Annotated in this window: 50 protein-coding genes and 1 pseudogene (1 of these 51 cut by a window edge); 29 read left to right on the top strand and 22 right to left on the bottom strand. The window is 65.0% G+C overall.

The annotated features are described in order from the left end of the window. From ACY3GB_RS22610 to ACY3GB_RS22550, 13 genes and pseudogenes are all read left to right on the top strand, one after another. Nucleotides 1-452 carry the 3' portion of an NUDIX hydrolase gene (locus ACY3GB_RS22610; RefSeq protein WP_463090720.1) on the top strand. 37 nt of this gene lie to the left of the window's left edge, so 452 of the gene's 489 nt are visible here — the last part of the coding sequence; its start codon lies off the left edge, out of view; the stop codon is at nt 450-452. A 120-nt stretch (nt 453-572) separates the two neighbouring features. Beyond that, nucleotides 573-1,742 carry an isovaleryl-CoA dehydrogenase gene (locus ACY3GB_RS22605; protein WP_463090719.1) on the top strand — a complete coding sequence of 390 codons (1,170 nt, stop codon included), beginning with the start codon at nt 573-575 and terminating at the stop codon, nt 1,740-1,742. A gap of 139 nt (nt 1,743-1,881) precedes the next feature. Beyond that, nucleotides 1,882-2,226 carry a nuclear transport factor 2 family protein gene (locus tag ACY3GB_RS22600; RefSeq protein ID WP_463090718.1) on the top strand — a complete coding sequence of 115 codons (345 nt, stop codon included), beginning with the start codon at nt 1,882-1,884 and terminating at the stop codon, nt 2,224-2,226. Between the two features lie 13 nt (nt 2,227-2,239). After that, the gene (locus ACY3GB_RS22595) at nt 2,240-3,838 is read left to right on the top strand and encodes a carboxyl transferase domain-containing protein (protein ID WP_463090717.1); all 1,599 of its coding nucleotides are present in this window, start codon (nt 2,240-2,242) and stop codon (nt 3,836-3,838) included. 10 nt (nt 3,839-3,848) lie between these two features. After that, nucleotides 3,849-4,637, top strand: coding sequence for an enoyl-CoA hydratase/isomerase family protein (locus ACY3GB_RS22590; RefSeq protein ID WP_463090716.1), 789 nt, complete (start codon nt 3,849-3,851; stop codon nt 4,635-4,637). Between the two features lie 13 nt (nt 4,638-4,650). Further along, nucleotides 4,651-4,782 carry a hypothetical protein gene (locus ACY3GB_RS22585; protein ID WP_463090715.1) on the top strand — a complete coding sequence of 44 codons (132 nt, stop codon included), beginning with the start codon at nt 4,651-4,653 and terminating at the stop codon, nt 4,780-4,782. After that, nucleotides 4,772-6,727 carry an acetyl/propionyl/methylcrotonyl-CoA carboxylase subunit alpha gene (locus ACY3GB_RS22580; RefSeq protein ID WP_463090714.1) on the top strand — a complete coding sequence of 652 codons (1,956 nt, stop codon included), beginning with the start codon at nt 4,772-4,774 and terminating at the stop codon, nt 6,725-6,727. Before ACY3GB_RS22585 ends, ACY3GB_RS22580 begins: the two co-directional genes overlap by 11 nt. A gap of 34 nt (nt 6,728-6,761) precedes the next feature. Beyond that, nucleotides 6,762-7,244: a tetratricopeptide repeat protein gene (locus ACY3GB_RS22575; protein WP_463090713.1), complete on the top strand. Its 483-nt coding sequence runs from the start codon at nt 6,762-6,764 to the stop codon at nt 7,242-7,244. A 10-nt stretch (nt 7,245-7,254) separates the two neighbouring features. Beyond that, nucleotides 7,255-7,764, top strand: coding sequence for a GyrI-like domain-containing protein (locus tag ACY3GB_RS22570; protein ID WP_463090712.1), 510 nt, complete (start codon nt 7,255-7,257; stop codon nt 7,762-7,764). A gap of 9 nt (nt 7,765-7,773) precedes the next feature. Continuing rightward, entirely contained in the window at nt 7,774-8,667 is an 894-nt protein-coding gene (locus ACY3GB_RS22565; protein WP_463090711.1) for a hydroxymethylglutaryl-CoA lyase, read from the top strand. Nucleotides 8,668-8,731: 64 nt separating this feature from the next. Next, entirely contained in the window at nt 8,732-10,693 is a 1,962-nt protein-coding gene (locus tag ACY3GB_RS22560; RefSeq protein WP_463090710.1) for an acetoacetate--CoA ligase, read from the top strand. A gap of 289 nt (nt 10,694-10,982) precedes the next feature. Further along, nucleotides 10,983-11,825 (top strand): HDOD domain-containing protein, encoded by an 843-nt coding sequence (locus ACY3GB_RS22555; protein WP_463090709.1) that lies wholly within the window; start codon nt 10,983-10,985, stop codon nt 11,823-11,825. Nucleotides 11,826-11,964: 139 nt separating this feature from the next. Then, nucleotides 11,965-12,394 (top strand): annotated as a pseudogene (locus ACY3GB_RS22550) (transposase); the annotation flags it as partial. A gap of 106 nt (nt 12,395-12,500) precedes the next feature. On the opposite strand, the gene ACY3GB_RS22545 reads toward ACY3GB_RS22550, so the two are convergent. The 4 genes from ACY3GB_RS22545 to ACY3GB_RS22530 form a co-directional block, all read right to left on the bottom strand. Next, complete coding sequence (locus tag ACY3GB_RS22545; protein WP_463090708.1) at nt 12,501-12,962, bottom strand: hypothetical protein; 462 nt, start codon at nt 12,960-12,962, stop codon at nt 12,501-12,503. 97 nt (nt 12,963-13,059) lie between these two features. Beyond that, entirely contained in the window at nt 13,060-13,950 is an 891-nt protein-coding gene (locus ACY3GB_RS22540) for a DMT family transporter (RefSeq protein ID WP_463090707.1), read from the bottom strand. 1 nt (nt 13,951) lies between these two features. Further along, nucleotides 13,952-14,692, bottom strand: a complete 741-nt coding sequence (locus ACY3GB_RS22535) for a PAS domain-containing protein (protein ID WP_463090706.1) — start codon at nt 14,690-14,692, stop codon at nt 13,952-13,954. Nucleotides 14,693-15,269: 577 nt separating this feature from the next. Next, nucleotides 15,270-16,238 carry an NAD-dependent epimerase/dehydratase family protein gene (locus tag ACY3GB_RS22530; protein ID WP_463090705.1) on the bottom strand — a complete coding sequence of 323 codons (969 nt, stop codon included), beginning with the start codon at nt 16,236-16,238 and terminating at the stop codon, nt 15,270-15,272. Nucleotides 16,239-16,334: 96 nt separating this feature from the next. Here ACY3GB_RS22530 and ACY3GB_RS22525 point away from each other — a divergent pair, with 96 nt between their 5' ends. Then, nucleotides 16,335-17,237, top strand: a complete 903-nt coding sequence (locus ACY3GB_RS22525; protein WP_463090704.1) for a LysR family transcriptional regulator — start codon at nt 16,335-16,337, stop codon at nt 17,235-17,237. 76 nt (nt 17,238-17,313) lie between these two features. Here ACY3GB_RS22525 and ACY3GB_RS22520 read toward each other — a convergent pair whose 3' ends face one another. From ACY3GB_RS22520 to ACY3GB_RS22505, 4 genes are all read right to left on the bottom strand, one after another. Then, complete coding sequence (locus ACY3GB_RS22520) at nt 17,314-18,963, bottom strand: ArnT family glycosyltransferase (RefSeq protein ID WP_463090703.1); 1,650 nt, start codon at nt 18,961-18,963, stop codon at nt 17,314-17,316. 115 nt (nt 18,964-19,078) lie between these two features. Beyond that, nucleotides 19,079-19,294 (bottom strand): 50S ribosomal protein L31, encoded by a 216-nt coding sequence (gene rpmE / locus ACY3GB_RS22515; RefSeq protein WP_021478681.1) that lies wholly within the window; start codon nt 19,292-19,294, stop codon nt 19,079-19,081. Nucleotides 19,295-19,402: 108 nt separating this feature from the next. After that, a complete protein-coding gene (gene cysS / locus ACY3GB_RS22510) occupies nt 19,403-20,776 on the bottom strand; it encodes a cysteine--tRNA ligase (protein WP_463090702.1) in 1,374 nt (457 codons plus the stop codon). Nucleotides 20,777-20,931: 155 nt separating this feature from the next. Beyond that, entirely contained in the window at nt 20,932-22,149 is a 1,218-nt protein-coding gene (locus tag ACY3GB_RS22505; RefSeq protein ID WP_463090701.1) for a 6-phosphofructokinase, read from the bottom strand. A 281-nt stretch (nt 22,150-22,430) separates the two neighbouring features. Between ACY3GB_RS22505 and ACY3GB_RS22500 the strand changes: the two genes are divergently transcribed. Beyond that, nucleotides 22,431-23,279, top strand: a complete 849-nt coding sequence (locus ACY3GB_RS22500; RefSeq protein WP_463090700.1) for a hypothetical protein — start codon at nt 22,431-22,433, stop codon at nt 23,277-23,279. Nucleotides 23,280-23,346: 67 nt separating this feature from the next. On the opposite strand, the gene ushA is transcribed toward ACY3GB_RS22500, so the two are convergent. The 5 genes from ushA to ACY3GB_RS22475 form a co-directional block, all read right to left on the bottom strand. After that, nucleotides 23,347-25,002, bottom strand: coding sequence for a bifunctional UDP-sugar hydrolase/5'-nucleotidase UshA (gene ushA, locus ACY3GB_RS22495; RefSeq protein ID WP_463090699.1), 1,656 nt, complete (start codon nt 25,000-25,002; stop codon nt 23,347-23,349). A 98-nt stretch (nt 25,003-25,100) separates the two neighbouring features. Beyond that, on the bottom strand, nt 25,101-26,783 hold the full coding sequence (locus ACY3GB_RS22490; RefSeq protein WP_463090698.1) for a glutamine--tRNA ligase/YqeY domain fusion protein: 1,683 nt from the start codon (nt 26,781-26,783) through the stop codon (nt 25,101-25,103). 112 nt (nt 26,784-26,895) lie between these two features. Next, nucleotides 26,896-27,495, bottom strand: a complete 600-nt coding sequence (locus ACY3GB_RS22485; protein WP_463090697.1) for a class I SAM-dependent methyltransferase — start codon at nt 27,493-27,495, stop codon at nt 26,896-26,898. Then, entirely contained in the window at nt 27,482-28,096 is a 615-nt protein-coding gene (locus ACY3GB_RS22480; protein ID WP_463090696.1) for a GNAT family N-acetyltransferase, read from the bottom strand. The genes ACY3GB_RS22485 and ACY3GB_RS22480 overlap by 14 nt, the downstream gene beginning before the upstream one ends. A gap of 233 nt (nt 28,097-28,329) precedes the next feature. Beyond that, nucleotides 28,330-29,181: a Kdo hydroxylase family protein gene (locus ACY3GB_RS22475; RefSeq protein WP_463090695.1), complete on the bottom strand. Its 852-nt coding sequence runs from the start codon at nt 29,179-29,181 to the stop codon at nt 28,330-28,332. Between the two features lie 269 nt (nt 29,182-29,450). On the opposite strand from ACY3GB_RS22475, the gene ACY3GB_RS22470 reads away from it, so the two are divergent. Together ACY3GB_RS22470 and ACY3GB_RS22465 are read left to right on the top strand one after the other, a co-directional pair. Further along, the gene (locus ACY3GB_RS22470; RefSeq protein ID WP_463090694.1) at nt 29,451-31,718 is read left to right on the top strand and encodes a YgiQ family radical SAM protein; all 2,268 of its coding nucleotides are present in this window, start codon (nt 29,451-29,453) and stop codon (nt 31,716-31,718) included. A 261-nt stretch (nt 31,719-31,979) separates the two neighbouring features. After that, a complete protein-coding gene (locus ACY3GB_RS22465) occupies nt 31,980-33,455 on the top strand; it encodes a protein adenylyltransferase SelO (RefSeq protein ID WP_463090693.1) in 1,476 nt (491 codons plus the stop codon). A gap of 38 nt (nt 33,456-33,493) precedes the next feature. On the opposite strand, the gene ACY3GB_RS22460 is transcribed toward ACY3GB_RS22465, so the two are convergent. Continuing rightward, a complete protein-coding gene (locus tag ACY3GB_RS22460; RefSeq protein ID WP_463090692.1) occupies nt 33,494-34,009 on the bottom strand; it encodes a GNAT family N-acetyltransferase in 516 nt (171 codons plus the stop codon). Between the two features lie 190 nt (nt 34,010-34,199). Here ACY3GB_RS22460 and ACY3GB_RS22455 point away from each other — a divergent pair, with 190 nt between their 5' ends. Genes ACY3GB_RS22455 through ACY3GB_RS22445 form a run of 3 tightly spaced genes read left to right on the top strand, consistent with a single transcriptional unit; the run spans nt 34,200 to nt 36,567 of the window. Further along, entirely contained in the window at nt 34,200-35,567 is a 1,368-nt protein-coding gene (locus ACY3GB_RS22455; RefSeq protein WP_463090691.1) for an HD-GYP domain-containing protein, read from the top strand. Between the two features lie 28 nt (nt 35,568-35,595). Continuing rightward, nucleotides 35,596-36,057, top strand: coding sequence for a hypothetical protein (locus ACY3GB_RS22450; protein WP_463090690.1), 462 nt, complete (start codon nt 35,596-35,598; stop codon nt 36,055-36,057). 33 nt (nt 36,058-36,090) lie between these two features. Beyond that, entirely contained in the window at nt 36,091-36,567 is a 477-nt protein-coding gene (locus ACY3GB_RS22445; protein ID WP_463090689.1) for an N-acetyltransferase family protein, read from the top strand. A 13-nt stretch (nt 36,568-36,580) separates the two neighbouring features. Here the strand turns inward: ACY3GB_RS22445 and ACY3GB_RS22440 are convergent, their stop codons facing one another. Further along, nucleotides 36,581-38,188, bottom strand: coding sequence for a hypothetical protein (locus tag ACY3GB_RS22440; protein ID WP_463090688.1), 1,608 nt, complete (start codon nt 38,186-38,188; stop codon nt 36,581-36,583). 137 nt (nt 38,189-38,325) lie between these two features. Here ACY3GB_RS22440 and ACY3GB_RS22435 point away from each other — a divergent pair, with 137 nt between their 5' ends. Beyond that, on the top strand, nt 38,326-39,096 hold the full coding sequence (locus ACY3GB_RS22435) for an HAD-IIB family hydrolase (protein WP_463090687.1): 771 nt from the start codon (nt 38,326-38,328) through the stop codon (nt 39,094-39,096). On the opposite strand, the gene ACY3GB_RS22430 is transcribed toward ACY3GB_RS22435, so the two are convergent. Next, entirely contained in the window at nt 39,093-39,890 is a 798-nt protein-coding gene (locus ACY3GB_RS22430; protein WP_463090686.1) for an EamA family transporter, read from the bottom strand. The genes ACY3GB_RS22435 and ACY3GB_RS22430 overlap by 4 nt on opposite strands. 46 nt (nt 39,891-39,936) lie before the next feature. Beyond that, nucleotides 39,937-41,163 carry a hypothetical protein gene (locus ACY3GB_RS22425; RefSeq protein ID WP_463090685.1) on the bottom strand — a complete coding sequence of 409 codons (1,227 nt, stop codon included), beginning with the start codon at nt 41,161-41,163 and terminating at the stop codon, nt 39,937-39,939. A gap of 168 nt (nt 41,164-41,331) precedes the next feature. Between ACY3GB_RS22425 and ACY3GB_RS22420 the strand changes: the two genes are divergently transcribed. Beyond that, entirely contained in the window at nt 41,332-42,258 is a 927-nt protein-coding gene (locus ACY3GB_RS22420) for a 2-hydroxyacid dehydrogenase (RefSeq protein ID WP_463090684.1), read from the top strand. Between the two features lie 302 nt (nt 42,259-42,560). After that, nucleotides 42,561-43,313, top strand: coding sequence for a hypothetical protein (locus tag ACY3GB_RS22415; RefSeq protein WP_463090683.1), 753 nt, complete (start codon nt 42,561-42,563; stop codon nt 43,311-43,313). A 47-nt stretch (nt 43,314-43,360) separates the two neighbouring features. On the opposite strand, the gene ACY3GB_RS22410 is transcribed toward ACY3GB_RS22415, so the two are convergent. Further along, nucleotides 43,361-45,028, bottom strand: coding sequence for a SulP family inorganic anion transporter (locus ACY3GB_RS22410; protein ID WP_463090682.1), 1,668 nt, complete (start codon nt 45,026-45,028; stop codon nt 43,361-43,363). A 693-nt stretch (nt 45,029-45,721) separates the two neighbouring features. On the opposite strand from ACY3GB_RS22410, the gene ppk2 reads away from it, so the two are divergent. From ppk2 to ACY3GB_RS22385, 5 genes are all read left to right on the top strand, one after another. Continuing rightward, a complete protein-coding gene (gene ppk2, locus ACY3GB_RS22405) occupies nt 45,722-46,579 on the top strand; it encodes a polyphosphate kinase 2 (protein ID WP_463090975.1) in 858 nt (285 codons plus the stop codon). A 111-nt stretch (nt 46,580-46,690) separates the two neighbouring features. Beyond that, nucleotides 46,691-47,308, top strand: coding sequence for a putative pterin-binding protein (locus tag ACY3GB_RS22400; protein ID WP_463090681.1), 618 nt, complete (start codon nt 46,691-46,693; stop codon nt 47,306-47,308). Beyond that, nucleotides 47,305-49,065: a hybrid sensor histidine kinase/response regulator gene (locus ACY3GB_RS22395; protein WP_463090680.1), complete on the top strand. Its 1,761-nt coding sequence runs from the start codon at nt 47,305-47,307 to the stop codon at nt 49,063-49,065. Before ACY3GB_RS22400 ends, ACY3GB_RS22395 begins: the two co-directional genes overlap by 4 nt. Before the next feature lie 205 nt (nt 49,066-49,270). Then, nucleotides 49,271-49,549, top strand: a complete 279-nt coding sequence (locus ACY3GB_RS22390; protein WP_463090679.1) for a hypothetical protein — start codon at nt 49,271-49,273, stop codon at nt 49,547-49,549. A 330-nt stretch (nt 49,550-49,879) separates the two neighbouring features. Then, nucleotides 49,880-51,961, top strand: a complete 2,082-nt coding sequence (locus ACY3GB_RS22385; RefSeq protein WP_463090678.1) for a methyl-accepting chemotaxis protein — start codon at nt 49,880-49,882, stop codon at nt 51,959-51,961. Between the two features lie 58 nt (nt 51,962-52,019). On the opposite strand, the gene ACY3GB_RS22380 is transcribed toward ACY3GB_RS22385, so the two are convergent. Next, on the bottom strand, nt 52,020-52,628 hold the full coding sequence (locus ACY3GB_RS22380) for a LysE family translocator (protein WP_463090677.1): 609 nt from the start codon (nt 52,626-52,628) through the stop codon (nt 52,020-52,022). A gap of 125 nt (nt 52,629-52,753) precedes the next feature. Here ACY3GB_RS22380 and ACY3GB_RS22375 point away from each other — a divergent pair, with 125 nt between their 5' ends. Continuing rightward, on the top strand, nt 52,754-53,197 hold the full coding sequence (locus ACY3GB_RS22375) for an Lrp/AsnC family transcriptional regulator (protein WP_463090676.1): 444 nt from the start codon (nt 52,754-52,756) through the stop codon (nt 53,195-53,197). Between the two features lie 6 nt (nt 53,198-53,203). On the opposite strand, the gene asnB is transcribed toward ACY3GB_RS22375, so the two are convergent. The 3 genes from asnB to ACY3GB_RS22360 all read right to left on the bottom strand — a co-directional run. Beyond that, nucleotides 53,204-55,054, bottom strand: a complete 1,851-nt coding sequence (gene asnB, locus ACY3GB_RS22370; RefSeq protein ID WP_463090674.1) for an asparagine synthase (glutamine-hydrolyzing) — start codon at nt 55,052-55,054, stop codon at nt 53,204-53,206. Between the two features lie 163 nt (nt 55,055-55,217). Continuing rightward, nucleotides 55,218-56,432, bottom strand: a complete 1,215-nt coding sequence (locus tag ACY3GB_RS22365) for a phospholipase D-like domain-containing protein (RefSeq protein ID WP_463090673.1) — start codon at nt 56,430-56,432, stop codon at nt 55,218-55,220. Nucleotides 56,433-56,549: 117 nt separating this feature from the next. Then, nucleotides 56,550-57,276: hypothetical protein (locus ACY3GB_RS22360; RefSeq protein ID WP_463090675.1), on the bottom strand; the 727-nt coding region annotated here is incomplete at its 5' end.

Here is a 57,276-nt window from a genome sequence, read left to right as displayed (position 1 = left end):
CCGGCACCCGCTTCAATCTGCGCGCCGGCGCCATCATCGAGCATGAGGGCAAGGTCTTGCTGCACCGCCTGATCCGCGACGATTTCTGGACCCTGCCCGGCGGCCGTGTAGACCCCAACGAGGAAGCGCCCAAGACGGTGGAACGGGAAATGCTGGAGGAACTAGGCGAAACCGTGTCTTGCGGCGAGATGGTCATGCTGATAGAAAACTTCTTCACCGCTCGCGGCCAACGCAACCATGAGCTGGACCTGTATTTCCAGACCCATCTGGCCGCCGGCTCCGCGCTGCCGCAGCGCCCCGCGCCGTTCATCATGGAGGACGGCGGCGAACGTTTTGAATTCGACTGGTTCAGCCGCGAGCAGCTCAGCGAGCTGCGCATCTTGCCGCTGCCCATGAAAGACATGCTGATCAGCGAAGACCGCAGCCTTCGCCACGTCATCAACCGCGAATAAACGCCCGGCCGCCCGCTATGGCGGCCATCATATCGACATGTTGACGCTTACGTAAACGTAAGCGATGATGTGTTCATCAGGCGCCGCCAGCCGCGCCGCACGTTCAACGAGGAGAACCCCATGTACAGCAGCCTGCGCTTCGCCTTCGGCGAGACTTACGACCTCCTGCGCGAATCGGTGCGCGACTTCGCCGAACGCGAGATCGCTCCGCGCGCCGCCGCCATCGACCAGGACAATCTGTTCCCAGCCGATCTGTGGCGCAAGTTCGGCGAGCTGGGCTTGCTCGGCATCACCGTCAGCGAGCAGTACGGCGGCGTGGACATGGGCTACCTCGCCCACATGATCGCCATGGAAGAGATCAGCCGCGCCAGCGCCTCGGTGGGCCTGTCCTACGGCGCGCACTCCAATCTGTGCGTCAACCAGATCTACAAGAACGGCAACGACGCGCAGCGCGCGAAATACCTGCCCAAGCTGATCTCCGGCGAGCACGTCGGCGCGCTGGCGATGTCCGAGCCCAACGCCGGTTCCGACGTGGTCAGCATGAAGCTGAAGGCCGACAAGACCGACGGCGGCTACCTGCTGAACGGCAGCAAGATGTGGATCACCAACGGCGGCGACGCCGACACCCTGGTGGTCTACGCCAAGACCGACGTCAACGCCGGCCCCAAGGGCATCACCGCCTTCATCATTGAAAAGAGCTTTAGCGGCTTCTCCCACGGCAGCAAGCTGGACAAGCTGGGCATGCGCGGCTCCAACACCTACCCCATCTTCTTCGACAACTGTTTCGTGCCGGAAGAGAACGTGCTGGGCGGCGAAGGCAACGGCGTCAAGGTGCTAATGAGCGGCCTGGATTACGAGCGCTCGGTGCTGGCGGCCGGCCCCTTGGGCATCATGCAGGCCAGCCTGGACATCGTGGTGCCCTACCTGAACGACCGCAGCCAGTTCGGCCAACCGATAGGCGACTTCCAACTGATGCAGGGCAAGCTGGCCGACATGTACGTCAAGCTGTCCGCCAGCCGCGCCTACGTCTACGCTGTCGGCCAGGCGCTGGACCGCGGCGAGACCGGCCGCCAGACCCGCAAGGACGCCGCCGGCGCCATCCTGTACGCCGCCGAAAACGCCACCCAGCTGGCGCTGGATGCCATCCAGTGCCTGGGCGGCAACGGCTACATCAACGAATACGCCACCGGCCGCCTGCTGCGCGACGCCAAGCTGTACGAGATCGGCGCCGGCACCAGCGAGATCCGCCGTTGGCTGATCGGCCGCGAACTGATGGCCGAAACCCGTTAATCGCGGTGGATAAAATGCCTGATGCCGCGTTGCGCCGCCTGGCCGTACGATTTGTACTGTCTGCGGCGGCGCGCCTTGCCTCGGTCCCTTTCTCCACCACGCTCCGGCTTATCTCAGCAAAGCTAGAAGAAACCCGAACATGACCGCCGCCGAACGCATCGTCCAGGCCCAGCTGGACGCCTACAACGCCCGCGACCTGGACGCCTTCGCCGCCTGCTACGCCGAGGACGTCAAGGTCTACCGCCTGCCGTCGATGGCGCTGAGCCTGAATGGCCGCGCCGCGCTGGCCGACCACTACGCCAGCAAGCGCTTCAACCTGCCCAGGCTGCACGCCGCGCTGCTGCACCGCATCGTGCAAGGCAACCGCGTCATCGACCACGAGGACGTGACGCTGAACGGCGAAAACCGCATGCGCGCCGTCGCCATCTACGACGTCAACGCCGATGGCTTGATCGCGGCGGTGTGGTTCGTCGACGCCGAATGACAAGGTAAACAATATGCCCATTCTCGAATCCAAGCTGTCGCCGCGCGCCGCGGACTTCGTCGCCAACGCCGACAAGATGCGCGCGCTGGTGGATGATCTGAAACAGAAAGTCGCCCAGGCGGCTTTGGGCGGCGGCGAGAAAGCCCGCGCCAAGCACACCGCGCGCGGCAAGCTCTTGCCGCGCGAGCGCATCGACCTGCTGCTCGACCCCGGCGCGCCGTTCCTGGAGCTGTCCCAGCTGGCCGCCTACGGCATGTACGGCGGCGACGCGCCGGGCGCGGGGATGATCGCCGGCATCGGCCGCATTTCGGGCATCGACTGCCTGATCATCGCCAACGACGCCACGGTCAAGGGCGGCACCTATTACCCGATGACGGTGAAGAAGCATTTGCGCGCGCAGGAGATCGCCCGCGACAACCGCCTGCCCTGCGTCTACCTGGTGGACTCCGGCGGCGCCTTCCTGCCGCTGCAGGACGAAGTGTTCCCGGACAAGGAGCACTTCGGCCGCATCTTCTACAACCAGGCCAATCTGTCCGCCGCCGGCATCCCGCAGATCGCGGTGGTGATGGGCAGCTGCACCGCCGGCGGCGCCTATGTGCCGGCGATGAGCGACGAGACCGTCATCGTCAAGGAACAGGGCACCATCTTCCTCGGCGGCCCGCCCTTGGTGCGCGCCGCCACCGGCGAAGTGGTCAGCGCCGAAGAACTGGGCGGCGGCGATGTGCACGCCAAAGTTTCCGGCGTGGCCGACCACCTGGCCCAGAACGACGCCCACGCGCTGGCCATCGCCCGCCGCATCGTGTCCGACCTGAACTGGAAAAAACAGGGCGAGCTGGACCGCGCCGAACCCAAGCCGCCGCGCTACGCCGCGGAAGAAATCTACGGCGTGATTCCGGCCGATCCGAAAAAACCGTTCGACGTGCGCGAAATCATCGCCCGGCTGGTGGACGATTCGGACTTTGACGAATTCAAGCAAAACTACGGGACGACTTTGGTGACCGGCTTCGCCCGCCTGAATGGCTACCGCGTCGGCATCCTGGCCAATAACGGCATCCTGTTCTCCGAATCGGCGCTGAAAGGCGCGCACTTCGTCGAACTGTGCTGCCAGCGCGGCATCCCGCTGATCTTCCTGCAGAACATCACCGGCTTCATGGTGGGCAAGAAATACGAAAACGGCGGCATCGCCAAGGACGGCGCCAAGCTGGTCACCGCCGTGGCCTGCGCCAAGGTGCCCAAGTTCACCGTGCTGATAGGCGGCAGCTTCGGCGCCGGCAATTACGGCATGTGCGGCCGCGCCTACTCGCCGCGTTTCCTGTGGATGTGGCCGAACAGCCGCATCTCGGTGATGGGCGGCGAACAGGCCGCCGGCGTGCTGGCCCAGGTGAAGAAGGAACAGCTGGGCGACGCCTTCACGCCTGAGCAGGAAGAGGCGCTGAAAGCGCCGGTGCGCCAGCAATACGAGGAACAGGGCCACCCCTACTACGCCAGCGCCCGCTTGTGGGACGACGGCGTGATCGACCCGGCCCAGACCCGCGATGTGCTGGCGCTGGCGCTGGACGCAGCCCTGTCCGCGCCGATCGAACCCACCCGCTTCGGCGTGTTCCGGATGTAAGGAGCGCAAAATGAGCCACATCACGCTGCAAATCGAGCAAATCGGCAAGGTGGCCACGATTTGGCTGAACCGGCCGGAACTGCACAACGCGCTGAACGAGGTGCTGATCGCCGAGCTGACCGAGGCGATGCGCCAAATGAACCGCAAGCAGGACGTGCGCGTGATCGTGCTGGCCGGCCGCGGCAAAAGCTTCTGCGCCGGCGCGGATCTGGACTGGATGCGCCGCGCCGCCGGCTACAGCGAAGCCGAAAACCTGGCCGACGCGCAAAAGCTGGCGGCAATGCTGAAGAGCGTCTACCGCAGCGCCAAGCCGGTGATCGCCCGCATCCACGGCGCCGCGATGGCCGGCGGCACCGGCCTGGCGGCGGTATGCGACATCGCCATCGCCACCGACGCCGCCAAGTTCGCGCTGACCGAGGTGCGGCTGGGCCTGGTCCCCGCCACCATCGGCCCCTATGTCGCCGACGCCATCGGCCCGCGCCAGGCCCGGCGCTATTTCCTGTCCGCCGAACGCATCACCGCCGGCACCGCGCTGAAGCTGGGCCTGATCCACGAGCTGGTCAGCGAGGAGCTGCTGGACGAGCGGGTAGCCGAAATCGCCGAGGAATTGGCCAAGGGCGCGCCCGGCGCACTGCGCGAAGCCAAACTGCTGCTGGCCGAACTGCGCGAAGGCTCGCCATGGGACGACCAGCTGCTGGAACGCACCGCGGGCCGCATCGCCTCCATCCGCGCCGGCGACGAAGCCCGCGAGGGGCTGGCGTCGTTCTTCGAAAAGCGCGCGCCGAAGTGGCAGGAATAACAAGGATAACGCCATGTTCAACAAGATACTGATCGCCAACCGCGGCGACCAGCAGCCGCAAGGCTGCGCAGCTGCGAAGCAAAATCGCCTGCCGGCGCGCCTGCGCCGGGGCGGTTTCGCCGCGGGAGACCACCATGTTCAATAAGATACTGATCGCAAACCGCGGCGAAATCGCCTGCCGCGTCATCAAGACCGCCCGCGCCCTCGGCATCGCCACCGTCGCGGTTTATTCGGATGCCGACGCCGACGCCCGCTTCGTCAAGCTGGCCGATGAGGCTTACCGCCTTGGCCCCGCGCCGGCCGCCGAATCCTATCTGCGCGCCGACCTGATCCTGGCCATCGCCAAGCAAAGCGGCACCCAGGCGGTGCATCCCGGCTACGGTTTCCTGTCCGAGAACGAAGACTTCGCCGCCGCCTGCGAGGCCGCCGGCATCGCCTTCATCGGCCCACCGGCCTCCGCCATCGCCGCCATGGGCAGCAAGTCCGCCGCCAAGGCGCTGATGGAGAAAGCCGGCGTGCCGCTGGTGCCCGGTTACCACGGCGACGACCAGGACCCGGCGCTGCTGCAAAGCCAGGCCGACGCCATCGGCTACCCGGTTTTGATCAAAGCCAGCGCCGGCGGCGGCGGCAAGGGCATGCGCATTGTCGAGAAGAGCGAAGACTTCGCCGCCGCCCTCGCCTCCTGCCAGCGCGAGGCGCGCGCCAGCTTCGGCGACGACAAGGTGTTGGTCGAGAAATACCTGACCCGCCCGCGCCACGTTGAGATTCAAGTCTTCGCCGACACGCTGGGCGGCTGCGTTTACCTGTTCGAGCGCGACTGCTCGGTGCAGCGCCGCCACCAGAAAGTGCTGGAAGAAGCCCCGGCGCCCCATCTGCCGCAGGCCACCCGCGAAGCGATGGGCCAGGCGGCGGTGGCCGCCGCGCGCGCGGTCGGCTATGTCGGCGCCGGCACAGTCGAGTTCATCATGGATGTGGACACCGGCCAGTTCTACTTCATGGAGATGAATACCCGGCTGCAGGTGGAACACCCGGTGACCGAGATGATCACCGGCCAGGACCTGGTGGCCTGGCAGCTGGCGGTGGCCGCCGGCGGCGCGCTGCCGCTGGCTCAGGAACAACTGGCGATCCGCGGCCACGCCATCGAGGCGCGCATCTACGCCGAAGACCCGGACAAGGGTTTCCTGCCGTCCACCGGCACGCTGGCCCACCTGGCGACGCCGGCCGAGTCCGCCAATGTGCGCATCGACACCGGCGTCGAGCAAGGCGACGCCATCTCGCCGTTCTACGACCCGATGATCGCCAAGCTGATCGTCTGGGGCGAGACCCGCGAGGCGGCGCTCAGGCAGATGGACGCCGCGCTGGCGCAGTACCAGATCGTCGGCCTGTCCAGCAATGTGTCCTTCCTGCGCCGCATCGTGAACCATCCCAGCTTCTCCAGCGGCCAGGTCGACACCGGCCTGATCGCCCGCCACCACGACGAACTGCTGCCGCCGCCCGCCGCGCCTACCGCCAGGCAACTGGCCTTGCTGGCGCTGGCCGAAGCTTTGGCGGATCAAGCACCCTATCCCGTACCCGCCGGCTGGCGGCTGAACGGGCAGCTGAGCCGCCGTTTCGCCTTCTTGCATGGCGAGAAAAGCTACAGCGCGGAACTGCGCCATCACGACGGCGGCTTCGCGGTGCGCATAGGCGCGGAAAGCTTCGCCGCCCGCGCCAGCTTCGTCGGCAATCAGCTGGAAGCGGTGCTCGACGGCGTCAAAATCAAGGCCGTCGTCGTCCGCCGCGGCGCGCAGCGCGCGCTGTTCGACAATGGCGAGCGGCTGGGCGTCGACTTCATCGACCCCTATGCCTACACCGAGCTGGGCGTGCATGGCGAAACCCATCTGAAAGCGCCGATGCCCGGCCGGGTGGTGGCGCTGCTGGCCGAAATCGGCGCGAAAGTCGCCAAGGGCTCTCCGCTGCTGATCCTGGAAGCGATGAAAATGGAGCACACCATCACCGCGCCGGGCGACGGCGTGGTGCAGGATTTCTATTTCTCCGCCGGCGAGCAAGTCAATGATGGTGACGAACTGGTCGACTTTGCCGCAGAATGACAAAATCATTTTTATGACTCTGTAAGGCAAGGACATGCACATCGCCCTGGAAAACATCCAGCAACTGCGCCAGCGCGGCGAACACGAAGCCGCGCGCAGCCAGGCGCAGGAGCTGTTGCGGCACCAGCCCCAGCATGCCGACCTGCACTACCTCGCCGCCTGCATTCACGACAGCCTGGGCCTGGAAGAGGAAGCCATCCCTCATTACCAGCAGGCGCTGGAGCTGGGACTGAGCGGCGAAACCGCGGCCGAGGCCTGGCTGGGCCTGGGCAGCAGCCATCGCGCGCTGGGCCGCTTCGACCAAGCCGAAGCCGCGCTGCGGGAAGGCTTGCGGCTGTTCCCGGAACACCACGCGCTGCGCGCCTTCCTGGCGATGGCGCTGTACAACCGCGGCCAGCACAAGGAAGCCACGCAAAGCCTGCTGGCGCTGCTGGCCGACGGCAGCGCCGACCACGGCATCCGCGCCTATCGCCGCGCCATCCGCTTCTACGCGGAAGACCTTGACCGCACTTGGTAACGAGACCGACATGGACCCCGTCATCATCAATCATCCCGGCCTGTCGCTGGCCGGCTACGGCATCCCCACCCGGCTGGAAAACGGCGACAACCTGCGCCAGATTCCCGCCTTCTGGAACGATTACGCCGAGCGGCTGCGCCAGCCGCTGCTGGACGCGCTGGGCAAACCGCACGCGCCGGAATACGGCGTCACCTGCGACTTCAATCCGCAAACCGGCGGCTTCCGCTACCTGATCGCGATGGAATGCCCGGCGGACGGCGCGCCGCCGCCGGACAGCGAGCGCCGAAACGTGGCGCCGGCCAAGTACGCGGTGTTCACCACGCCGCCGGCGGCCGACCACACCCGTTTCGGCGACGCCATCGTCGCCACCTGGCAGCACATCTACCAACATTGGCTGCCCGCGTCCTCCAAGTGGGAACATGCGCCGGGCGAATCTTTCGAGCGCTACGACGGCCGCAGCGCGCCCGGCCGGGACAGCCTGCAGATGGACATTTACATCCCCGTCCAGCCCAAGCGCTGAAGGAAAGCCATGCAAAGCGTCAAGATAGTGGAAGTGGGCCCGCGCGACGGACTGCAGAACGAAAAACAGCCGCTGAGCGCCGAAATCAAGCTGGAACTGATCCGCCGCCTGGCAGCAACCGGCCTGTCCGCGATCGAGGCCGGCGCCTTCGTATCGCCCAAATGGGTGCCGCAGATGGCCGGCAGCGCCGAGGTGCTGGCCGCGCTGGACGCGTCCGGCCCCATCGCCTACCCGGTGCTGGTGCCCAACGACAAGGGGCTGGACGCGGCGCTGGCGGCCGGCGCGCGCGAAATCGCCGTGTTCGGCGCAGCCAGCGAAAGCTTCAGCCAGAAAAACATCAACGCCAGCATCGCCGAAAGCCTGCAACGATTCGAAAGCGTCGCCCGCCGCGCGCTGGACGCCGGCGTCAAGGTGCGCGGCTACGTCTCCTGCGTGGTCGGCTGTCCGTACGAAGGCCGGATCGCGCCGCAAAAAGTGGCCGAGGTGTCCCGGGCGCTGGCAGATCTGGGCTGCTACGAAATCTCGCTGGGCGACACCATAGGCGTGGGCACCCCGGCCTCGGTGCGCGAGATGCTGGACGCGGTGCTGGACGCCGTGCCGGCCAAGCAGCTGGCCGGCCATTTCCACGATACCTACGGCATGGCCGTCGCCAACATCCGCGCCGCGCTGGACATCGGCCTGCGCGTGTTCGACGCCTCGGTGGCGGGATTGGGCGGCTGCCCCTACGCGCGCGGCGCGTCCGGCAACGTCGCCACCGAAGACGTGGCCTACCTGCTGGCGGGCGAGGGCTACCACACCGGCATCGATCTCACTAAACTGGTGGATGTCGCCTGGTTCATCGCCGACGCGCTGGGCAAGCCCCCCGCCTCCAAGCTGGCGCACGCGCTCGGCCGCCAGGGCTGAAACCATACCGGCGGGTCCGCTCCCCCAAAGCAAAACAAACAGGCGGGCCGCCACAGGAGAAACCATGCAAGCACGCGTTACCCCGATCTGGACGCCGTCCGCCGAGCGGCTGTCCGGCTGCCATCTCACCGCCTTCGCCCGCCTGGCCGAAACCGTCTGGGGCAAGGAACTGCCCGATTACCACCGCCTGTGGCGCGCCAGCGTGGAAGACCCCGGCCGCTTCTGGTCGCTGGTATGGGATTACTGCGGCGTGATCGGCGACAAGGGTTCGGTCGCGCTGGAGAACGGCGACGACATGCTGGCCGCCCGCTTCTTCCCCGAGGCGCGGCTCAATTTCGCCGAAAACCTGCTGCGCCGCGACGACGACTCGCTGGCCGTGGTGTTCCGCGGCGAAGACAAGATCGAGCAGAAACTGAGCTGGCATGAGCTGAACCAGCTGGTTTCCCGCCTGCAGCAGGCGATGCGCGCGGCCGGCATCCAGCAGGGCGACCGCGTCGCCGGCTTCATGCCCAATATGCCGGCCGCGCTGGCGGCGATGCTGGCCGCCAGCAGCCTGGGCGCGGTCTGGACCAGCGGCTCGCCCGACTTCGGCACCGACGGCGCGCTGGACCGCTTCGGCCAGACCGAGCCCAGAATCCTGTTCTGCCCGGACGGCTACTGGTACAACGGCAAGGCGGTGGACATCCGCGCCAAGATGATCCACCTGGCGGAGAAGCTGCCCAGCGTGGAGCGCTTCGTGGTGGTGCCCTACCTGGGCGACGGCGCGGACTTCGCCGCCGCCGTGCCGCGCGCGCAGACGCTGGACGCCTTCCTGGCCGGCTTCGACGCCCGCCCGGTGGAATACCTGCGCCTGCCGTTCAACCACCCGCTGTACATCTTGTATTCCAGCGGCACCACCGGCAAACCCAAGTGCATCGTCCACGGCGCCGGCGGCACGCTGCTGCAGCACCTGAAGGAACACCAGCTGCACGCCGACGTCCATCAGGGCGACCACCTGTTCTACTTCACCACCTGCGGCTGGATGATGTGGAACTGGCTGGTGAGCGGCCTCGCCTCAGGCGCGGCGCTGATGCTATTCGACGGCTCGCCGTTCGCCGATGACGGACGCGCGCTGTGGGACTACGCAGCCGAGCACGGCTTCACTCACTTCGGCACCTCGGCCAAGTACATCGACAGCCTGAAGAAGACGCCCCTCGTCCCCGCCCGCGACTGGCAGTTGCCCAAGCTGCGCAGCCTGTTCTCCACCGGCTCGCCGCTGGTGGCGGAAAGCTACGACTGGGTGTACGAGAACATCAAGTCCGACCTCAACCTGGCCTCCATCTCCGGCGGCACCGACATCGTCTCCTGCTTCGCGCTGGGCGCGCCGACGCTGCCGGTCTATCGCGGCGAGCTGCAATGCCGCGGCTTGGGCATGGCAGTGGACATCTACGACGAGCTGGGCCGCCCGCTGTACCGCGAAAAGGGCGAGCTGGTCTGCCTGAAGCCGTTCCCGTCGATGCCGATAGGCTTCTGGAACGACCCGGACGACGAAAAGTACCGCCAGGCTTACTTCGGCCGCTTCCCCAACATCTGGTGCCACGGCGACTACGCCGAAGTCACCCAGCACGATGGCGTGATCATCTACGGCCGCTCCGACGCGGTGCTCAATCCCGGCGGCGTGCGCATCGGCACCGCCGAAATCTACCGCCAGGTGGAAGCGTTCCCGGAAGTGCTGGAGAGCCTGGCCGTCGGCCAGGCCTGGCAAGACGACGAGCGCGTGGTGCTGTTCGTCAAGTTGCGCGAAGGCGTGCAGCTTGACGAAGACCTGGCCGGCCGCATCAAGACCCAGATCAAGAACGGCGCCAGCCCCCGCCACGTGCCCGCCCGCATCGTCGCGGTGGCCGACATCCCCCGCACAGTCAGCGGCAAGATCGTAGAACTGGCGGTGAAGAACGTGATCCACGGCCGTCCGGTCAGCAATGTCAGCGCGCTGGCCAATCCGGAAGCGCTGAAGCTGTTCGAGAACCTGAGCGAATTGGGCGAATAAACTCCCGCCGCGCATGCGCTTCAACAAACGAGGGCCGCCGCCCTCGTTTTTCTTTTCGCCGCGCGATCGGCAACAGCCCGGCCAAAACCCCTCCAAGGCGACAGCTTCATTCTGAAATCCGCCAGGCGGGGGCAATATCGGGATGTTTTCAAGCGCTGGAAGCCTGGAACTGAATTATTATGAATAGAAGGCTAAAGCGCTTGCCTGGCAGCGATGGATTCCGCGAATGCGGGCGGAATGCGCCGATCGCGCGAACAAAGCGAAGCGCAACGATTCACGGAGCGGAAAAATGTTGAGCCGGCACCAGCAAGGCTGGGGTGTTGAACAATGGGCGGCCTACCTGAAAGATAAGGACATTCCCGTTCTATCGGCGACGCGGGACATTTTCCAGTCGCTGAAATCCCAGGGAAAAGAGGCGCCTGAATTTTCGCCGCGGGAACTGGTGGAAATGGTTCACGACGATCCCTATCTGGCCGTCAAATTGCTGATAGAGGCCGAGCGGCACCGCTCCAGGCGGCTGGGCAAGGAAACCACCACCCAATTGGCCACCATACTTCAGTTGGGCAGCGATGAATTGTATTCGCTGATTTCCAGAAGCCCGGTGGTGAAGGTGGATCACCCCGGCTGGAAAGCGGCGGTTTCCACCGCCGTCATGGCGTCCAGCATCGCGCGGGCGTGGTCGAATCTCCGTTCCGACACCTCGCCCGAGGAAATCTCGCTGGCCACGCTGCTTTCCGAAACCGGAGATTTGCTGCTTTGGCATTTCGCGCCGGAATTGCCGACCGCGGCCATCGCGGAATTCGAATCCGGGCGCGCCAACCGAACCGGCCTGGCCCAGTTGAACACCGCCGGCTTCACCTTCCGGCAATTGACGCTGGCGCTGGCCGACATCTGGCAGTTGCCGCAGATGATCAGCCAGCTGATCCGGGGCGTCGACCGGCCACGCACCCATATCGCGCAAATCGCCATCGACTGCGCCCGCCACCTGATCCAGGATCCGGACAACCCGGCCCTGCCTTTCGACATCGACAATATCTCTCAGCACATACCAGGCGTCGCCAAGGAAAAACTGATCTCGGCCCTGCCGGTTTCCGATGAGCAAAAGGCGCATATTCTGGCAAGCCTGCAATGAGTATGGAAATTGGCCCTTCAGGCCTCCCGCGACTTTGTTGCAAAAATCCATGCTCGCCAAGGGTTGGTAAGCTAGTTGCATGACCAAGCTTGCTCCGAAACGGCACCGAACCACCAGCTGAAAAGCGTATAACCAAGCTCTGATCCAGCGTCCATATCGCTGGACACAAACATGACATGGCAAGCAAAACCGCGGGAAAAACGTGGTCGAGCGCCGCCCCACAGCAGTGCGGCCATTCAATTCAGTTTGACCATCAAGAACCTGCTCGGGCTAGCGTTGCGACAGGCCATCGGTTTTATTCACAGCTTGCTCAAGCTGACGGGCTTGAATTGGGACACCGCCCGATCAACAGCGCTCAGGCGAGTTGCATCTGCTAGTCGATAACATGGGCATCAACATGTTGGGCGAAGTCGAATGGGAAACCAAGAAACACGGCGCAGGATACGGACCATCGCCAGAGCGACGCTCAAGTATTGACTTCGCTATTTGCGCAGGTCCCATCCAATGAGCCGATAGCCTGCGCGAGGGGCTATGAGAGTTTCGATACCAAGGCATGCCATGAGGTGATTCAGCATGCTGAGCCGCCCATGTATCGTAGTTGTGGCATAAATCTGTTTGGGGAAAGGGTAAGCTTGTCCTGCCCAGGAGTTATGCAACGAAGTTACGACTAATCATTTACATCAACCACTTGGAGTCAAATTCAGAGCCTTGGAACTGAAAAGGCAAGTCCAACTCATCCTCAGTCGGCCAGCCAGGCGGATAGACAGGATAAGTAAGCCAAAAGCTAAGAGAGTCCCCATCAGGGGTCAAACTCCATTGATAAATACCACTTCCTGCGAAATAGCAGACCGGCTGGCCATGCAGCTTGCCAATAACTTGTAGACGCTGATAAAAATTAGGCGCAGATAACATCTCCAAGGGCGAGATGTTTTCTATAAAGGTCAAATGACGAACTCGCCTTTCAATGGAATCAAAGGCTGTAAAAGAAAGTTCTGGAGAATGCGGAATCCCGCTTTGCGCAAGTACCAGCAGCCGCTCCCACTCTGCTGGACTTAATTGATCTTGAATATGACCTGCTACAATCTGACAAAATTCTGGCTGGAAATTTTCCAATGATAATTTTTCCGCATCAGCCATATTCAACCTCCAACAAATCAAAGTTTTAATATGGCTATTGTAGCTCCCCCCTTTGTATTAAAAAGGGGGGAAAAACCACCTTATCAGCACAGCAAAGCTATGTTACCATTTCAGGTTTTTTCTTTTCACCCAACACGCTCAGACTCTGAGCGCTTGCATTAATAACGATACCCACAACAACGACGAGAGAAAACAAAACTCTCTCCGTTGTGATTGCCTCACCTAGTACAATATGAGAGAAGAATAATGCAAAACCAGGAACGAGTAAATAGCTAGGCGCACTCAAAACCAGCTGATTTTGACTTAACAACAAAGTCCAAAGACCATAACCAATCAATGTCGTCACATACCCTTGAAATGCGATAGCCATCCAAGCCTGCCGGTCAATCATGCCAATCGTGGATAAGATAGATTTTCCACTGGCAATATTAATCGCAAGCAACAAGACAGCAGAAACCAAACTTCCCCAGGACACAAATGCTAGTGGACGTTCAGTTCTAGAGAGTCTGACGGACAGGTTAGCAAAAGTCCAGCTAAATGCCGAACCCAGTACAAAAGCAATACCGGCAACATTGATTCCCCCTTCTTTTATCTTGGAAATGGAATAGATGCCAAACATCGCAATCAAACAGCCAATAATGTTGAACTTATTCCACCTCTCCTTTAATATCAAAATTCCGCCGGCTGCTGTAAACAATGAACCCGCCTGCATGATCACGGAGGAAATTCCCGCATCAATACCTGTCTTAAGACCTTTAAAAAATAGGAACAAACCTAAAGCGAACGCAAGCCCATACAGCAAGACATAAAGGAATTCATCTTTCTTGAGCCGTAAAAAAAGACACGCAGGCAGCGCCGCAAAAGTTACTCGAAGCATCGCCGTCTCGACGGGATCAATACGGATGGAGCTGATCTTGGCGGCAACATAGTTAAAGCCAAAGATGCCGGTAGAAAGAAGAACAACAAGTATGATTTTACTGAGCTTCATGTTATTCAACCAGCAAATTATAAGTCATGTGCTCTTTGAAGATCGCACGCGAAAGAAGAGACTGATAACCCATCTTCCTCGCCACATCAATCAAGTTTTGCTGATTCAAAGCACCAAACTTGTCCTTGAGTGACTCGACCCTATTTTCAATAGTACGGGTCGCAAGATCAAAAAGCCCTGCAATTCTCTTAACAGGGACGCCACGTAGTAATAGACATAGAACAGACAATTCACTTTCGCTAAGCGGAATCTTTATTTCTTTTTGCTCTTGCAGTTGAGCAAACGAAGCTGCAACCAGCTTTTCAAACTTAACCATAGGTTCTATACCACACAATATTTCACTCCAAAAAGTGGTATCGCAGGTCAAATCCTCACCAGCAAATAGAATTATCTGATCTTTATCGTTTATCAGGGCTGGAAACTTGCGAAACTTATAAGCTCTTGGATCACCACTACGATGAGGGTGGATACTACCCATTATGATTTTCTTTCTTTTATGCAAGACTATTTGATCTTGTTCAAACATTAACTTAGAGAGCACAGAAATACCATTTGGCATGTCTCCTGATTTTTTGCCAATTATCTCATCGCGCACTATTCCATGAAAATCGGCGTAACTCTCATTAACGTACAAGAAATTGTGATGCAGATCTTTGGCTCCCGCCATTTGACCAATACTCTCCAACTGATCAATAAAGGTTTCCAGCTCTAAAAAATTCCTGAACGAGTAGGGAGGGTGCATGGCTAACTCCACTTATTTGAAGTGTCAAAGTTAAAACAAACCGATTGCATACATTATGCATAATCAATTTGCCACAATCACACGACGAAGGCAATTTGACCATCAGCACAGTCTGCTACCTCACTCCAAAAATCTGTCGATGCTTCACAAAAACTGGCATAAAGATCAGGTTGTTTTGTACAAAACCCTTGAAACCCTCAGCAATCTTTGGAACAAATGCAAAGACACTCATTACAAAAGCAATATAAACATCCCGCACAAACCCATTTTAATCAATGTCAGAAAATGTTATCCACGCAATTAAATACACCTACATATCAATTTCAATACGCACAAAGCATTGCACAGATTACCAAATAAATGATGCAAAAAATCCAGATTAAATTCAGTCGACGCAAGCAAAATAGTGAGTACGAGAGAGTGCGGTTTCATCAGTAATAATTAAAAATCATCACGGCACTCGATCGCTATCCGGTCATTGACTGCTGGACAAGCCGATTCTCCTGCGCAGGAGATGTCTCTTGCTTCTCCAAACGGAAGCGGCGCCCGCCTTGGCAGGCGCCGCCTCGTCGCGCAATCACCCCGGCAGGCAGCCCAAGCCCTTCAGCGTGGCCTCCACCGCCTCGTCCAGCGGCGTCACCCGCTCCCGCCCCAGCACCCCCAGCAGCTTGCCGTTGTCCATACGCACCGGCTGGCGCCATAGGTAACGCATTTCCATCACTTCCCGCAGCGTGGCGTTGAACGGCGCGATCAGCCGGATCAGCCACCAGGGAAAGGCGTCCACCTTGGCATCGACCCCATGCTTCTGCAGCGCGCGGCGGATGGCCTGCGCTATCTGGGTGCCGTCCGCGTCCCAATAGCCGCCCAAATGGAAAGTGGCAAACGGCTCCAGCGATTCGCGCCGTGCCAAGAGCGCTACGATATTGCTCGCCACGTCCGGCAGGTATGACCACTGGTGGCCGATGCCGGGCATGGCCGGATTCTGGATGCGGCGGGTGATCTTACCGGGCTGGATCAGGCCCTGAGAGAACCAGTTGTTGCCGGCCTTGGGGCCGAAAAAATCGCCGGCGCGCACGATCAGCGCCCTGCCGCCGCCTGCCGCGTAAGCGCGCAGCCGGGCCTCCATCTCCACCCGGATCTTGCCCTTGCGTGTCAGCGGGCGCTGCGGAGAGTCCTCCCGGAGGATGGGCAAGGCGTCGGGCCCGTAGTTGTACACCGTACCGGGCAGCACGATGGCGGCGCCCTCCCGCTTCGCCGCGGCGATGGTGCTGTCCAGCATCGGCAGCACCAGCTCGGCCCAGCGCTTGTAGCCGGGAGGATTCACCGCATGGACGATCACCGCGCAGCCCTCGGCCGCCTTCGCCACATCGTCCGGCCGCATCGCGTCGCCCTTGACCCAGACGATGCCGTCGCGCGTCTGGACCGGTTGCTCCAGGCTGCGGACCAGGCCGCGCACGTCCCACCCCGCGTCGCGCAGCTGGCGGGCCAGTTCCCCGCCGATGCCGCCTGCCGCGCCCACCACTAGCGCCGTTTGTCGCTTCGTCATGATCTTGCTCCTTGCTTTGTCTTGGTGGAGTCATCTTATGACGGCGCGAATCAATACGGAATTGACTAAAACAGCATACATTCCATACATTTACGCATGGACACCACGATAGACTGGCAGCTGTACCGCTCCTTCCTCGCCGTGCTGCGGGAGGGATCGCTCTCCGCGGCGGCGCGCGCGCTGGGCCAGGCCCAGCCCACCCTCGGCCGCCATATCGACGCGCTGGAAGCCGCGCTGGGCATTCCGCTGTTCACCCGCTCCCAGGGCGGGCTGCTGCCGACGGACGCGGCCCGGGCGCTGCGCCCTCACGCGGAGGCGATGGCCAGCCACGCGGCGGCGCTGGAACGCATGGCCTCCAGCCAGGGGGATGCGGCGCGCGGCGTGGTGAGAATCACCTCCAGCGAAGTGGTGGGCGTGGAGGTGCTGCCGCCGATGCTGGCCGAGCTGCGCCGCCGCCATCCGGCGGTCACGATAGAGCTGGCGCTGAGCAACCGGGCGCAGGACCTGTTGCAGCGGGAAGCGGACATCGCCGTGCGCATGCTGGCGCCGCGGCAGGCGCAGTTGATCGCCCGCCCGGTCGGCGTCATCGAGATCGGCTTGTTCGCCGCGCCGGCGTATCTGGCAGAGCATGGCGAGCCCGCCTCCGTGGCAGATCTGAGCCAGCACAGCCTGATCGGCTTCGACCAGCCCAGCGCCTTCCAGAGGGAGGCCGCCAAACGGATGCCCGGCCTCGCGCGGGAAGGATTCTCCCTGCGCAGCGACAGCGACCTGGCGCAGCTGGCGCTGTTGCGGGCCGGCGCCGGCCTCGGCTTCTGCCAGCTGCCGCTGGCGCGGCGCGACGGCTTGCGGCGCATCCTGCCCGAACATTACGCGCTGCGCCTGGATACCTGGATCACCATGCATGAGGACCTGCGCCACAATCGCGCCTGCAAGGCCGTGTTCGACGCGCTGGTGGAGGGCATGGAGCGCTACGCCGGTCATCGGCCGAAATCCGAATAGCGCCCCGCCGCATGAAAAAAGCCGCCCCGGCGTGCGTCCGGAGCGGCTTTCATTTCAATGGCAGCGCTTATTTGGGCTATTTCGGCGGCGGCAAGCGTTGCAGCAGCGCGAAGGTCATGTTCTGCTCGCGCGGGCGATTGCCGGTCCACAACACCTGCCAGCCGGGCTCGGCCACGCCCTCCTCGCTGCTGCGCACCACCAGCCAGTAGTCGCACGGCGGCGTCTCTCCGGCCGGGAAGGACAACAGGTCGGTGCCGGCGTAGTAGCGCCAGCTGATCATGGCCAGGCTGTTGCGGCTCTCCGTCGCGATGCAGGTGGCGGTGGCCGGCAGCTTGCGCAGCATGCTGTTCACCACCGGGCGGTAACTCTTGGCCGCGTCGAACCAGGGCAGCCACAAGGTCATGCCCAAGCCCCACAACAGGGTCAGCCCGGCCGCCCAGTTGGTGATGGCCTGCCGTCCGCGCAAATGCGGCCGGGTCAGCGCCCACAGCCACACCAGGGTGGCGATCAGGCCGCCCGCGGCCTGCAGCCAGGACACATGCGGCTGGTAGAAGGGGCTGAAGTACTGGGCCCGCCCCGCCAACCCTTCCGGCCAGCCATAGTTCATCGCCGCCCAGCCCAGCCACACCAATAGGCCGAACAAGCCAAAGGTCATCAGCGCGAACCAGTTGAGGAAGGCGGCGGCGCCGCGGCGCAGATTGTCCAGCTCCACCGCGGCCAGCACCGCCAGCGGCAGCAGCAGCGGCATCGCGTCGGTGATGCTGGCGCGGTCGGACAGCGTCAGCAGCACCGCGATCATCAGCGTGAACAGCAGCGGCAGTTGCAGCTTGGGAGACTGCAGCTGGCGATTGCGGTACAGCGTCCACATGGCCAGCGGCCAAGCGGGGAAAGCGAACCACAAGACGTTCAGGCTGTAATAGCCGAAGTCGTGAAACAGCCTGACATGGCGAAAGCCGCTGGAGCCGCCCAGCGCGTAGCCGCCCCACCACTCGGCGTACACCGCCGGGTACAGACGCTGCAACAGCATCGGCCACACCAGGATGGCCGGCAGCGCCAGCAACAAGCCCAGCAACAGCGTGATCGCGTAATTCTTGCGCCGCCAGCCGCTGAAGGCCGGCAGCATCGCCGCCACCAGCCAGATCAGCATCAGGTCCACCAGGCTGCCGCCCAGAAAGGTCATCACGCTGGCGGCGCCCAAGAGCGCGCCGGCCAACCCCGGCGAACGCAGGGTCAGCGACAGCGCGTAGAAGGCGGCGGTAAGGCCGGCGAAGCTGGCGACGATGGGAGTCAGCTGATGGCCGGACTCCACCAGCCCGATGCAGCCTATCAGGATCATCACCACGCTGCGGCCGTGGCGGCGGCCGATCAGGTCGCGGCCCGCCATGCCGGCCAGCAGCAGCGACAGCGACATCAGCAGCGGCGTCGCCAGCCGCGCGGCGTCGTGCGCGGGCAGCAGCCAGGGCGAGAACAGCTTGATGCAGCCGGCCGCCAGCCAGTAATACAAGGGAGGATTGTCTAGATAGGGCGCGCCATTGAGCATGGGCAGCAGCCAATTGCCGCTGTCCAGCATGCCTTGGGCGATGGCCAGCACGAAGGGTTCGTCCGGCTTCCAGGGGTCGTGCCCGAGGATGCCGGGCCACAGCCAGATGAAACACAGCAGCAGCAGCACCCAGGGTTTTTCAGTCGGCTTGGCCAGCGTGCTGGCCTGAGCGGAATAAGTCAGCATCCCGTTGCCACCTTGTTGTTCCTAAGGATCTGATGATTATCCCACGCATGCGGCGCAGGCATGAAAAAAGGCAGCCGCGGGCTGCCTTTTTCGGGGTCCAGATACGGCAACGCGCTTAGCGCTTGAAGAAGCCGCCGAATTTCTGGTTGAACTTGTCCACGCGACCAGCGGTGTCCACGATCTTCTGCTTGCCGGTGTAGAACGGGTGGCAGTTGGAGCACACTTCGATCGAGAAAGCGTCTTTGCCCATGGTGGACTTGGTCACGAACTGGCTGCCGCAGGAGCAGGTAACGGACAGTTCTTTGTAGTTCGGGTGAATATCGGTTTTCATTTCTCTACCTTTCAAATCGGGTACAGGGGTTTTGCCTGTACTGCTTGCGAAACATCGCATTATCCGCCGTTTGGCCGCCGTTGACAAGCGCCAGCGGCCAACCTCGGATCAGGCGCGGCGCCAGGTCGTGCCGCCGGCGCCGTCTTCCAGCGCGATGCCCTTGGCGGTCAGCTCGTCGCGGATGCGATCAGACTCGGCCCAGTTCTTGGCGGCGCGCGCGTCCTTGCGCGCCTGGATCAGCGCTTCCACCTGCTCCGCCGACAGCTCGCCCTCGCCCACGCCGCCTTGCAGGAAGGCTTCCGGATCGCGCGCGAGCAAGCCCAGCACGCCGGCCAGATCCTTCAGCAGGCGGGCCTGCTGCGGATCGCGGCTCTTGTTCACTTCGCCGGCCAGCTCGAACAGCACCGCCACCGCTTCGGACGAGTTGAAATCGTCGTCCATCGCGGTCTTGAAGCGGGCGGCGTAGGCGTTGTTCCAGTCGATGCCATCGGACGCCGGCAGTTCGATGCCGCGCAGCGCGGTGTACAGGCGGGTCAGGCCGTGCTTGGCGTCATTCAGGATGCTGTCGGTGTAGTTGACCGGGCTGCGGTAGTGGCTGCGCACGATGAAGAAGCGGATCACCTCGCCGTCGAAGTGCTGCAGCACATCGCGGATGGTGAAGAAATTGCCCAGGCTTTTGGACATCTTCTCGCCATCGACATTGATGAAGCCGTTGTGCAGCCAGTAGTTGACGTACTGGTGGCCGTGCGCGCCCTCGGACTGGGCGATTTCGTTCTCGTGGTGGGGGAATTGCAAATCCTCGCCGCCGCCGTGGATGTCGAAATGCTCGCCCAGATGGTGGCAGCTCATCACCGAGCACTCGATGTGCCAGCCCGGACGGCCCTTGCCCCACGGGCTGTCCCAGGACGGCTCGCCCGGCTTGGCGGCCTTCCAAAGCACGAAGTCCAGCGGATCGCGCTTGTTCGGGTCCACTTCCACGCGTTCGCCGGCGCGCAGCTTGTCCAGCGTGCGGCCGGACAGCTTGCCGTAGCCTTCGAATTCGCGCACCGCGTAGTAGACGTCGCCATTGGCGGCCGGATAGGCCTTGCCGTTGGCGATCAGCGTTTCGATCATCGCGACCATGCCGCCCACGTGATGGGTGGCGCGCGGCTCGTGCGTCGGCGGCAGCAGACCCAGCGCGGCGGCGTCCTGACGCATGTCGGCGATGGTTTCCTCCACCAGCTGTTCCGGGGTGATGCCGCGCTCCAGCGCGCGCTTGATGATCTTGTCTTCGATGTCGGTGATGTTGCGCACGTAGTCGACTTGGTAGCCGGAAGCCTTCAGCCAGCGGTAGACCACGTCGAAGGCGGTCAGCATGCGCGCGTGCCCGATGTGACAGAGGTCGTAAACGGTCATGCCACAGACGTACATGCTCACTTTGCCGGGTTCGATGGGTTTGAACGCTTCCTTCTGGCGGGTCAGTGTGTTGTACAGGCTCAGCATGATCGAAAAAACCTATGGTTGATGATTCAAAGGGAAGAGATTGTAACAGAGCGGCGCCGGCTTCTGTCATTCGCGCCGCGACATTACGCGCTGAAACGCGCAAACGGCCGCCGCGCTCTGCGACGCGGCGGCCGTTTCTCGCCATCAATCGCGAATCAGACCCGCGGCCAGGCGATCGGGCGGTAATCCGGCAGACCGTCCTTGAACGGCGGGATGCGCTCGCCCTCCATCAGCGGCTTCACATAATCCAGGAAAGCCTGGGTGACGCTGAAACCGTCGGCGCCGATGAATTCCGGCGGCAGCCGCTTTTCCTTGTCCCCCACCGCCGACAGCGGCACTTCGGCCACATCCCAGCAATAGGGATGATCGTTCAGGCGCCTGATGCCGGCCATCAGCCCGGTTTTGCCGGCCAGCAGCCACTCCACCGCCTTCTCGCCCATCACGTAGGCCTGGCGGACGTCGGTGGCCGAGGCCAGATGGCCGCCGGCGCGCTGCAGGTAGTCCACCTGGGCCACGTGGGCGGAAATGCCGCGCTCGCGCAGGATCAGCTGGGCCAGCCAATGCCCGGCCCCGCCCAGCTGCTCATGGCCGTAGGTTTCGGATTTCTTGGCCTCGGCGACGAAGCGGCCGTCCGCGCCGGTGATGCCCTCGGCCACCGCGATCGCGCACTGGCCGTGCTTGGCCAGGCTGGCGTCCAGCGCGGCCAGGAAGCGCCCCTGGTCAAACGGCACCTCGGGCAGCAGCAACAGGTGCGGCGCCTCCTGCGGGCTGCGCGAGGACGCGGCGCAGGCGGCGGCCAGCCAGCCCGTATGGCGGCCCATGGTTTCCATGATGAACACTCGGCCCCAGCCCATGCTGGTCATGTCCAGCCCCACCTCGCGCATCGCGCTGGCCAGGAATTTGGCGGACGAGCCGTAGCCGGGGCTGTTGTCGGTGCCCATCAGGTCGTTGTCTATGGTCTTGGGAATGCCGATCACGCCCAGCTTGTAGCCGGTATGCTTTTCAAAATCCGCCAGCCGCTCGGCGCAGCCCAGCGAACCGTTGCCGCCATTGATCAACAGATAGCGGATGTCGTGCTTGGCCAGCACGTCGCGCAGGCGCAGCCAGTCCTCCGGCGCTTCCTCGAACGTGCCTATCATGCGGCGGCTGACGCCGAAGCTGCCGCCGGGCATGAAGGCGAGCTGGGCGATGGCGGTGTCGGACACGCTGTCGGTGTCGCACAGGCGATCATCCAGCAAACCGGCCAGGCCATCGTAGGCGGCATACAGGGAAAGTCCCAGACGGCGCGCGGTTTCAATCGCCCCCTGGGCGGAAGCGTTAAGAACGGCGGTGGGTCCGCCGGATTGCAGATATACAGCTCTTGGCTTGGTCATGATCGCAACCTGGATGAGAAACTGACGGAACAGGCGCGCCGTCGTCCGGACCGCGCCGATAACGCCACCACGATACCACTTGGGCGAAAGCCGCCTCAAGACCGATGACCGCGACAAAAAACGCTTCCTTGACCGGCGGCAAACCCGCTCGCCGGCGCGCCGGGGGAAAAGCGAGAAAGCATGCCCCGCCCTAACGATCAGTACTTTTTCACATTCAACGGCGGCAGGATGGCCGCGGCGCACGACACGCCATCCCGACACCCCTTTCCCCAGGAGGCTCCATGTCCAAACGACACGCCGCGCGTTTCCCGCGCGCCCTTCACGCCCTGATCCCCGCCGCGGCGCTGGCCATCGGCCTTGCCGGCCATGCGGCCGCCGCCGACAAATGGACCAGCCCTCAAGACGCGATCGGCCAGCTCTGGTCCGCCCGCATGCCGCTCGGCGCGAGCTGGACGCCGCAGCAATGCAGCAATTACAACGCATTGCCGGCGAACGTCCAGGCCGTAGTCCGAAATACCGGCTCCGGCCTGGTGGTGCCTCAGGTCAAGCAGGACCGCGCGGTGCTGACCAACGGCCTGAGGCAGATGGCTTCCTCGCTGCTGCAATACCAGCTGGCCACCGTCGCCGCCGGCCAGTTCTACCCTCCGCAAGTGGACGGCCCGTTCCTCATGAACGCCGCCTACTGGGCCGAATACGCCCGCTCGCCGCACGGCAACGAACGCAACCACCTGCCGGCAGTCGACATCGCCGGGCTGAATCTGAATCAATGCCCCAACCTGGACAACCTGGGACGGCAAGCCGCGATGGATCAGCTGAACCGCACCGCCGGCATCAGCAACAGCCTGCGCTGGCATTGCTACGCCAACCGCTTCCGCACGGTGGGCGGCGCGCAGATCCCTCTGACCGGTTACGTGGAGCTGACCCAGGCCGAATATGCTGACGACAATCAGTACGTCTACGCCGCAGCGGACGGCCGCGTCGTCTACGACTACGTCAACAGCCGCGTCTACTACACGGCCGCCCATTACAAGCAATGGAAAAAAAGCGACTTCGCGCCGGACCAGACCGGCGGCTACGGCTGCACGCCGGCCGGCAGCTGCTGCGACCCGTTCTTCGAAATCATAAGCTGAGCGCGCCTGCCGCAATAAAAACGGGCCGCCCCTGCATCGGGACGGCCCGCGCTTCCCCGAAAGGAACTTATTCCCGCGTCACCGCCCCGGCCGGCGCGTAGCGCTCGGCCCGGATCGGCGAATGCTTGGCCACGTAGTCCTTGAGCACCTCGGCGTCGACGAAGCCGGTGTTCACATAGCCCGGATGCTCGACCATCTTCGGGTAACCGTCGCCGCCGGCGGCGATGAAACTGTTGATCGCCACGCGGTAGCGCTTGGCCGGATCGATGGGCTTGCCGCCCGCCTCGGCCCGCTGCAGCTCGCCGCCGACGATGCGCAGCCTGACGCCGGCGAACTGGGCGAAGGCGCCCGCGCCCGGCGTCATCCGCGCCGCGGCCTTCAGATAATCCAGCGCCTCGGCTCCGCTCATGTCGACATAGGCCAGCGTGCTGCCGAACGGGAACACCTTGAGCACGTCCTTGTAGCTGACCACGCCGGCCGGCAGCGAGTCGCGGATGCCGCCGGAATTGATCACCGCGAAGTCGGCCTGGGTTCTGGCCATCATCGCCTCGCCGACGAACACGCCTAGATTGGTCGGCTGGCCGCGCACCACGGAACGATCGCCCTCCAGCTTGGCCGACAGCTCGCCCACCTTGACGCCCAGCTCGGCCTGGCCCTTGTCCTGATAGGCCTTGAGGAAGCTGCGCAGCTTGTTGTCTTCCGGGATCAGCTCGGTGTACGGCACCTTCTCGGTCTTGCCGTCGGCCGTCTTCACCGTCTTCACCGTCTTTTTCAGATTGACCGGAATCAGCTGGTACTTGGCCAGCTTGAGCTTGCCGTTGCGGAATTCGAAATCGGCGCGGCCGACGTATTTGCCCCACTCGTGCGCCTGCACGATCCAGGCGCCGTTCTGGCGGTCCGGCGCGCACGGCGCGCCCGGCACGTAGGCGTCGTCGCGGACGTTCTCGGCCTTCATGCATACCGGGTTCTGGCTATGGCCGCCGACGATCAGGTCCAGCCCCTTCACCGCGCGCGCCATTTCCACGTCGCCCGGCGCGTTGACGCCATGATTGCCGTCCGCGTAGTGGCCCATATGGGTGGCGGCGATGACGATGTCGGCCTGCTGGCGCAACTCCGGCACCAGGGCCGCGGCCTCGGCGATCGGGCTCTTGAACTCGATGCCCTTTATCTGCGCCGGATTCACCATCTTGGCGGTGTCGTCGGTGGTCAGGCCCATTACCGCCACCTTGACGCCGCCCAGGTTGAACATGGCGTAGGGATCGAACATCCGCTTGCCGTCCTGGTAGATATTGGCGGACAGCATGGGGAAATGGATCCATTTGCGCTGCTGCATCAGCACCGGCACCGGCTTGTCGAACTCGTGGTTGCCCACCGCCATCGCGTCGTAGCCGATGCGGTCCATGCCGCGGAAATCGGGCTCGGCGTTCTGCAGATCGGACTCCGGCACCCCGGTGTTGATGTCGCCGCCGGACAGCAGCAGCATGTAGCCGCCCTCGGCCTTCACCTCGGCGCGCACCTTGTCCACCACCGTCTTCTGCGCGGCGAGGCCGTATTCGCCGTCGGCGTTGGGCCAGAAGCGGCCGTGGTGGTCGTTGGTGTGCAGGATGGTGATCTTGTAGACCTTGCCGCTGTCGTAATTGCCCTTGCCCGGCGGCGTCGCGCAGGCGGACAGCAGGCCGGCGGCCAGCAAGGATGCGGCGATGGATTTGAGCTCGGTGCGCATTTTTTTCTCCTTATGAGCCGGGCTTCGCGCCCGAAAACCGTTTCCGCATGCAAAAATGGCGAACCCTGGGGCTCGCCATCCGGCAGCGCTGCGATGATTTACTTCCAGCTGTCCTTCAGACCGACGGTGCGGTTGAACACCGCCTTGTCGCCCTTCCGGTGTTCGTAGCGGTCGGTGACGAAGTAACCCAGGCGTTCGAACTGGAAGCGCGACTCCGGTTCCGCCTGCAGCACCGAAGCCTCGACGAAGGCCGGCACCAGCTTCAGCGAGTCCGGGCTCAGGAACTGGCGGAAGTCGACGTATTCGCCATCCTCGCCGCGCACCGCGTCAGGACGCTGCTCGGTGAACAGGCGGTCATACCAGCGCACGTCGGCCTGGATCGCATGCTCGGCCGACACCCAGTGGATCACGCCCTTGACCTTGCGGCCTTCCGGATTCTTGCCCAGCGTGTCGTGGTCGATCGAACACTTCAGCTCGACGATCTCGCCATTGGCGTCCTTCACCACCTCGTCGCACTTGATCACGTAGGAGTAGCGCAGGCGCACTTCGCCGCCGGCGGTCAGGCGCTGCCACTTCGGCGGCGGCGTTTCGGCGAAGTCGTCGCGCTCGATCCAGATCTCGCGGGCGATCGGCACGTCGCGCTCGCCGAATTCCGGATGGTGAGGATGGAACGGCGCGCTGCGGCTGGCGGTGACGGCGGCGTCGTAGTTGGTCAGCGTCACTTTCAGCGGATTGACCACGGCCATCACGCGCGGCGAGTCGTTTTCCAGCGTCTCGCGCACCGCGCCTTCCAGGATGGCCATGTCGATGATGTTTTCGCTCTTCGACACGCCGATGCGTTGGGCGAACAGCTTGATGCCGGCCGGGCTGTAGCCGCGGCGGCGCATGCCGGCGATGGTGGGCATGCGCGGATCGTCCCAGCCGGTGACGGCGCCGTCGTTGACCAACGCCTGCAGCTTGCGCTTGGAGGTCAGCGCGTACAGCAGTTCCAGGCGGGAGAATTCGATCTGCTGCGGATGGTGGCCGATGCTGATGTTGTCCAGCACCCAGTCGTACAGCGGGCGATGGTCTTCAAACTCCAGCGAGCACAGCGAATGGGTGATGCCCTCGATGGCGTCGGAGATGCAATGGGTGTAGTCGTACATCGGGTAGATGCACCACTTGTCGCCGGTGCGGTGGTGGTGCACGCGGCGGATGCGGTAGATGGCCGGATCGCGCAGATTGATATTGCCGGAGGCCATATCGATCTTCAGGCGCAGCGTCTTGCTGCCGTCCGGGAACTCGCCGTTCTTCATGCGGGTGAATAGGTCGAGGTTTTCTTCCGGCGTGCGGTCGCGGTAGGGGCTGTTCTTGCCCGGCTCGGTCAGGTTGCCGCGGTACTGGCGCATTTCCTCGGCGGACAGATCGTCCACATAGGCCTTGCCGGCCTGGATCAGCTCGACGGCGTAGCCGTACAGGCGGTCGAAATAGTCGGATGCGTAGCGCACCTCGCCGTTCCACTTGAAGCCCAGCCAGGAGATGTCCTGCTTGAACGCCTCGACGAACTCGTCCGATTCCTTTTCCGGATTGGTGTCGTCCATGCGCAGATTGCACTGGCCGTTGTAGTCTTCGGCCAGGCCGAAGTTGATGCAGATCGCCTTGGCGTGGCCGATGTGGGCGAAGCCGTTCGGCTCGGGCGGGAAGCGGGTCACCACCGAGCTGCGGCGGCCGGTGGCCAGATCCTCGTCGATGATGCTGCGAATGAAGTTGTTGACAACCGGCGCGTTGTTTTCCGTGCTCATGTTCTGGCTGTGGGTCTGGATAGCGAATCGGCCATTGTAACCGATTTTTCCGCCATTTTCGCCAAGCGGCCCATTCCTCGCTCCAGCCGCCGGCCGCGCGGAGCCGGCGGACTCAGTCCGCCCGCTCCAGCGCCGCTTCCCACAAGGCTTTCGGCAACGCGTATTTGCCGCTGACATGGTGCTCCAGCGACAGGATGCGCCAGCCGTCGGCGAACAGCTCGCGCACCGCCCGCTCGTCGAAAAACCGCTTGGGCGCGCCGTCCACCAGATAATAATCCGGCGCGATTTCCGGATGACCGCTGGCGCCGTGATGGTGGTCGTCGGTCGCGTTCAGCCGGCACAGCAGCGTGCCGCCGGGCGGCAGACACTGGCGGATGCGCTCCACGATCTCCACCGTTTCGTCCCAAGGGAAATAATGTAGCGACAGACTAGCCACCACCGCGCCCGGCCGCACGCCATCCAGTGGAAACGGTTGCCGAACATCCCTGCAATGAAACTTGCCGCCGGGCGCGCGGCAGACAGCAGCGGCAATCGAGCCGGCAGATAGATCGAAGGCGATCAACTCCAGTCCCGCGCCGAGCAGCTCGACCGAATCCTCGCCCTCGCCGCAGCCTATCTCCAGAACCGGCCCCAATCTGCCCGCCTCCCGCAGCAGCGGCAGCCAGCGCGCCAGCCACGGGTCCCGGCTCTCGGACGGGTCAGGCCGGCTCACGAACCTCGCCCAGAAAATCGGCCAGCGGGCGGCGCTGTTTGCCCGCAGCGTCGAAATTGCCGTTTGCCAGATAAGCGGCAAAAGCCGGCTTCAAGGCCTGCCATTCGCCATCCAGCATGGAAAACACGTGGGTGTCGCGGTTGCGGCGCTTGACCACCATGGCCTGGCGCAAGGTGCCCTCGAACTGGAACCCCAGGCGGCGGGCGGCGGCGGCGGAGGCGGCGTTGCGCGAATCGCAGCGCCATTCGCAGCGGCGGTAGCCCAGCTCGAAGGCGGCCTTCAGCAGCAGGAACACGGCCTCGGTGGCCAAACGGGTGCGGCGCAGCGACGCCGAAAAATTGACGTGGCCGATCTCGATGGCTCCGTGGGCCTGGACCATCTGCCGATAGCCCAGGAAACCCAGCGGCTGCTCCGAGTCTTTGGCGCACACGATGTAGAGCGCGGTGTCCGACTGCGCCACGGTCAGCGCCAGCCAGGTCATGAATCCATCCTCATCGGCGAACGGACCATAGGGAAGATGCTCCCAATGCTCGTCATCGCCGGCGAACAGCCGGAACAGCGCCGCGCCGTGGCGGGGCGCGTCCAGCGGACGCAGGGACACGGTCTCGCCTTGGATGGCGGCCTCGGGCGCCTTCCCGGCGGAACGCCAGTCGGGCAGAAGCTGGATCGGGGAAAATATCTGCGGAGAGTGCATGTTCAGGCGACCGTTTCTGTTTTTTTCCATGTAAATGGCGGGCCCGGCACCGCGAACGCGGCGCCGGGTCGCGAAAACCAGGTCATTTTGCTACAAAACGGCAATCCGCGTTACCCATTTCGAGTTTGGCGCGGACAGACTCATGCCAGAGTCCTGCCAGTCAACCGCTCCAGCTGCCGCAGCGGCGACTTGGCCGGGTCGTCCATCTGGTCCAGCGGCAGCCACAGCGTCTGCTCCAGCATGAACTGGCCGGACATCACCGCGTGGGACGCGTGGTCGGAGAAGCAGATCCAGGCGCCGCCCGGCGCGAACGGCACCGTTTCCTGCGGACAATCGCGCTGGTACGCCAGATCGGCCTTCATCGCGTCGTGCAGGTGCAGCATGATGTGGTCGTAGCCGCTGCGCTTGCGCTTGGTGATCTTCAGCGCCGCCAGCAAGGCGGCCGATCCCGGCCATTGGGCCGGCACCCGCGGCAGCATCTTTTTGGCCATATCCTCGAACGGCTCGCCGACGCGCCACACCCGCGGCTCGCCCGCCGGGTTGATGTTGCAGAACACGCGCAGGATGCGCTCGCCGTAGGTGGGGCGGGACGGGAAGGCGTCCACGTGCAGGCGGCTGTCGTCCTTGCGCCACGAGGTCTTGCGGTCTTCCACCCGCACCAGGCGCAGGCTGGTGGGCGCGGCGCGGGTCTTGCCCTGGTATTCCGGCAGCACCCGGGCCAGGAGGTCGGCCGCCGCGCGCTGGTAGCGGGACACCAGCGAGCGCACCGCGCGCTGCGCGTCATCCCCGCCCAGCACGCCGTGCAGCGCGCCGTTGTCCGGCTCCAGGCTGATGTTCTTGCGCTTGGGATCGGCGATGGCCGGGTTCAGCAACGCCTGCTCGGCGGCATCGAGCGTAAAGCCGAAATTCGGCACATGCAGCACCGCGCCCGCCTCCAGCCTGCTCACCAGCCCCGTATCCCCATCCTTCACTCCGACAATGCGTTCCGCCATGATTTCGTCTCCCATCCCGGCAATCATCCAATATTTCGAGAGGCGCGGGCTTGCCGCGCCGCGCAAACCGGCAAGGGTACACCCAAAGCCGCCGCGCCGGCAGCCCCGCTCCGGCGCAGGCCGGCCAGCGCCTTGATTCGCCTGGAAAATCGCCGCGCGCAAAGCCCCTACCGCCACGCGGGCGATTGGCGAGAATAAACGGTTGTTTATGCTGATTTTTTTGCCAGAATGCGGCATAATGGCCGGCTGCCTGAATTCGACGTGAACGCATGACTACTCCGCAAGCCAAACCAATCGATTCCTACCGCAAGTACTGGGCCAGCCGTTTCGGCACCGCCCCGTTCCTGCCGATGACCCGCGCCGAAATGGACGAGCTGGGTTGGGACTCCTGCGACATCATCCTGATCACAGGGGACTGCTACATCGACCATCCGAGCTTCGGCATGGCGCTGGTGGGCCGCCTGCTTGAGGCGCAAGGCTTTCGCGTCGGCATCATCGCCCAGCCGGACTGGCACAGCGCGGACGCGTTCCGCGAACTGGGCAAGCCGAATCTGTTCTTCGGCGTCACCGCCGGCAATATGGATTCGATGATCAACCGCTACACCGCCGACCGCCGCGCGCGCTCCGACGACGCCTACACGCCGAACGCCGAGCCGAACAAGCGCCCTGACCGCGCGGTCACCGTCTACGCCCAGCGCTGCCGCGAAGCCTACCCCGGCGTCGGCGTGATGATAGGCAGCATCGAGGCCAGCCTGCGCCGCATCGCCCATTACGACTACTGGAGCGACAAGGTGCGCCCGTCGGTGCTGGTCAACTCCAAGGCCGACATCCTGCTGTACGGCAACGCCGAACGCGCGCTGGTGGAGATCGCCCACCGCGCCGCCAAGGGCGAGAAGCTGTCCGAGATGCGCGACATCCGCGGCACCGCCTTCATCGTGCCGCACGGCTGGCGCCCGGACGAAGAATGGCAGGAGATGGATTCTAGCGTGGTGGACATCCCGGGCCGCGTCGACCCGCACCTGAACCCGTATCAGGAAATTCCGGAGCAGGCGGCCGAAGCCACCAAGGGCATCGATCCGTCCAAGCCGCAGGTGATCCGCATCGAATCGCGCGAAGAGCGCCTGGCCAAGCGCCGCGCCGAGCGCGCCAAGACCGTGATCCGCATCCCGGCCTACGAAGCCGTCGCCCACGACCCGGTGCTGTACGCCCACGCCAGCCGCACGCTGCACCTGGAATCCAACCCCGGCAACGCCCGCGCGCTGGTGCAGATGCACGGCGAGCGCGACGTGTGGCTGACCCCGCCGCCTATCCCGCTCGTCACCGAGGAAATGGACTTCGTCTACGGCCTGCCCTACGCCCGCAACCCGCACCCGGCCTATGGCGACGCCCACATCCCGGCCTGGGAAATGATCAAGTACTCGGTCAACATCATGCGCGGCTGCTTCGGCGGCTGCACCTTCTGCTCGATAACCGAGCACGAAGGCCGCATCATCCAGAGCCGCTCGGAAGAATCCATCCTGCACGAGATCGAGGAAATCCGCGACAAGACCCCGGGCTTCACCGGCCACATCTCCGACCTGGGCGGCCCGACCGCGAACATGTACCGCTTGAGCTGCAAGGACCCGAAGATCGAGTCGTCCTGTAGAAAGCTGTCCTGCGTGTTCCCGGACATCTGCGAAAACCTGAACACCGACCACAGCCACCTGATCCAGCTGTACCGCAAGGCGCGCGCGCTGCCGGGCGTGAAGAAGATCAACATCCAGTCCGGCCTGCGCTACGACCTGGCCGTGCGCTCGCCCGAGTACATCAAGGAGCTGGTGCAGCACCACGTCGGCGGCTATCTGAAGATCGCCCCGGAACACACCGAGGACGGCCCGCTGTCCAAGATGATGAAGCCGGGCATGGGCGCCTACGACAAATTCAAGGAGCTGTTCGAGCGCTTCAGCCGCCAGGCCGGCAAGGAACAGTACCTGATCCCCTACTTCATCGCCGCCCACCCGGGCACCAGCGACGAGGACATGATGAATCTGGCGCTGTGGCTGAAGAAGAACAACTTCCGCCTGGACCAGGTGCAAACCTTCACCCCGACGCCGATGGCGATGGCCACCACCATGTGGCACACCCGCCGCAATCCGCTGAAGCGCCTGAGCCGCAGCTCGGAAAAAGTGGACGTGGTGCGCGACGGCTACCGCCGCAAGTTGCACAAGGCCTTCCTGCGCTACCACCATCCGGACAACTGGCAGATCATCCACGACGCGCTGATCCAGATGGGCCGCAGCGACCTGATCGGCCACAGCAAGCACTGCCTGATCCCGCCGACGCCGCCGGGCGACAAAGCCGCCGCGGTGCGCCACAAGATGGGCGCGCCGATGAACCGCGGCAAGTCCCCCAGCGCCCGCCAGCCGCAGCAGGGCCAGCGCGCCAAGCCGGCCGCGGCCGTCGGCGCGCGCGGCCAGGGCGGCCGGCCGGCCTCGAGCAAGCCGCAGACTGGCCGCTCGCCGGCCAAACCCGGCGGCAAGACCGGCCGCAGCCGCTGACGCCGCCCCGCCAGAAAACGCCGCCTACCGCGGCGTTTTTCTCGCCGGCGCGCCCGGCATGCCAACACGCTGGCGCCGCGCCCGGACTAGGGGCACAATGTTGCGAGCGGCATGCCATAAACGGTAACACTCGACCGCGAAACTGAATGCCGCGGCAGAGCGCCCCCCCTCCCCATCGCCAAACCGCTCTCTCCCGAGGGAGCGGTTGGGGAACGGGGCCGCAACACGCCAACTCGACACCTCCGCCCACGAGACACAGCCATGATCCGCATCCCCTTCGACCACAGTTACGCCCGCGACCTCCCCGACGCCTGGGCGCCGGTGCGGCCGGAAACGCCGCCCGCGCCGGAGCTGCTGTACTGGAACGCCGAACTGGCCGGCGAACTGGGCCTGGATGCCGAACACGCCAGCGAGGCCGAGCTGGCGCGGCTGTTCTCCGGCGCGGACATCCCCGAAGGCGCGCAACCGATCGCGCAGGCCTATGCCGGCCACCAGTTCGGCGGACTGTCGCCGTCGCTGGGCGACGGGCGCGCGCTGCTCTTGGGCGAAGTGACGGACCGAAACGGCCAACGGCGCGACATCGCCCTCAAGGGCAGCGGCCAGACGCCGTTCTCGCGCCGCGGCGACGGCAAGGCCGCCGTCGGGCCGATGCTGAGGGAGTTGATCGTCGGCGAAGCGATGCAGGCGCTGGGCATCCCCACCACCCGCGCGCTGGCGGTAACGGCCACCGGCGAGCCGGTCTACCGCGAGCGTCCGCTGCCCGGCGCGGTGCTGGCCCGGGTCGCCGCCAGCCATCTGCGCGTCGGCACCTTCCAGTACTTCGCCATCCGCGGCGAAACCGGCATGCTGAAAAAACTGGCCGACTACACCATCGCCCGCCACTATCCGGAGCTGGCCGGACAGGACGGCCGCTACCTGGCGCTGCTGGCCGCCGTGACGGAGCGCCAGGCGGCGCTGATCGCCAGCTGGATGCACGCTGGCTTCATCCACGGCGTGATGAACACCGACAATATGGCGCTGTCCGGAGAGACCATAGACTACGGCCCCTGCGCCTTCATGGACGCCTACTACCCCGGCACCGTGTTCAGCTCGATAGACCACCAAGGCCGCTATTCCTACGGCAACCAGCCGGCCATCGCCCAATGGAACCTGGCCCGCTTCGCCGAAACGCTGCTGCCGCTGATCTCGCCGGACGATCCGGCCGCCGCCGTGCCGGCCGCGACCCAAATCGTCGAAGGCTTCGAGGAACAATACCAGCGCCGCTGGCTGGAACAGGCGCGCCGCAAGCTGGGCCTGGAAGGCGAGCGCGACGGCGATCAAGCGCTGGCCGACGACTGGCTGATGCTGCTGGCAGCCCACGGCGTCGACCACACGCTGGCCTGGCGCTATCTGGCCGACGAGGCGGAGGGCAAGCCCGAGCGGCTGACATCTCTGTTCCCGTCGCCGGAGGCGCTGGCGCCCTGGCTCAAGCAATGGCACGCCCGCCATGTGCCGCGCACTCGCCGCCCGCCCGACATCGCCGCCGCGATGCGCCGCGAAAGCCCGTTCTACATCCCGCGCAACCATCTGGTGGAAGAAGCATTGGACGCCGCCAGCGAACGCGGCGACATGAAGCCGGCGCTGAAGCTATTGGAAGCGCTGCGCCAGCCTTTCACCGAGCGCGAAGGCCTGGAACGCTACGCGCTGCCGGCGGAGCCGGAACTGGCGGAAGGGTATAGGACGTTTTGCGGGACGTGATGACATATTCTCCCGCCATGCCTATTTAAGAAAACGTATCAATTTCCTGACACGTTTTTCACCATCACATAATCATCCATCACAAAGCCATTGCCGATATCGGCCGCCACCTCTTCCCGCACGGCGAAGCCGCGTTTTTCATACACGGCGATGGCCTCGGCGTTGTGGCGGTTGACGGTCAGCATCAGGGCGGCGCAGCCCGTCGCGCGGGCGGCGGCTTCCGCCTCGTCCATCATCCGGCCGCCCAGCCCTTTTCCCCGCGCTTCTTCCAATAGATACAACTGCTCCAGCTTCATTTCGCCGGGCTGTCCAGTCAGCGCGTAGCTGCAATAGCCTACCGGCCGGCCATCCACCCGCAACAGGCGGAACCAGCGGTCCGGCGCGTCCAGATAGCGGCTCAGCTTCTCCGGCGTGTAGCGGCCGGACACCATGTAGTCGATCTGCTCTTTACTGATCATGCCGATGAAATGCTTGCCCCAGATGGCGGCGCCCAGCGCGGCGACGGTTTCGAAATCGGCGGCAGTCAGGGGATCGAGGGTGAAGGCGGCATTCATCAACGCAAGCTCCTGGAAACGAATGACATGACAGGGGGCGGACTGCGGGATATGGCTGAAGCATTCTCGAATGGCCTGGCCAGGCTGTCCAGCGCCGCGCGCGGACGACATTCCCTACGCAAACCATCATTGCGGAAATCCGGTCCGCCGCGCATAAACAAGACAATGCCCGCCGACAAGGGAACCGTCCATGGCCTCCACCCTCAAGCTGTCGCAACTGATCAGCTCGCTCAGCTACGCGCTGGACATCACCGAAGGCCAGCCCGAGGGCCATTGCGTCCGCAGCTGCTGGATAGGCATGCATATCGGCCGCGCGCTGGGATTGGCACCGCAGGAGCTGTGGGACCTCTACTACGCCATCCTGCTGAAAGACCTGGGCTGCAGCAGCAACGCCGCCCGCATCTGCGAGCTGTACCTGACCGACGACCGCAGCTTCAAGCAGGACTTCAAGCAGGTGGGCGCCAGCCTGCCGCAGATGCTGGGCTTCGTGTTCAGCAACACCGGCACCCACGCAGCCGGCTGGCGCGAGCGCGCGGCCTCCATCGTCAACGTGCTGCGCCGCGGCAAGGAAATGGCGGATGAACTGATCAACACCCGCTGCCACCGCGGCGCGGACATCGCCCGCCAGCTGCGCTTCAACGAAAACGTGGCCAACGGCATCCAGTATCTGGACGAGCATTGGGACGGTTCCGGCCGTCCGCTGGGCCTGCAGCGCGACGCCATCCCGCTGAACGCCCGCATCGCGCTGCTGGCCCAGGTGATAGACGTGTTCCATGTCACCCACGGCCGCCACGCGGCGCTGGACGAGGCGGTGCGCCGCGGCGGCGGCTGGTTCGACCCGGAGCTGGTGGCCGCCTTCCGCGGCGCCGGCCGCGACACGGCGTTCTGGCAGCGGCTGGAGTCCAACGACATCGAACGCGCGGTGATGGAGCTGGAGCCGGCCCAATGCACGGTGCCGCTGGACGACGACTATATGGACGAGATCGCCGAGGGCTTCGGCCAGGTGGTGGACTCCAAGAGCCCGTTCACCGCCGGCCACAGCCTGCGCGTCGGCCACTACGCCGACCGCATCGGCGAGGAGCTGGGCCTGAATCCGCAGCGGCGGCGCTGGCTCAAGCGCGGCGCCTTGCTGCACGACGTGGGCAAGTTGGGCGTCAGCAACACCATTCTGGATAAGCCAGGCAAGCTGACGCCGGAAGAATGGGAGGCGGTGAAACTGCATGCCGGCTACACCGAAACCATACTCGGCCGCATCGAATCGTTCGCCGAACTGGCCAAGGTAGCCGGCGCCCATCATGAGCGCCTGGACGGCAAAGGCTATCCGCGCGGCCTCGCTGGCGGCGAGATCGCGCTGGAAACCCGCGTCATCACCACCGCCGACATCTTCGACGCCATCCATGCCGCCCGCCCCTACCACCCGGAAAATCCGGTGCCGGCAACGCTGGCCATCATGCGGAAAAACCTGGGTAGCGCGCTGGACCCGGCCTGCTTCGAGGCGCTGGAAGCCGTGCTGCGGGAAGAGGACGCGCTGGAAAGCGATGTCATCTGCCTGACCTGAACCCGCCAGCAGCCCTTCCCGTTATCGGATGCGCGACAAACTCGACCGCCTCGCCGCCGACCTGAAGCTGGATTCGCCAGAGCGGGAAACCCTGCGCCTGCGCTTCGGCCTCGCCTGCGCGCGGCGCGTCGCCCACCTGCTGGAAAGCGAAGACGTGCGCGCCTGCCTGGACGGCCTGGAACGCTACCTGAGGGGAGAGATGAGCCGCGACGCCCTGGGCGCGCTTGCCGCCCGCGCGGCGACGCTGGCCGGCGCGCATCCGGGCTCCCGCTCGCTGGACGGCTGCGGCCATGCGGCGGTATCGGCCAGCTACGCGGTTGCGCGGGCCTTGGCCGGCCAGGCGCGGCAAGCGGCCGAGTACGCGGCCTATGCCATGGTCTACGGCCAGGGCGGCTACGGCGCGGCGATGGCGCCGGAGTCGTTCGAGCCTGAGTTTGAATGGCAGGCGGCTTGTCTCGCCGAACTGGCTCGCGAGATGAGAATCGGCTGACAATAGCACTTTTCCCGCCGGACCATTCACGCCATGCCTGCGCACCGGATACGCAAAGCCGCCCCCGCCGACCTGGCGCGGATGAACCAGGTGGCGTTCAAATCCAAAGCCCACTGGGCCTACACTGCGCGCCAGCTGGAAGCCTGGCGCGACGACTTGACGACGCCAGCCGACACCCTGGCGAGCCATCCCACCTTCGTCGCGGAAATGAGCGGCACAGTCGTGGGCTTCGCCCAGCTGAACCCGCGCGCCGAGCCATGGCGGCTGGAGTCGCTGTGGGTGCTGCCGGAATGCATGGGCTGCGGTCTGGGCAAGGCGTTGCTGACGCAAGCGCTGGAGATCGCCCGCGCCGCCGGCCAGACCGATATCGCGATAGACGCCGATCCCAACGCGCTGGGCTTTTACCAATCCCGCGGCGCTCGCCGGCTGGCCGACGTCGCCGCGCCGATAGACGGCCAGCCCCAGCGCGTCAGGCCGCAATTGCTGCTGGCCACCTTGCCGCCGGACTAAGCGAGCCAAAAAATCAGGCGTACGCGTCGATGCCCCGCACGGAAGCCCGCCCAACAGCCGGCCCCTCGCCGGGATGGCTGCTCCGCCAGTTCTGATAATCCTTCCACGCCTGCCCCAGCCGTTGGCTGGCGCTGCTGTCGCCCTGCATCGGCGTCAGCTCCACGCCCAGGCGATTCAAGATGCGGAAGATGCCGTCCACGTCCTTCTGGCTGAGGAACTCCGGTTCCGCAGCCTCCGCGTTGCGCGCGTCTTGCTGCTCGACATGGGCCCATCTTTCGAAAGCGGCCTGATCGCCGGCCTGCCCCAGGCTATCGGTCGCGGCCGCCTTCACCCTGTCGTCGTCCTGCAACGCCTGGTGCAGCGCCTGCAAACGCTCCAGCACGCCCTGCCCTTGCTGGTCGTTCCGCACCCGCCCCTCCACATTGGCCAGGTCGGCCATGCCTCCCACGGTCGCGTATTGCGGGGTCAGGCCCTTCGCCTTCATGTCCGCCAGCCAGCTCAGATCGCGCTTGTAGTAGCTCATCGGGTCCACCATCCCGCGCTGAGTCAGCGGCAGCAGCGATTCCGCGTCGTCCTCGGACAACACGCCGCCGGCCCGCAGCAATTGGCTGTACTGCTTGACCTGCTCGACCGACAAGTTCGCGATATCGGTTCCCTTGATCAATCGCAGCATCGACAGGCTGATGCCGTACTGCGCCTGCGCCTGCTGCCCCGCCAGCGCTTCGGCCGCCTGTTTCGCCGGGCTGACAGGCGCTTGCTGCGGCAACTGCTCGCCCGCCACTTCCGTCGACGGCTTGGCGGGCTCCTTGAACACCTTCTTGTCCGCCTCGTCCGCCGGCTTCAGATCGATGCCGAGCTTGTCGCCCGGGTGCCGGAACTGCCATGTCCGATACGCCTGCAGCGCCTGGCGGGCCCACGCGCCATCCTCCAAATCGGAAGATGGCGGCGGCAGCTCCACGCCCGCACGCCGCATGGCCCGGCCTATCGACTCCGCGGTCTCCCGGTCCAAAACCAGCGCTTGACCGTTGGCCTCGGCCTTCTCGGCCGATCGCGCCCAGCGCTCCAGATTCAGCAGATCCTTGGCCTGCGACATGCCGCCCTCGGTGGCGGACTGCACGTCGTCCTCGCTCTGCAGGGCGTCGTGCAGCGCCGCCAGCTTCTCCAGCGTTTGCTGCGCCCTCTCGTATCCCTTGATCGCATAGTTGGCGAAACGCAGCGACACCTCTCCCGCCTTGACGCCGGCCACCTCGTCATCGCGCCGCTTGGAGAAAACATCCAGCGCGTTGACGGCGCCAGAGCCTTTCCAGCCCTTGTTTTCGATGTCGGCGCGAATCACCGCGGCCGTCTCGCCGTCCATCTCGTCATTCGCGCCCAGAATCTCCGTCAGCGCGTGCAAATCCCGCCCGGACATGCTGCGCACGTCGTATTGCTTCAGCAGTTGCAGCGTCCGGGTGCTCAAGCCGTAGCGCGATTCCGGCGAGCCGACAACACGGCCGTTGAGATCCCGCAACGGTTCGGGCTTGCCGCCGCCGCCCTCGTCCGCGACACCCTGGACCCGGCTGCTGAAAACGGCGGCCGCTTGCGGCCGGAAGGAGACGGTCAAGCCATTATTCACAATCACGATTCTGCCCCTGAATATCCAACCACTTTTCATATCGACCATTTCGGTGCAATATTTAGTCAAAATTTAAACAAAAGCAGCAATCCGACAACAAAACAGCGCGTTCGCGCGCACTATTCACAAAATCGCCTGCAAACATGCACTTCATCTTCGACATAGACGGCACCCTCTGCTTCAACGGCGCCAGCATCAGCCCCGCCATCCAAAACGCGCTGGCCGAGCTGGAGCACCGGGGCCACCAGATAGGCTTCGCCTCCGCCCGCCCTTACCGCGACATGCTGCCCTTGCTGGACGAGCGCTTCCACGACGGCCTCTTCATCGGCGCCAACGGCGCGATGACCTGGCACCGGCGCACGCTGGTGGATCTCTCGCCGCTTCCTGACGACACGCTGGAGCAGCTGTTCGAACTGACCGAACGCCATGCCGCTTCCTGGCTGGCCGATCTGGACTGGCATTACCACTACAGCGGCGATCTCGCCCATCCCTTCATGAGCCTGGTGGATCCGGGACGGCTGGCCCGCCAGGTGGAACGCGGCGAGGTCCGCCGGGCCGCGAAACTGTTGGTCACCGACTGCGAAGACAGCGCCGGATTGCAACAGGCGCTGGCGCGGCGCTCGGACATCCGCATCCATCACCACTCGGACCAGCAGATCGTCGACATCACCGCCGCCGGCGTGGACAAGGCGGCCGCGCTGGCCCGCCACGGCATCGCGGCGGATGACATGGTGTGTTTCGGCAACGACAGCAACGATCTCCCGATGTTCGCCGTCGCCCGCCACGCGGTGCAGGTCGGCAGCCATCCGCAATTGCAGCCGCACGCGGCGGAAGCGATTGCGCGTGACGAAAACACGGAGCGGGAACTGATCGCCGCGATGCGGCGCTTGGGCGAGCGTTTCACCGCCGCTTAGGATGCGGCCAGCGCGCCCAGGCTGGCGGCCGTCACCATCGCCAAACCGGCCAATTGCAACGGGCTGGGCGCCTGGCCCAGCAGCGCGCCTCCGGCCAAGACCGCGACCGCAGGCTCCAGGCTCATCAGCACGCCGAACGAGGCCGCGCTCATCCGGCGCAGCGCGGCCAGCTCCAACAGATACGGCAGCGCCGGCATCAGCAGAGACAATCCCGCCAGTCGCAGCAATGCGCCGGCGTCAGGCAAGCCGCCAGCCAGGCAAACCGGCAAGGCGAGCAAGGCGGCCACCGGCAACGCCAGGGCCACGCCATCGCTGCCGCGGCAGAGGTCGCCGGCCCGCCTGAGCAGCGCGATGTAAGCCGCCCAGCACGCCGCGCCCAACAGCGCCCAGGCCAGGCCGGCCGGATCCGCCATCCAGCGCTCGCCATGCCGCGCCAGCGCCAGAATGCCGGCCAGAGCCAGCAACGGCCACCAGCCGCGCCTGGGCCCCTTGTCCGTCCGCCATGCCAGCAGCAGGGGCCCCAGCAGATTGATCGCTACCGCCAGCCCTTGGGGCAACGTGAGAATGGCGGCGAAAAAGCTTCCCAGCATGCCGGCCATCGCCAGGCCCAGTCCGAGCAGAACCCGCCATGCGCCGCCAGGCAGCCGCGGCCGGGCCGAACGCCGCCACAGCGACAGCAGCGCGGCGGCGAACACCAGGCGCCAGGCTGTCGCATGCAGCGCGCCCAGCGTCTGCGTCTCGGATTGCGACAATGCCGCGCCGAACTGCACGCAGCACATGGACAAGACTGCCAATCCGGCGCCGGACAGCACCCGCGCCCTGTCGGGCCATCCTGTCGCCTCAATAGGTGACGAACTCACCGCGCAGCCTCCGCTTCATCTGCCGATGCCGGTCCGCCAGTTCCGGCGTCAGGCCCTCGCCGCCCAGATGCACCAGCGCCGCGCCGCCCAGCTCCTCCCTGGCCAGGCCGACGACGGCATCGACGCCGCCCGCTTGCTCCCCGATCAGCCTGAGCAACACCAGCGCATGGCGCATGTCGTCGGTGATCAGGCCAATGCGGGCGGCCCGCGCCGCGTCCGGCCCGTTGACGCCGATCGACCAGCGCGCGCGGCGCAGCATCGCCGCATCGTTGGCGCCGTCGCCCATCGTCACCAGGCGGTCCGGACCGCCGGCTCGGCGCGCCAGGGTCAGCGCCAGCGCGGCCTTGGCGCGGTCGCCCACCATGGCGCAGGCCTCGACGATCCTGCCCAGCGCGGAGGAGGCGGGGCTGGCCGCCCTCTCGCCATGCGTATAGGAAATGCCCAGTTCTTCGCGGTACAGGCGGCGAAACCGCTGCCGCAGCCGTTTCCTGCCGGCATCCGAAAAATGCCGCCTCCGCGTCGAGCCGTCCATCCACACCTCAGACTCTCGGTCGATCAGCTCGTAGGCATCGCGCAGATAAGCCCTCACCCAGGCGATTTCGACATCCCAGCGGCCAAGCCGGCGCAGCAGCGCCTCGGCCTCCCGCAAGGGAAACGGAGAGCCCAGCAGCCGGCCAGGCGACAGCCAGCCGCACCGCTCGGCCACCGCCCGGTAAGGCTGCTGCGGCGCCGTGGTGATGCCCGCCCGCTGCCAGCCCATCTCGTCCAGCCGCCGCGCCATGTCGGCCGCGCCCGGCGTCTCCCGCGACCTCAGCGCCAAGCGCTCCAGGTAAGCGTAATCGGCGCCGGCGGCCAACAGCAGGGGCAAGGCGAAGATGGTGTCGGTGCCCTCCTGCGCCAGCGTGTAGCCGCCGTCGGGCCGCGTCTCGCGGCGCCTGGCACCCTCCGGCCGCCGCGAGGCTTCGGTATCGGCGCTGAACGCCGCGTAACCCTCTGCGTATAGGATCTGGCCATACGACGGCGCGGCATCGATCCCGCCCGCCGCCGGCGCCAGGCAGGCGGACAGCGCTTCGGCGATGAAATCCCCCAAGAACAGCGGCCCCTCCACATCGCTGGCCAATAGCCAGCCCCCGGGCAGGATGCGGGCCGCATCGGCCATCGTCCCCAGACTCGCCGCCGCCAAGCCGCCGATATCGTCAGTCTCCATCGCGCTTTCCCGATAGCTGGATGATGCTTCCGGTATAGGGAGGCGGCCCGAGGGCGGCAACGGACTGCGGTTTGTCCTTACTGTCCGGCAAGCGGATGCCCGCCGCCGGCCTTGCCCGCCGAACACCGATGTATACTGCAGGCATAATCACAACAAGCTGCAATCGCCATGATCCTCGTACACACGCCCAATCCCAAGGAAGTCGCCGCCTACCTCGACCTGTTCCGGGCGGCCATGCCGGAGGAAAGCTTCGCCAGCCTGGACCAAGCCGATCTCGGCCAAGTCCGCCACCTGATCGCCTGGGGCCTGCCCGATGGGCTGATCGCCCGCCTGCCCAAGCTGCGGTCGGTGTTCGCGCTGGGCGCCGGCGTGGACAAGCTGCTGTCCCGCCCCGATCTGCCGGCCGATCTGCCGCTCTATCGCCTGCTGGACAGCGGCATGGCGGCCCAGATGACCGAGTACATCCGCTACGGCGTGCTGGGCTACCAGCGCAATATGGACATCTACCGCCGGCAACAGGCGGCGGGCCAATGGCGGATGCTGGCGCCGCGCCTGCCCGGCGACATCCGCGTCGGCATCCTGGGCCTGGGCGAGATAGGCTCGGCGGCGGCCAAGGCGCTGAGCAAGGACGGTTACCAGGTCAGCGGCTGGAGCCGCAGCCCTAAGCGCATTCAGCACGTGCGCAGCCTGCATGGAGACGCCGGCCTGGAAAAACTGCTGGAAAACAGCGACGTGCTGGCTTGCGTGCTGCCGTCCACGCCCCAAACCCAGGGCCTGCTGAACGGAGAGCGGTTGTCGCTGATGCCGCCGGGCTCCATGCTGATCAACGCCGGCCGGGGAGACTTGCTGGACCAGGACGCCCTGCTGGCCCTGCTCAACAACAGCCACATCCGCTGCGCCCAGCTGGACGTGTTCGCCCAGGAACCCCTGCCCCACGGACACCCCTTGTGGCAGCACCCCTCGGTCACAATCACGCCGCACATCGCGGCGATCACGCTGCGCCAGCAGGCGGTGGAACAGATCGCGGCTAACTTGCGCAAGCTGGCCGCCGGCCAGGAGGCCGATGGTCTGGTCATGAGAAGCCAGGGCTACTAGAGCCTGCCGGCGCTCATTCAGCGCCCCCTGATGCCGCGTTGCATCAACCTGCCTCAGGGCTGCCGCGAGGTTTTGCCAGCGGCGCTCAGGCGCGGCTGGCAAATGCCGCGGGCCGCCTGTCCAAACAGGCAATTGACCTTGCCTTTATTCATACGGTCGTTTCATAAGAATCTGAAACTAATAGGCATTTTTATTATTAAAATAAAATGTCAAATGCATAGTAACAAAGTACAGTAGCGCCGCTCCCCGCTGATTTCTACCATGCCGCCATTTCTCTGCTGCAACGCACAAAGGGGTATGAAATGGCCCGCATCGCTCAATCCATCCGCGTGGAACCCGCCAGGCTGCCCGACCATGAAAGAGAAGCATTGGCGCGCGAACTGTTCCAGGTCCATGACGCCATCTTCGCCGGCACCGATCTTCCCACCTTCGCCAACCTGGTGATGGCTCCGCCCTCCGAACACAGCAGCCTGCTGCTGCACCGGGATGAAACCGGCCGCTTGGTGGGCTACTGCACCATGCACCGCTTCCGCCGCCAGATAGGCGGACGCACCTGCAGCGTGCTGCGCGCCCAGTCCGGGCTTTACAAGGAGTTTCGCGGCAAGAACAGCAACATCACTTTCCTGATGCGGCAAGTGATGTACCACTGGCTGCAGCACCCGCTGCGCCCGCTGTATTTCTTCGGCGTGATGCTGCACCCGTCCAGCTACGCGGTGCTCCACCGTTTCTCCCACCGTTTCTGGCCCGCGCCCGGCCAGGACAACCGCCACCCGCTGGCGGCCAAGGCCTGCGAGCTGTTCGCCAGCTTCAACATCACGCCGGTGTCGCCGGACCGTCCCTTCATCGCCAACCTGGGCATCCTGACCCGCGAGGGCAAGGACGACCACCAGCGCTGGCAGGACTCCACCAAGCCATCCGACCGCTTCTTCCTCAGCGTGAACCCCGGCTACCGCCAAGGCGACGGCCTACTGGCGCTGGTGCCGCTGTCGCCGCTGGCCGTCGGCCACGCGCTGGTGCGCTGGGTGAAAATGCGCAAGCAGAAGCGCGCCCGCTGAACGTTTCAGCCGTCTTCAGGATGCCCGAGGCGTCCGAAGACGGCTGCTCACCCCCACACCACGCCGTCGGTCAGTACCGCCTCCGCCCGCTGCAGCGCGCTGGCCAGGTCTGGCTGCAGATTGTCTTCGCCCAACCGCTCCGCCAGCCGGGATCCCTCCAGCATCGCCATCACCTCATCCGCCGCGCCGCATAGGATCAGCGTCTTGCCTTGTTCCGCCAGCCTCGCGCGCAGCGCCTCCAGCGCCAGCAGCCCGGTAGTATCAAGCAACACCAGTCGGTGCAATTGCAGGATCACCGCCCGCGCCCGCGGCGCGTCCCGCAGGATGATGTCCACGCTGTCCGCCGCGCCGAAGAACAGCGCGCCCTCAACGCGAAAGGCCGCGCAACCGTCCGGCACGCTCTTGCCGGCCATGCTGTGCCGCTCAAACAACTGCGCGTGCTCCGGCAACAACCTGTGGATGCCGGTATGGCTGGCCATGCTGCGGATGAAGAACACCGCCGCCAGCAGCAGTCCGATCTCAACCGCCACCGTCAGGTCGAACGCCACCGTCAGCGCGAAGGTCACCACCAGTACCAGCGTGTCGTGGCGCGGAAACTGCCTGGCCTTGCGGATATCCCAATCCCCCATCTTCAGCGCCACCGACACCAGAATGGCCGCCAGCGCCGCCAACGGCACGTGGGCGGCCAGCGGCGCGGCCAGCAACAACACCAGCAACAGCAGCGCCGCGTGAAAGACGGCGGCGAGCGGCGTGCGGGCGCCGTTGCCGATATTGGTGACCGAGCGCACCACCGCGCCGGTAGCCGGTATGCCGCCGAAGAACGGCACCGCCATGTTGGCGATGCCCTGGCCGATCAGCTCCTGGTTGGCGTCGTGCCGGTCCGCGGTAAGGCTGTCCACCACCACCGCGCACAGCAGCGATTCGATCGCCCCCAACAGCGCGATGGTAAAAGCCGGCGCCAACAGGTCCGACAGGTGCGCGAGTTTGAGATCCAGAGCGGCCGGCGCCGGCAAACCCTGCGGAATGCCGCCGAAGCGGCTACCCAAGGTCGCCACCGGCAGGTCGAACGACATCGTGACCAATGTCGCCAGCACCAACGCCGCAAACGGAGAAGGCAGCAGCCGGTTCAGCCGCTTGGGCCACAGCAGGATCAGCAGCAGCAGCGAGGACGACAGCAGCGTGGTTGGCCAGTGAAGCCCGGCGAAGTGCCGGCTCAGCTCCGCCATCACCGCGAAGAAGCCTGACGGCATCTTGGCGATGGGCAAGCCGAAGAAATCCTTCAACTGCGTCAAAAAGATCAGCACCGCAATGCCGTTGGTGAAACCGGTGATCAGCGGCATCGGGAAAAAGCGTATCACCTGCCCCAGCCGGAACACGCCCATCAGCACAAGCATCGCGCCGGCCATGAAGGTGCAGATCAGCAGGTTGGCCACACCGTACTTGCTGACGATGCCGTACAGGATGACGATGAAGGCGCCGGTGGGGCCGGTGACGCACAGCCGGGTACCGCCCAGCGCCGCAGCCAGCGCGCCGGCGATCACCGCGGTGAAGATGCCGGCCTGCGGCGGCACCCCGCTGGCGATCGCGAAGGCCATCGCCAGCGGCAGGGCGACGATGCCCACGGTCACGCCGGCCATCAGGTCGGCGCGCAGCATCGCGCGGTTGTAGCCGCGCAGGGTTTCGAGCAGGCGGGGACGAAAGGCAATCGCGGACATCGGGCGCTTTCGGGGCCACGCGGCCTCGCAAACGGGAAGCGCGCATGAACCATGGGTTGTTTCACCCAATCATAGCTGCAAACCGGCTCCCCTTACCTGATATGGCTGAAACCTCCCATGCGGGAGCAGCTCGCTGCGCCAGCTCGAATATCCTGGGCATCGCCGGCTCGCCGTCGATACAAGACGCCTTCCTTCCTCCAACGCGCGGCTGAGGGCAGGGCCGCCGGCGTGCCCTGGGGGCAGACGGGTCAGATTGGCGCCCCGCCTGTCCTTCCGCTCGTCCAGAAACGGCGTCAGCGGCTGGTAGGTGCCGCCCAGCGCCGTTCCTCCCGATAATCCTTTTCCGCCACATTCCGATGTTCACCACATTGGCGGGCTGGCTTCCCATGACGATCTCCCTTTTGGCCCGATCCGGCCGCGCCACAACGCCGGGCCACCAGGGCCGCATATCCATCCGCGGGGAGCCCCCGCGCCGCCATCGACACCCCGCGGTAGCAGGCGTACGATAAAACCATGTCATTCAAATGGGAAAGTCTGGCCATGATGCAAGACAAAGATTCCGACTTCGCTCCGGTCGAAAGCGACACGCCCGCCTCGCCGGCCAAGCCGCGCCGTCAATCGGCGCGCGAGCGCAATGTCCAGCGCGTGCACGACGAATCGGTCCAGATCATCGAGCAGACCAGCCGGCAACCGATGGCCCTGCAGGTGGCGCAAGCGCCCCACGGCAGCGATGAAGACAGCATCAGCGCCGGACTGCCCGCCGACTACCCCTACCAAACCCGGATGCGCCGCGCCGAATACGAGCGGCTGAAGCAAGAGCTGCAGATCGAGCTCTTGAAAGTGCAAAGCTGGGTCAAGGAAACCGGGCAGAAGATCGTGATCCTGTTCGAAGGACGCGACGCCGCCGGCAAGGGCGGCACCATCAAGCGCTACATGGAACACCTGAACCCGCGCGGCGCGCGGGTGGTGGCGCTGGAAAAGCCGTCGGACCTGGAGCGCGGCCAATGGTATTTCCAACGCTATATCGCCCACCTGCCCAGCGCCGGGGAGATCGTGTTCTTCGACCGGTCCTGGTATAACCGCGCCGGCGTCGAACGGGTGATGGGCTTCTGCTCGCCCCACGACTATCTGGAATTCATGCGCCAGACGCCGCAACTGGAGCGGATGCTGGTCAACAGCGGCATACGCCTGTTCAAATTCTGGTTTTCGGTCAGCCGGGAAGAACAGCTGCGCCGCTTCATCTCGCGGCGCGACGATCCGCTGAAGCACTGGAAGCTGTCGCCGATCGACATACAATCGCTGGACAAGTGGGATGGCTACACCTCGGCCAAACAGGCGATGTTCTTCCATACCCATACCGGCGACGCGCCCTGGACGGTGGTGAAGTCGGACGACAAGAAACGCGCCCGTCTCAATTGCATCCGCCACTTTCTGTCGCGGCTGGACTACCCCGGCAAAGACCCGCGCGTGGCCCATCCGCCCGATCCTCTGATCGTCGGGGAACCATCCGCCATGCTGGGACGGGAGGAGCAGGACGCGCTGAGTTTCTGAGCGGTCCATCGCGGCGACAGGCCGACGCGCCGGCCTGTCGCCGTCCGCACCTGTCCTTTCTAACTAGTTAGGCCATTTTTCTCTTGTGATCGTTTAGATCAAATGCATAATATGCGCTCCGCCTTGCTCGCGGCAGCATCGCGCATAGTTCGCCCAAGTCAGACGTCAAGGCAGCAGATAAACATGAATTCCAATACGCTCTCCAGCCGTCGCGCGCGCGCCAAATCAGCAATCAGCCGGCTCTTCCCCCCGATCTTGCTTCTCGCCGCAGGCCTGCTCCCATTCGCCCCGATGGCTCAGGCCGCCGGCGTCACGCTGACGATCAGCGGCAATATCGGCAAATTCACCAATCAATCCGCCCGCAATTACGTCTTCAGCGAAACCGAATTCAACGCGCTGCCGATGCGCGAAATCAACACGGCGACCGACTGGACGCCCAAGGGGACTTTCCGCGGGCCGCTGGTGCGGGAACTGCTGGCCAGGGTCGGCGCGCAGGGCCGCCAGATCAAGTTTTACGGCGAAGACAACTACAACGTCACCATTCCCGCCAGCGACTTCAGCAAATACGACGTCATCCTGGCCAGGACCTGGAATAACAAACCCCTGCAGTTGAACGACTTCGGCCCGTTCTGGGTGATGTACCCGATTCAAGACATGTCGGCCTCCGAAACGAGCGGAATCTTCGTCGCCAAGCTCGCCTGGCAAGTCACCCGCATCGAGGTAAAATGACTCGTTACTTCCGTCTCGTGCTCAGCAGCATCGGGGGGCTCGAACGCGCCTTCCTCGCCCTGTCGCTGCTGGCGACCATAATCATTTCCTTCACCTTGTACGCCGCGGTCATCAAGCGCCCCATCACCAACAAGGCCTCCGATCTGTACTGGATGGTGGCGCAGATGCAACTGGCGTTCAATCGCCTGGAAATGGATGCCTGGCGGTACCACGCCGGCCAGATCCCCCGCGAGGAGACCGACAAGAGCTACGCCATCGCCGAAAGCAAGTACCAGCTATTCACCCGCTCGTCGCTGGTCAACACGGACCTGGAAAAAATAGAAGGCTTCGACCAGATCAGAAACCTGCTGACCAAGATCTTCCGACATCCGCCGCGTCAATGGACGAAGCAGGACGCGCTTGAGTTGTCGAGCGACATGGAAAAAATGCGCCCGCTGCTGGCCGACTATGGCGTCAAGGCCCGCTATGCGGAAAACAGCCTGATCGTGCAGCAACTGCGCATGGTGGAGCGACACCAGACCATGTATCTGCTGGGCCTGATGTGCTGGCTGGTCTTTCTCGGCCTCTTCTGGTTCGTGCTGCACCGGCTGGCGGAAATCAAGCGCCACTCCATGCAGCAGCAACAGGTTCTGGAACGTGAGCAGGCCGCCAGGGCCGCGCTGGTCCAGACCGAGCTGGCCCGCGACACCTTCCTCGCCACCATCAGCCACGAAATCCGTTCGCCGCTGCAAAGCATCCAGACCTGCACCGAGCTGCTGGAATACAGCATCCCGGCCGACAATCCCGGTTACGCCTACCTCTCCCGCCTCAAGCAGAGCAATGCCTACCTGCTGGCGCAGGTGCGGGACATCATGGACATCTCGGCGCTGAAAAACCATCAGCTCGCGCTCGAGCCCGCCACCATCGACATAGAAGAACTGGTGGCCTGCATCGTCGCCGTGCATCAGGGCAATGCCGAGGCCAAAGGCCTGGCGTTGACGGTGACCGTGCCGCCGATGCCCCTGCTGTGGCTGGACGGCAACCGGCTGCGACAGATCATGTGGAATCTGCTGTCCAACGCCATCCGCTACACCGACCAGGGACAAATCCGCCTGGAAATGGAATATCACCCCCGCAATCTGACACTTGTAGTCGCGGATACCGGGGTGGGCATTCCCGAAGACATCAAAATCCAGCTGTTCCGCCCCTTCACCCGCGGCAAAACACGCCGTCCCGGCAGCAGCAGCCTGGGCTTGGCCATCGTGCACGAGCTGGTCACGCTGTTCGGCGGCCAGATCGAGGTAGACAGCCAGGAAGGCCGCGGCACCATCTTCACGCTGAACCTGCCGGTTCAGGAAGCCGCGCTACCGGAAAACAGCGATGCCGCCGGCAGCGGCCAAAACCGCGTCCTGCTGCTGGACGACGACGACCCGATCCGTGAATCCTACGGCGCGCTGCTGCAGGAAAACGGTTACAGCGTGGCCAGCTTCGCCACGGTCAACGACGCGGCGGCCCAGGTCATGCGCCACCGCTTCGACGTTCTGCTGATAGACCTGCAAGTCGGCGCGGCCAGCGGCTACGAGGTTGCCGAGGTGGCCCGCCGCTTCGGCCCGAATCAGCATACGCCCATCATCGGCATGACGGCGTTCCAGCAAGAGTTCAACGACGCCCGCAGCGCGCTGCTGGCGGGCAAGCTGGAAAAACCGTTCAGTTTCTCCCAACTTGAACAGCTGCTTTCCCTGCATCTGCCGCGCAACAACGCCGGCGCCCCGGCGTAGCTTCCGGCAATGGCATTGTGACCGCAAGGCCACACAGGATATGGTTTGCCCAGCGCCACCCGCCACAAGATCCGGCCAAAAACAAAAAACATCCCTTTATTTTCAATAAAATACCCCACTTCCCGCCGCCAAGGAACATACTAGTGCTTGCCCGCTTCCCCAAACGCCGCCGCCCGGGCCCGGCCAGCCATTCGGGGAGAACCACATGCACGACCTACAGTTCATCCGAGAACACAAGAGCCAGATCAACCACGCGCTCAAGCCCTTCCATCTGCATCACCTGCGTTACGTTCCTGACGTCTGCTCCGGCAGCGCGGATTTGGTCTTGCTGATCGCGCCGTCGCCGGAGACCTCCTATTTCGACATGTTCCAAATGGAGGAAAGGCTGTCGGAACAGTTGGGCGTCAGCGTGCAGCTGATCAGCGAGAACGGACTGAGCAAGCAGGAACGCCGGCAGTTGCTGGAAATCGCCCAGGAAATCTGAGCGCTGGCCTGCCCCGCCGTGCGCGGTGCGGGATATTCCGCCAAACGCGCGCGGCGGCGAACGGCTGTCTTCCTCTCCCCTGCCCGAAGCCATCCGCCCGAACAGACCACGGCAACCGGCTCCCGCGCGTGGCCGTCGGCGTTCGGATCGCCGACGCCCCGCCCCTGAAAACTCGCCACGGACATCCGACTGCCCCGCCTGCCCCCGCTCGCCGTGCGAAACGCACAAGCGGATTGCCTGTACCGCTACGCAACCGTTATATTCAATTCAGCTAAGAAATTTTACTTAGTTGGCTAGCGCAGCACCCGCCCCTTCACGCAGGAAATCGCCATGAGCCGCACGCACGCACAATGGGGCCATCTGAGCACCCGCATCACCCTGGTGGCCGCAGCCGCCATTTCCCTGGCTTTCGCAGTCATGATCGGGCTGATCGCTCGGCTCAACTACACCTCGGCGCTGGATACCGGCTACCAGCTCTCTTCCGAACAAGCCGACAGCTACGCCAAGGACGCCGAGAACACGCTGTCGCAGGGCTTCCTGCTGCCGCGCCACCTGGCGGACACCGTGGCCGGCATCAAGCGCGGCGGCAAGCCGGACCGCAAGCAGACCGACAACGTCATCCAGGAGATGCTGGACCATGCGCCGCAGTCCATCGGCCTGTGGATGCTGTGGGAACCCAACGCCTTCGATGGCGACGACAACGCCTTCCGCTTCGACTGGCCGCGCCACGATCCCACCGGCCGCTACCAGCCCTACATCACCCGCAACGCCCAAGGCAAGGCGCAGATGGACGTGATGATGTCGGCCGACCGCATCAAGGAATTCCCCAAGTACAAAGAACATCCGGAAACCTACAAGCCGGATTACGAAAAATCCGGCTGGGGCGATTTCTACTATGTGCCCAAGCAGCGCGGCCGCGACACCATCACCGAACCCTACCCCTACGAGGTGCAGGGCAAGATGGTGCTGGAAAGCTCGCTGGCGGTGGTGATCAAGGATGCCGCCGGCAAGATGCTGGGCGTGTCGGCCACCGATGTGGCGCTGGACCAGCTGCAGAAGCGCTTCGGCCAGATCCAGCCCGGCGGGAACGGCTTCATCCGCATCGTGTCCGAAGGCGGGCTTTATGTGGTCAGCCCCAAGGCTGAGCTGCTGGGCAAGCCGGTGCCCAAGGAGGATGCGCTGTTCCCCCATTTGGCCGACGTCAAGAAAGGCGAGGACTTCGTCTACGAGGACGGCGGCTTCACCCACTTCTTCCATCCGATACGGATAGGCGAGACCGGCCAGTTCTGGTCGCTCGGCATCAGCATGCCTACCGCCGCGCTCACCGCCGACGCCCGCAAGGCCATGCTGAGCGCCATCGCGATCGGCGTGGTGGCGCTGGCCTTGATCCTGCTGCTGCTGGCCGCCGCGATCCGCTCCCAGACCCGTCCGCTGAACCGGCTGGCCGAAACCATGGAGCAATTGGCCGGTGGCGGCGGCGACCTGACCGTCCGCATCGACATCGCCAACCGCGACGAGATCGGCCGCACCGCCGACGCCTTCAACCGGCTGCTGGACAGCCTGCGCGACATGTTCGTCAAGGTGCGGGACCAGAGCCGCCAGGTATCCGAAGCCGCGCTGACCCTGAGCCAGTCGGCGAGCCAGGTGCACGACGCCTCGGCGCAGCAGTCCGACGCCGCCACGGCCAGCGCCGCCAGCGTCGAACAGGTGACCGTCGGCGCCCAGCACATCGCCAACACCGCGCAGCAGGCCGGGGACATCGCCCGCGAAACCGGCGCCCTGACCGAGCAGAGCGTGGCCAAGGTCAACCGCGTCGCCAGCGAAATCCAGCGCATGACCGACAGCATGCACGCGCTGGCCGACCGCATGAACGGCCTGGGCGAGCGCTCCAACGAAGTGACCACCATCGTCGGCGTGATCAAGGATATCGCCGACCAGACCAATCTATTGGCGCTGAACGCGGCGATCGAGGCGGCGCGCGCCGGCGAGATGGGCCGCGGCTTCGCGGTGGTGGCCGACGAGGTGCGCAACCTGGCCGGCCGCACCGCCGAAGCCACCATCCAGATCACGCGCATCGTCGAGGCGATCGGCAGCGAAACCCGGCAGGCGGTCAGCGACGTGCGGCACAGCAGCCAGCAGGTGGACCTCAGCGTCGGCATCGCCGAGGAGGCTAATCAGTCGATGCGCGAGGTGCAGAGCTACAACGGCCAACTGGTGACCAGCATCGTCGACATCGCCTCCGCCACCCGCGAGCAATCCAGCGCCAGCGTGGAGATCGCGCAGAACGTCGAGCGCATCAGCAGCATGGCGCAGAGCAACAACCAGACCGTGCGCGAGGTCAGCGACGCGGTGAGCCGGCTGCGCGAGCTGTCCGGCGAGCTGGAACAGCTGGTCGGCCGCTTCAAGCTGTAAGCGCCCTTCCCCCGCTCCAAGCCCGGCCTCGCCGGGCTTTTTCATTGCCGCCCGCCACTCAAATCCCTGCCGCGCGCCAGGCCAGCAGCACGGCGAAGCCCAACAGCAGCAAGCCGCAGCCGGCATCCAGCCATCGCCGGCCGCGCGCGCCCAGCCGGGACAACAGCGCCCCGCCGCCATAGGCCAGCGCCAGCCACCACGACGCGGAGCCGCAGAACACCCCGGCGACGATGGCCAGCTGCTGCGGGCCGCTGGCCGGCAGGCCGCCGGACAAGCCGGCCGCCACCGCGGCGAAGGACAGAATGGTCATCGGGTTGCTCAAGGTCAGCAGCAGCGTGCCGGCATAGGCGCGCCGCAAGCCGACGCTGCCCTCCTCCCGGCCCGCCGGCTCTGGCGCCGGACGCCGCAGCGTGGCCATCCCCATCCAGGCCAGCAGCGCGCAGCCGGCCCAGCCCAGCGGCCGCGCCAGCTGGTCGGCCAGATGCAGAACCGCGTTGCTGCCGGCGACGCCCGCCACCGCGAACAAGGCATCGGCGCTGGCCGCGCCCAGACCGGTGGCCAAACCCAGCCGCGGCCCGCCGCGCAGGGTGCGGCTGATGCACAACAAACCGATCGGCCCCACCGGCGCCGCGATCGCCAACCCGATCAAGCCCGCCTGCCAGAACATATCCGCTCCTCCTTCGTCCATGGCCATAGTCTGCCGCCATGCCAAGCGGATGCCCATGCGCTTTTTTCGCCTGAACGCTATGCTGACCTTGAAAACCAAGGCAAACAGACAAAAGGAGTTTACGAATGGAAGTCGACGCCAAATCCTGGGCGATCCTGGCCGCCCTGCAGGCCAACGCCCGGCAGTCGCTGACCGAGCTGGCGCAGGCCGTCGGGCTGTCGGTGCCCGCGGTATCGGAGCGGGTGCGGCGGCTGGAGGAAGCCGGGGTGGTCCAGGGCTATCACGCCCGGGTGGCGCCGCTGCGCGCCGGCTACGCGCTGTCGGCGCTGGTGGGCATCACCGTGCCGCAGCCGGACAAGAAGACGCTGCTCGCGCGGCTGGAAGCGATGCCGGAGGTGATGGAATGCCATCACGTCACCGGCGTCGATTCCTATATGTTCCGCCTGCTGGCGCGCGACGTCTCGCACCTGGAACAATTGGTGGCCAGCCTGAACGACCTGGGCGAGACCCGCACCGCCATCATCCTGTCCACGCCCATCCAGGGGCGGCCGGTGCGGCCGCCGCGCTGAGCCGGCTTACAAATCCAGCGCCACCTGGTGGCGCAGCAGCCACTCGTTCAGGCCCAGCGCCATCTCCAGTCCGGCGCGCTCCGGCGAGGTGCTGGTCTTGCCGAACGGCCGGTCCAGCAGCTTCCACGCCGCGGCCTTGTCCAGCAGCGGCAGCGCCGGCGACGAGGCGTCGTCCAGCACCCGGGTCAGGCCCTGGCGCAGCGCCTGCTCGTAAGCCGGGTCCTGGGTGGCCGGATACGGGCTCTTGACGCGCTGGACGATGGCGTCCGGCAGCACGTCCTTGCCGGCCGCGCGCAGCAGGCTCTTTTCGCGGCCGTCGAAATTCTTCATGCTCCACGGCGCGTTGAACACGTATTCGACCAGCCGGTGGTCGCAGAACGGCACCCTCACCTCCAGCCCCACCGCCATGCTCATCCGGTCCTTGCGATCCAGCAACGCCTGGACGAAGCGGGTCAGGTGCATGTGGCTGATCTCGCGCATCCGCCGCTCGCGCGGGCTGTCGGACGCCAGCCGCGGCGCCTCGGCCAGCGCCTGCGCGTAACTGTCGCGGCGGAAACCCGGCATGTCCAGTTCGCGCAGCAGTTCCGGCGCGATCAGCGACTGGCCGTCGAAGAAAGCGCCGCTCGACCCGGCCAGCCACGGAAAGGTATCGCCGTCCACCGCGGCGGCATCGTGGAACCAGCGGTAGCCGCCGAACACCTCGTCCGCGGATTCGCCGGACAGGGCCACCGTCGATTGCGCCCGGATCGCCTCAAACAGCTTGTACAGCGACGGCAGCATGTCGCCCCAGTAGGCCGGCGGCAGGTCCTGCGCGCCCAGCACCGCCGCGCGCAGACGCGGATCGGCGAGCTCGCGGCTTTGCAGCAGGATTTCCTGGTGCTCGGTGCCGGCGTGGGCGGCCAGATCGCGCACGAAGGGCGCGTCCGGCGAACCGCGCAGGTAATCGGCCTCGAACTCGATGCCGTGCTTGACGAAGTCCACCGAGAACGAGCGCACCGTGCCCTTGCCCTGGCGCTGCATGCTTTTCGCGGCCAGCGCGGTGACCACCGACGAATCCAGCCCGCCGGACAGCAAGGTGCACAAGGGCACGTCGGCGATGATCTGGCGCTCCACGATGTCGTCCAGCAACGCGCGCACGGTGTGGATGGTGGTCGACAAATCGTCGGCGTGCTCGCGCGCCTCCAGCTGCCAGTAGCGGCGCTTGCGCAGGCCGTTCCGGTCTATCGTGACGACCTGGCCGGGCCGCACCTCATGCATGCCGGCGAACACCGCGGCCTCCGGCGTCTTCACCAGGTCCAGCATTTCGCGCAGGCCCTCGGCCGTCACCCGGCGCTGCGCGTCCGGATGGGCCAGGATGGCCTTGGGCTCGGAGCCGAACAGCGCGCCGTCCGGCATCGGATAGTAGTAAAGCGGTTTGACGCCCATGCGGTCGCGCGCCAGCAGCAGCCGTTGTTCGCGCCCGTCCCACAGCGCGAACGCGTACATGCCGTTCAGCCGCTCCAGCATCGCCTCGCCCCATTGCAGGTAGGCGCGCAGCACCACTTCGGTGTCGCTGCGGGTGCGGAAGGCGTGGCCCAAGCCCTGCAGCTCGCGGCGCAGCTCCTGGAAGTTGTACACCTCGCCGGTATAGACCAGACACGCCAGCGTCCTGCCGTCCTCGTCGGCGGTCATCGGCTGGCGGCCGCCCTCCAGATCGATGATGGACAGCCGCCGGTGTCCCAGCGCCGCGTGGCGGTCCAGCCACAGCCCCTCGTCGTCCGGCCCGCGCCGGGCCATCGTCCGCGTCATCGTCTCCGCGACCGCGCGCTGCTCCCGCAGGTCACGCTCGAAACTCACCCATCCGGCAATTCCACACATGGTTCGGCTCTCCTCTTGTCAGGCGGCCGGACAGAACAATCCGCCCAGTCCGCATTATGCTTTATGCATAATCAATCAGGAGAAGGCTCCCTCGCGCGTGGCACTGGTAATAAGAATGGGATATTGACGTATTTTGCCCAGGCCCACGCCGCGGGCCTAGGCGTCAGCCCGCTTGGCGGCAGGCCTTGTCCGGCGCCTGGTATGAACGTGAGACGTCCAGCGGCACGGCGTAGGGGGACGACCAGGTCTGTTCGTGCAGCGCGGCGATGCGCCTGGCCATGGACTCGCTGCGCAGCGCCACTTCCAGATTGCGCGATTTGTCCATATAGCCGCCACTCCAGTTGCTGGTGCCCACCCAGGCGATCCTGCCGTCTATTTCCATGGTTTTGCTGTGGATGACGCGGGCGAAGGGGATGCAGGCGCTGTCGCGCGGAATGGCCACCACCCGAACCTCCATGCCGGGCAGCACCGCCAGGCTTTTCAGATAGTCGACGCCCGGCTTTTCCAGATTCCAGTCCGACACCATCAGCTTGACCCTGACGCCGCGCGCCAGCGCGCCGCGGATGGCGTTGTCGAACACCGGGTAGTAGCTGCGCGGCTTGCCGAAGCTGAGCGGCGCGTAATCCAGCAACTGGATGCGCACCTCGTCCTTCGCCTCGGCCATCAGGCGCGGCAACGCCTGTTCGGAATCGCCAACGCCGTCCGGGTTGTAAGCGTTGGGGCTGGCAAGCAGCGCCGCCGGCTGGGACAAGTCGGCCGCCTGCTCGGCCTCGCGCAAGGGCTTGGCCTTGCCGCCCGCGGCCAGCGTCGCCTGCGCCGCCCAGTCCTGTTCGAAGATGGCCTGCATCCTGCCGGCCATCGCCGCGTCGTCCACCTTGAACCCGGTTTCATGAATGTGCTGCAGCGAGCGCCAGTCGAAATTCTGGCTGCCCACGTAGGCGGACTGCCCGTCCGCCACGATGAATTTGGCGTGGATGATGCCGTTGCCGGTCAACTGGTTGTAGTCGAGCTGGCGGTATTCCAGATTGGGAATGCGCTTGAGCCGCTCTATCGTCGCCGGATCGCTGGCGAACATGCCTTTCTTTTCCATCAGGAAGCGGATCTTCACGCCGCGTCGCCCGGCGGCGTCCAGCCGCTCGATCACCCCGTCCATCAGGCTGCCGGGCTGTCCCGCCACGTAGAACTGCTCCAGCGCGATTTCGCGCTTGGCCGAATCGAACAGCTGCCGCCAGACCGTGGCCGCATCGCGCAAATCGGGCGTGTCCAGGCCGGCATGCTGCGGCGCGTTGTGCACCAGCTCGAAGCCGGGAATGGAGAAATCAGCGCGGGCCAGCGAGGCCGCCATCGTCAGGGCCAGCGGCCACCAGCGTTTGGACATGACTGCATCCTTCGAAAAGGGCGCATCATGCCATGGACATGTTAAGCAAGTATGTGGCCGGCATGAAAAAAGGCTGCCCCGAGGGGACAGCCGCCAAAATGGGCCCGCTGCGGTCCGTCAACGAAGCGAAAGCAGCGAAATCACGCGATAGCGGCTGATGCCCAGCAGCGCCGGCACCAGTTGCTGCAGATGGTTGAAGTCGGCGGTCTGGTTGAGCCGGGCGTTGAAATCGCTGACGAAGCCGCTGGCCCAGCTTTGCTCGTCGGTGCGGGCCAACTGCCCTATCGACTGCCTGGCTTCGGCGATCGCGCTGCCGATGGCGGCGCGGGTTTGCTGCAGCTGGGCGATGGAGCGCACCACGCCTTGCAGGGTCTGGCGCACCTGGGCATGGTCGTCCAGCTGCCATTGCCCCGCGTCCAGCGCCGCCGGCTCGGCCTGGGCGGGCAACGGTTGCGGCATGCCGCCGGGAAAGCGCATGCCGCCGCCGCGCACGGTCAGGCTGTCGCGCAGGCGCGCCCAATCCTGCTCGCCGCAGCTGAAGCCCAGACGGCCATGATCGTCCAGTTCGCAGCGCACGCCCAACGGGCCCAATGCCTGGTTCAACCGGCGCAGGGCGGCGTCGCGGCTGATGCCGTCTCCCACCCGCACCGCGGCCGGCGCGCTTTGCCCGTCCAGCGCGAACACCAGGGTTTCCGGCTGGCCGCCGGTCAGGCTGTCCAGATCCAGGCCGCGCACGGTGAAGCCTTGCCGGGCGGGCGCGCCCAGCGACAGCCTCAGCTGGCCGTCCAGGCTGCCGGCGCTGTCGGACTGGCGCCGTTGCCAGCCGGCTTCCAGCTCGCCGCGC

It is taken from the genome of Chromobacterium sp. Ag138 (assembly GCF_055181315.1).
This window is presented reverse-complemented; position numbering and strand designations above follow the sequence as displayed.

Coding starts and splice junctions, on each gene's coding strand:
- cysS (WP_463090702.1), bottom strand. CDS start 20,776: ATGCTGAGCCTGTACAACACACTGACCCGCCAGAAGGAAGCGTTCAAA.
- ACY3GB_RS22465 (WP_463090693.1), top strand. CDS start 31,980: ATGATCCGCATCCCCTTCGACCACAGTTACGCCCGCGACCTCCCCGAC.
- ACY3GB_RS22560 (WP_463090710.1), top strand. CDS start 8,732: ATGCAAGCACGCGTTACCCCGATCTGGACGCCGTCCGCCGAGCGGCTG.
- ACY3GB_RS22605 (WP_463090719.1), top strand. CDS start 573: ATGTACAGCAGCCTGCGCTTCGCCTTCGGCGAGACTTACGACCTCCTG.
- ACY3GB_RS22460 (WP_463090692.1), bottom strand. CDS start 34,009: ATGAATGCCGCCTTCACCCTCGATCCCCTGACTGCCGCCGATTTCGAA.
- ACY3GB_RS22565 (WP_463090711.1), top strand. CDS start 7,774: ATGCAAAGCGTCAAGATAGTGGAAGTGGGCCCGCGCGACGGACTGCAG.
- ACY3GB_RS22415 (WP_463090683.1), top strand. CDS start 42,561: ATGGCCCGCATCGCTCAATCCATCCGCGTGGAACCCGCCAGGCTGCCC.
- ACY3GB_RS22505 (WP_463090701.1), bottom strand. CDS start 22,149: ATGACCAAGCCAAGAGCTGTATATCTGCAATCCGGCGGACCCACCGCC.
- ACY3GB_RS22420 (WP_463090684.1), top strand. CDS start 41,332: ATGATCCTCGTACACACGCCCAATCCCAAGGAAGTCGCCGCCTACCTC.
- ppk2 (WP_463090975.1), top strand. CDS start 45,722: ATGGCCCTGCAGGTGGCGCAAGCGCCCCACGGCAGCGATGAAGACAGC.
- ACY3GB_RS22455 (WP_463090691.1), top strand. CDS start 34,200: ATGGCCTCCACCCTCAAGCTGTCGCAACTGATCAGCTCGCTCAGCTAC.
- ACY3GB_RS22475 (WP_463090695.1), bottom strand. CDS start 29,181: ATGGCGGAACGCATTGTCGGAGTGAAGGATGGGGATACGGGGCTGGTG.
- ACY3GB_RS22570 (WP_463090712.1), top strand. CDS start 7,255: ATGGACCCCGTCATCATCAATCATCCCGGCCTGTCGCTGGCCGGCTAC.
- ACY3GB_RS22365 (WP_463090673.1), bottom strand. CDS start 56,432: ATGTCCAAACGCTGGTGGCCGCTGGCCCTGACGATGGCGGCCTCGCTG.
- ACY3GB_RS22445 (WP_463090689.1), top strand. CDS start 36,091: ATGCCTGCGCACCGGATACGCAAAGCCGCCCCCGCCGACCTGGCGCGG.
- ACY3GB_RS22555 (WP_463090709.1), top strand. CDS start 10,983: ATGTTGAGCCGGCACCAGCAAGGCTGGGGTGTTGAACAATGGGCGGCC.
- ACY3GB_RS22450 (WP_463090690.1), top strand. CDS start 35,596: ATGCGCGACAAACTCGACCGCCTCGCCGCCGACCTGAAGCTGGATTCG.
- ACY3GB_RS22375 (WP_463090676.1), top strand. CDS start 52,754: ATGGAAGTCGACGCCAAATCCTGGGCGATCCTGGCCGCCCTGCAGGCC.
- ACY3GB_RS22470 (WP_463090694.1), top strand. CDS start 29,451: ATGACTACTCCGCAAGCCAAACCAATCGATTCCTACCGCAAGTACTGG.
- ACY3GB_RS22525 (WP_463090704.1), top strand. CDS start 16,335: ATGGACACCACGATAGACTGGCAGCTGTACCGCTCCTTCCTCGCCGTG.
- ACY3GB_RS22435 (WP_463090687.1), top strand. CDS start 38,326: ATGCACTTCATCTTCGACATAGACGGCACCCTCTGCTTCAACGGCGCC.
- ACY3GB_RS22580 (WP_463090714.1), top strand. CDS start 4,772: ATGTTCAATAAGATACTGATCGCAAACCGCGGCGAAATCGCCTGCCGC.
- ACY3GB_RS22600 (WP_463090718.1), top strand. CDS start 1,882: ATGACCGCCGCCGAACGCATCGTCCAGGCCCAGCTGGACGCCTACAAC.
- ushA (WP_463090699.1), bottom strand. CDS start 25,002: ATGCGCACCGAGCTCAAATCCATCGCCGCATCCTTGCTGGCCGCCGGC.
- ACY3GB_RS22390 (WP_463090679.1), top strand. CDS start 49,271: ATGCACGACCTACAGTTCATCCGAGAACACAAGAGCCAGATCAACCAC.
- ACY3GB_RS22500 (WP_463090700.1), top strand. CDS start 22,431: ATGTCCAAACGACACGCCGCGCGTTTCCCGCGCGCCCTTCACGCCCTG.
- ACY3GB_RS22545 (WP_463090708.1), bottom strand. CDS start 12,962: ATGGCTGATGCGGAAAAATTATCATTGGAAAATTTCCAGCCAGAATTT.
- ACY3GB_RS22385 (WP_463090678.1), top strand. CDS start 49,880: ATGAGCCGCACGCACGCACAATGGGGCCATCTGAGCACCCGCATCACC.
- rpmE (WP_021478681.1), bottom strand. CDS start 19,294: ATGAAAACCGATATTCACCCGAACTACAAAGAACTGTCCGTTACCTGC.
- ACY3GB_RS22590 (WP_463090716.1), top strand. CDS start 3,849: ATGAGCCACATCACGCTGCAAATCGAGCAAATCGGCAAGGTGGCCACG.
- asnB (WP_463090674.1), bottom strand. CDS start 55,054: ATGTGTGGAATTGCCGGATGGGTGAGTTTCGAGCGTGACCTGCGGGAG.
- ACY3GB_RS22530 (WP_463090705.1), bottom strand. CDS start 16,238: ATGACGAAGCGACAAACGGCGCTAGTGGTGGGCGCGGCAGGCGGCATC.
- ACY3GB_RS22585 (WP_463090715.1), top strand. CDS start 4,651: ATGTTCAACAAGATACTGATCGCCAACCGCGGCGACCAGCAGCCGCAA.
- ACY3GB_RS22425 (WP_463090685.1), bottom strand. CDS start 41,163: ATGGAGACTGACGATATCGGCGGCTTGGCGGCGGCGAGTCTGGGGACG.
- ACY3GB_RS22400 (WP_463090681.1), top strand. CDS start 46,691: ATGCGCTCCGCCTTGCTCGCGGCAGCATCGCGCATAGTTCGCCCAAGT.
- ACY3GB_RS22395 (WP_463090680.1), top strand. CDS start 47,305: ATGACTCGTTACTTCCGTCTCGTGCTCAGCAGCATCGGGGGGCTCGAA.
- ACY3GB_RS22490 (WP_463090698.1), bottom strand. CDS start 26,783: ATGAGCACGGAAAACAACGCGCCGGTTGTCAACAACTTCATTCGCAGC.
- ACY3GB_RS22595 (WP_463090717.1), top strand. CDS start 2,240: ATGCCCATTCTCGAATCCAAGCTGTCGCCGCGCGCCGCGGACTTCGTC.
- ACY3GB_RS22575 (WP_463090713.1), top strand. CDS start 6,762: ATGCACATCGCCCTGGAAAACATCCAGCAACTGCGCCAGCGCGGCGAA.
- ACY3GB_RS22535 (WP_463090706.1), bottom strand. CDS start 14,692: ATGCACCCTCCCTACTCGTTCAGGAATTTTTTAGAGCTGGAAACCTTT.
- ACY3GB_RS22540 (WP_463090707.1), bottom strand. CDS start 13,950: ATGAAGCTCAGTAAAATCATACTTGTTGTTCTTCTTTCTACCGGCATC.
- ACY3GB_RS22380 (WP_463090677.1), bottom strand. CDS start 52,628: ATGTTCTGGCAGGCGGGCTTGATCGGGTTGGCGATCGCGGCGCCGGTG.
- ACY3GB_RS22410 (WP_463090682.1), bottom strand. CDS start 45,028: ATGTCCGCGATTGCCTTTCGTCCCCGCCTGCTCGAAACCCTGCGCGGC.
- ACY3GB_RS22520 (WP_463090703.1), bottom strand. CDS start 18,963: ATGCTGACTTATTCCGCTCAGGCCAGCACGCTGGCCAAGCCGACTGAA.